Here is a 57,671-nt window from a genome sequence, read left to right as displayed (position 1 = left end):
AAATATTGAACCAGGACTTTAGCCATGGCCACCTCAGCAATCCCAATAAAATCAGTTTTAACAAGCACCTGTATCTGGTCGTCAATCAGCCAGCCAGTCTGCAACTAAAGGGAGCCAAAAGTCATTATCTAGGACTGGAGACGAAAGATAAGCAAAATCAAGCTTTTCTCCAGGACCTCTATCAAGACTTAGGGACCCATTTAGGTCAAGGCCAGGACGATAAATCGCTTATCCTAACGATGCGGTCTGAAGTTGAAAAAGTCAGCAAGGAAACAGTAGGGACTCTACTCTTTATCGGAGTTTTTCTCTCCTTTATCTTTCTAGTAGCCACCGTACTGGTCATCTACTATAAGCAAATTTCAGAAGGTTATGAGGACCGGCAGAACTTTATTATTCTGGAAAAAGTCGGTCTGGATAAGCAGGAAGTTAGAAAAACCATTGGTAAGCAAATCTTGACCGTCTTTTTCCTTCCCTTATGCTTTGCCTTCTTGCATCTGGCAGCTGCTTTTAAGATGTTGACTTTAATTCTTAAAATTCTCGGAGTGACCAATCTTGGCTTACTCATCCAGACTAGCCTAGGCATCGCCCTTATCTTTTTCCTCATCTACATCAGCGTTTTCAGCCTGACCTCCCATAGCTACCAAAGAATTGTCAGCAGATAAAGATAAAAGACAGGCCACTTGGCCTGCCTTTTTTGGAAACAATTATTCACTTGTAAACATCTCCGCTCGTTCAATCTTTAAATCACCAAGGTTTTTGAAAGAATAGCGCTGACTACCTTTTTCAAACCAGACTTTTAAGACATCATCATAGAGAATTTCATGCGATTTTTTCTCCAACCAAGCCTTGTCGATATTGTAGGTTTTGAGGTAGTCAAGGACCTTGTTAGAACTCGATATATTTTGTTGTTTGGGATAATCAAGATTATAGAATTGGTAAATTTCTTTGAGTGTTAACTCACTTTCTTTATCTTTTTTACTTTCTTGTATTCGTTCCTGAGCAAAAGCAGTGGAAAGGTCACCGTTAGACAACTCAATATTTTCGGTAATCTTAGAATTTTTATAACTGTAAGTGATAAAAAGAAAAGTATTATCTGCTAATTTCTTTTTATATTGGAAAATCATTGTATCGTATTTATTGATATAAATAGATTTTTCTTCTCCCTCATGTTCAAATGATGACGGATAGTTAATCCATGTCGGCTCTTCACGATAGGACTGGTTGCTCCTTATTAAATTGCTAAATAAGGGAAGTCCTAGAAAATTTCGGTATCTGGTTTCGCCATAATATAGTTCCTTTAAAGGATTAGTAAGTGAATGATATTCGCTAATTTTTATATAGTGATAACTTCCCAACACCAATATTAGAGTGATAAAAAGAATATAAAAAATACGTTTTTTCATAATAATCTTGGCTGTCTGCTCGTCAAAACCGTATTGTTCTTAGGTTCTTTTTGAAAGACTGACCGGTTTCTTTCTTGATAATTTTTGGGGCTACTAGTTGCCCCTCCTCTTTATTAGTAATATTGTAGCCATTTATAGTAAGGCTGTCAAACCTTAGCAGGGGTTTTTCTAGTCTTTCATCTTGCTATTTGACCTCTTGTACTCTTATTTTGACCACTTGTGGGGAAAGGCGAGATTTGCCCCAAGTATTCTGTTAAGATAAGCTGTGAAAGGGAAGTTCTCTTTGTTAAAAGTTTGTAACTGACAGAAAGGAAATGCTATGTTATTGGAAACGAAAAATGTCTCTAAGCTCTATGGCAATAAGCCAGCGGTAAATGGGCTAAACTTGTCAATCAATCGTGGAAGTTTTACAGCCATTTTGGGACCCAATGGAGCGGGCAAGTCAACAACCATTCAGATGTTAATCGGTCTAATCCAACCTTCGGGTGGTCGCATTATCTATCAAGAAAAGATAAAACTAGGCGTGGTTTTTCAAAATAGTGTTTTAGACCAGGCTTTGACCGTTCGGGAAAATTTGGAAATCCGAGCCCGGCAGTATCGGGGATTGGAAAGTGACAGGGTAGAAGAGGTTATAGACCAGCTGGGTTTGACAAATTTTGCCCAGCAGACCTATGGCAGTCTATCTGGTGGTCAAAAGCGGCGGGTGGATATTGCGCGTGCCCTACTCAATAGTCCCGATATTCTCTTTTTAGATGAGCCGACGACTGGTTTAGATATTCAGACCAGGGCAGCCATTTGGCAACTCTTGCGCCACTTGCAAGAAAAGCAGGCCCTGACAGTTGTCTTAACGACCCACTATTTAGATGAGGCGGATGATGCCGATCAGGTCTATATCGTTGATCAAGGACGGATTATCGCCCAGGGCTCTGCGACCGATATTAAGAAGGACTATGCGCAAAACTTACTCAAGATTAGCACCTGGGACGCTCCAGCCTTTGAGCAGGCCCTTGCTGACTATGGTTTGCCCGCCTCTTCTATGGAAGAAAAGAGGGAGGGAGAGTTTATCCTAACTCTTGAAACTAGCGAGCAGGCCTTAGAGCTTTTGAGCCAGACCAAGTCCCTCATTAGCCATTTTGAATATCGACCGGGCACCATGGACGATGCCTTTATGGCTTTAACAGGAAGAGAGGTACGTTAGATGTTGATGTTAGTGAAAAGAAACTGCTGGCTTTATTTCAGAAATCGCAGTGGGGTGTTTACTTCCCTGCTGGGGGCTCTGATTTCCTTTTTCTTATATCTGATTTTTCTCAAGGCCAATATCAAGGCCGATTGGGCCCGGGTTCCCAATACCAATACCCTCTTGGATTTCTGGTTAATCGGTGGGACCTTGACTATTACTGGCCTAACCACCAGCCTTTCTGCCCTGGGGCAATTGGTTGCAGATAGGGAGAAGCAGGTTGCTAATGACCTCTATCTGACCGACCTTGGCCCTTGGGGCTTGGAATTTTCCTATCTCCTAACGGCCACTTTTATCAGCTTCATCATGCAGGTCTTGGTCTTTCTGGTCATGGTCAGCTACTTTTGCCTGACCGATCAAATCAACTTTTCCCTGAGTGTACTTCCAGAATTGAGCCTAGTGATGCTCTTAAGTGCTGCTTTGGCTAGCCTTTTCAATCTGCTAATCGTTCGACGTTTTCACTCGCTGGATAATTTAGGCCGGTTTGCCAATATTGTTGGTGCTGCCTCTGGCTTTCTAGTTGGGACCTATGTACCGATTGGCAGCCTGCCCCAGTCTGCTCAATATCTGATGAAGCTGACCCCGTCAACCTATATCGCCTCGCTGTTTCGCCAAGTCATGATGAAGGAGGGCATGGCTACTGCCTTTGTCAATAATGAAAAAGCCGCCGACCAGTTTGAAAAAATCATGGGTATCCGTTTGCACTGGGACAGCCTCTTGACAAGGCAGGAGACTTACTATATAGTTGTAGTAGTTTTAACCTTGCTTTTAGGTCTTTGGATCCTGCTTCAGGCTCGGACAAGTCGTCTCCTAAAGGTCAAGGTTCAATCAAGAAACTAGGAGGAGTCTCTCTTGCAAACAAAATTTGAAGTAGATCCCCAATATTCATCGGCTGACCCCTTGGTTCTAGTCAAAGCGGAGCAATTAACGGACGAGGCTCAGGAGGTCTTTGCCTACCTACAAGGTTTTCAGAGAAGCCAGGCCAAGCTGATTCCCATTAAGACAGATGATAAAATCTTGATGATTCGGCTAGATAATATCATTCTGGCCGATATTACCAAGACTAACCTCTTAGTCTATACCAGTGAGGGGACCTATCAGACGACCGAAAGTTTGACCCATTTTAGCCGGCGGCTCAATAGTCCCAATTTTATCCAAATCTCTAAGCATGCTCTCATCAATATCGACCATCTTGAGTCCCTGTCGGATAGCTTTTCTGGGAATATGAAAGCCAAGCTGAGCAAGCAAATCAAAGCAGATGTTAGTCGTAAGTACCTTAAGGGTTTGATGGACTATCTAGGGATTTAGGAGGAAAATGATGAAAAAAATTATATTAGGAATGATTGAAGGTTTACGAATAGGCGCTTTTATCTATCTCTTAGTTATCGCCTTAGAAATTCAACAATCGCCTCCCAGTGCCAAAAATATTTACAGTGTACTCGTCTTTAGTGCCTTGATTGGTCTGGTGACTCAGCTAGTTTTTGAACGAGATGCGCTCTCCAAACTCCAGAGCCTCATTCTCCACTGTATCTTGACAGCCATTTTGCTATCAGCCACCATGATTTACAATGACTGGCTCTCCCAGCTAATCAAGCCGATTTTTTGGTTGGAGTATATCCTGATTTATCTCTTTACCTGTCTTTACTTTATCCTAGATGGTTATCTAAAGACGCAAAAGATCAATCAGGCCCTGGATAAGCGGCGAGCAAGGAAAAAAGAAACTAGCAAGAAAGTCTAGAGTCAAATGAAAAAGCCAACAAGTTGGGCTTCTGCCATTCAGAATCCTACTTGTTGGTTTTTTATATGATTAGTTGATAGGAGTTTTAGCAAGCAACTTCTATCATAGCAATCTTTTGCTTCCAGACTCTTTGAGCCTGCTCTTAAACTCCCAGGTAAATATCAGGGAAGTGTTGGTAGAGGTAGTTAAAGACCTCATTTACTTGTTCATCTGTAGCTTTCCCGATATTCTTAAAGGGCAGATTTTTAGTTTTCCCATTTTTCAGACGAGCAATCAGGCTCGAATTGCGGCTACCCCTAACCCTTAAAAGATGGTGGTAAAGCTGCTTGACTTCCCGTAAATCCAAGATTAGGAAGCTACTGTAATCAACCATCAGGTGGTTTTTGTAGATATAAATCTTGAGTTGAGGGTCCTGATAGCTGGCTACATGGGCCAGTTGCTCCAAGCTACCGTTTAGTTCAGGATAGTTCTGATAGAGTTCCTCATAGGCCTTATTGCTCTTCTTTTGAGTATAAAAGGCATTGAAGACAAAGAAGGCAGCAAGCAGAGAGAAGACTCCGGCAGCGATAGTAGTGGTTAGCTGACCAGACTTATACTCTGATAGTGAGACATAGCTATAGTAGGAGAAGTTACGGGTAAGTTCCTCATCCGCCTTCAGATCCTTGAGTAGACCCTGCATAAAGTTAGCATAGTCCTTGATGGTCTTATTACTGCTATAGTGGGCATCAAAGTATTTCCCAACCAGTTTTTCTGGCTTGTCGGCTAAGCTCTTGCCTTTTTTAATCAGGCGGGCAATATCCTTGTCATCAGGACTGGCTTGAAGGGCGAAAAATCCCTTGTCATATTGGGCCACCCAGAGTTGGGTCTTATTATCAATGTCGGCTACAGGCTCTGGAGTAATCCAATAAACATCCACCAGAACTTCCGTCGGGTCATTCTTGGTCTTTTCTCCTTTAAAGACAGCCCCTTCCTTTTCCAGCTTGGCTGGGGAAGTGTTGGTCAGATTGAAGAAGAAAAATCCGCCACCAATCAAGAGAAAGATACTAGCAATGACAATGTTAGTCACAAAAAATTTTTTTCGTTTTTCCTTAAGCATGTTTTCCTCCATAAATGCTTAGATGGGAGAAGAAAAAACTTTCTTCTAGACTGAGATACAAGACTAAGTCTTATATCAAGGACAAGCAATAAAGACAAGCCTCCCCGCACATGATTTATTGCTGTTTAAATTATAGCATAAAATAAGGTTTGACAAAAGCCTCCCAAGGTGTTACAATGTGAATGAATAGAAAAATGTATTCATTCACAAAAGGAGGGGGAGAATGACGGATAAAAAAGCAAAACTGCGTCAGGCTGCGCGGGACGTTTTTGCCCAGAAAGGCTATAAAAGCACTAATATCTCGGACATTACCAAGCGGGCAGGCATGGCGGTGGGCTCTTTCTACAAGCACTACGCTTCCAAGGAAGCCATTTTCCTTGATGTTTATATTGAAGAAAATGCGACGGTGCGGGAGAAGATTATCCAGCAGGTGGACTGGCAGGCTGAGCCAGAAGCCCTGATAGAGCAGTTTTTTCAGGTCAATTTTAGCTTAATCTTGCAGAACAAAATCCTGACGGAATGGAGCAATCCAGCGATTTCCCCCGTTTTGCACCAGCATTTTTCATCAGAAGAAGTAAAGAAAAACTACAATTTTCATCAATTTTTGGTTGAGACTTTTTCCGAGCGGCTACAAGAAGAAGGAATTGCGCCCGATTTGATTGAAGAAATCATGCAGGTCTACCAATTACTTTACTATGTGGACTGCCATATGACGGAAGCAGATTTTGCTGGCTACAATGAGGCGATGCCTACTCTGATTCGGTATTTCGTCAAGGGAATTTTCGCAGATAAGCCCCAGTCTTGAAAAAGATAGCTTGCTACAAATGGTTTGGGGGAAGATTGCCGGTAAATCTTTCCTCACAGCTATGAATTTATTTTTTGGTTCAAAAATGAATGAATAATAAAAAATATTCATTCAAAAACAGAAGGAGGAAATATCATGGAAAACAAAGGAGGTATCACAATGAGTGGTTTGAGTATTTTGGGCTTTTGCATTATCATTATCGGTCTTTTAACCATTGTCTTTGGCGGCAGCGAGTTTGTAAGCTAGCCAGTCTGGCGCTTGCTACGCTAGCATCTTCTTGGTATATTTACCAAATTCAGGAAATGGATATGATTTTGCGGCTCATTTCCATTGTCGTTGTGCTGGGCTTTGCGGCTTGGTTCACCATGCTCTTTTTAAGAAAGTAGGTCACTTATGATTATCGTTTATGATAGCCACACGGGTTTGGGCAAGGCTTTTGCAGAAAGTCTGGGCTACCCAAGTCAGTCCGTTAAGGAAAAATTAGACCAAGATTGTATCCTCATCACGCGAAATGTTGGCGCTGGGAAAATTCCTTGGTCCACCAAGCGTTTTATCAAAAAGCACACCCATCTGATTAAGGGCTTTGTCGTAAATGGCGATAGGATCAAGCATGCAGCGACTTTTTGCGGAGCGTCTCCCCTCATTGTTGAAAAATATGGCTTGCTCCATATTAGAAATATTGAGGGAGCTGGTAATCCCGAGGATGCCAGACTAGTGAAAGAATGGATAGAAAATCACTGATGATAAAGGAAACTCTAAGTTGAAGGTGCTGTCGGCTCTTGACTTAGAGTTTTATTTTTCAAAAGAGAGAGGGCTTAAGTTTTCTTCCTTTTTATGTTAGAATAAGACCAAGAGTGCTAGGTCTTGTGATCTGGTTGGCTAGTTTCTTTTTAGGAAAGTAGGTTCTTTATGATTGTTGTTTATGATAGTAGGACGGGCCTGGGTCAGGCCTTTGCTCAAAGTCTGGGCTACCCCAGTCAGTCGGTCAAGGAAAAGTTGACCCAACCCTGTATTTTAGTGACACGAAATGCCGGTTATGGAAAAATTCCTTGGTCCACCAAGCGCTTTATCAAAAAGCATGCCCATCTGATTAAGGGTTTTGTGGTCAATGGCGATCGGAAAAGATTTGCCAAAACCTTTTGTGGGGCTAGCCCATTGATTGTTGAGAAATACGGTCTCCACCATATCCGAGATATTGAAGGTTCGGGCCAACTTGCCGACCAGGAGGCCGTCAAAGCCTTTCTAGAAAATCTTTAAGCAGCAAAAGTTCTCTTTTTGATGGAGGCCTTTCTATCTTTTGAACCTAGTGCTAAATACTGGCTTACCAGCATTTTAGTCTGTCTATCCAAGACTAAATTGAGGGCAAGTTTCTTCATTAAATACTAAACTCCCAATCAAAGTTTACTTGATTGGGAGTTTTTTTCAAAAAATGGGAAAAACATAGATTTTTCTTGTTTTTTTATGGTAGAATATTCTTGTATCGGTGTGCGCATTTTAGTTTATGAATCAAACATTTACTAAAGGAGGAAATGCTTGCTAGGCCGGTCATTCCCCTTTTCGCCTAGCGATAAGGAAACAATATAAATAGAAAGGAAGTTTGAATGAAAAAGAAATTTGCGACATGGTTGCAATTGCTAGTCCTAACTTTAGGAGCTTTTTTACCAGCCCTGTCCAGTGCCAAAAAGGTTGAGGCCAAGACAGTTGCTGATATCATCACCTCAATCAATGTTACAGACAGCTCTGGCAATGCCCTGGGCGGCGTTGGTATCTGGGAGAATTTTCGGGTCAATGCGACCTTTACTCTTCCCAACAACACTGTCAATGAGGGGGATACCACAACTATCCAGTTACCAAATCAGCTAGCCATCCAGTCAGATACGACCTTTGATGTGAATGCTGGTGGAGTCGTGGTGGCTAAGGCGACTGTCAATCGGGATGCCAAAACGGTAACCCTGACTTATACCAACTTTGCCTCCCAGCACTCAGGAGTTACTGGTAATTTCTTCTTTTATGCCATTGTGGACCATACGCAGGTCAAGGAAGAAGCCGATATCCCTCTTCCCTTTACGGTTGAAGGAAAAACAGTAGATGGGGGAAATGTTCACTATAACGGCCCGCCCAAGCCCTATGAATCTCAGATTGAAAAGGGTGGTTGGCAGGACGGCACCACTATCCGTTATGACATCGCCGTTAACCGGAGTATGAAGAATCTTGGAAATACGACCATCACCGATGCCATCAGTGATGAAAATCCTGGAGTTTCTATTGACCCTGCCACCCTCAAGGTCTATAAATTGAAATGGTCTTGGGACAATGGCGACTGGGCCAAGAGCGAAGTTGAAGAAGTATCTGACAAGGTACCGACCTATTCTGACGGCAACCGAAAATTCTCACTAGACTTGGGCAATGTTGATAATACAACTGGTTACCTGATTAGCTATGCGGTTACAACCTCCTATAACCCAGCTGACGGTGAAAAGTTTGTTAATGACTCGTCCTTATTAGTAGACGGTGCCAAGATAGACGGTTCCCAGGCTTCATTTAACTATCAGGTGGCTGGTGGTAGTGCAGAAGGTTATACCTTTAGTATTACCCTGCACAAGACCAACGACGCCAACCAACCCTTAGAGGGAGCAGAGTTTGAAGTGGTTCGTGATGCTACCAAGGTAGTGGTCGGAAAGATTACCACGGATAGTAATGGGATGGCCACAGTTGACAAGCTCTTGAAGGATAACTATACCTTGAGAGAGACCAAGGCGCCAACTGGCTACCAAAAGTCAGACCAGGAAATCAAGATTAGTCCTAGCGACTTTGGCGCTAATAAGACAGTGACTAGGGACTTTGTCAATGTTAGAGCGACCCAGACCCACCCGATTACCTTCTCCAAGGTCAACCTTGGCGGTCAAGAAATCGCTGGTGCTCAAATCAAGATTTATGCCGGCGAGACAGCCACCGGTACTGCGGTTAGCGAGTGGACTTCAGAAGCTGGTAAGTCTAAGGAATTAGACCTCAAACCAGGCAAGTACACCTTCCATGAGGAAGCAGCACCTAATGGTCTGCTTAAGGTTACCGATATTGTCTTTGAAGTCAAGCAGGACGGAACAGTAGCAGTGACCAACCTTGGTGAGAAAGACGCCAAGGGAGAGAGCAATAATGTCCAAGCCAGCGGCTCTAAGCTGACAGTCACAGACAAGACAGATGATTTGGCCCGTAAGGTGACCTTCTCCAAGGTTAACCTTGGCGGTGAAGAAATCGCTGGTGCCCAAATCAAGATTTATGCTGGTGAGACAGCCACCGGTACTGCAGTTAGCGAGTGGACTTCAGAAGCAGGTAAGTCTAAGGAGTTGGACCTGAAACCAGGCAAGTACACCTTCCATGAGGAAGCAGCGCCGACAGGCTACTTGGCAGTGACTGACATCACCTTCCAGGTCAACTATGACGGTAGTGTGACTGTTCTTAAGACCAACAGCAATGCGGTTGAGTATAAGAACGGCAAGCTGGTGATTACCGACCAGAATGATGAAAATCCGCGTAAGGTGACCTTCTCCAAGGTCAATCTAGGCGGTGAAGAAATCGCCGGTGCTCAAATCAAGATTTATGCAGGCGAAACAGCTACGGGCACTGCAGTTAGTGAGTGGACTTCAGAGGCTGGCAAGTCTAAGGAGTTGGACCTCAAGCCAGGCAAGTACACCTTCCATGAAGAGGCAGCTCCAACTGGCTACCTAGCTGTGACCGACATCACCTTCCAGGTCAACTATGACGGTAGCGTGACTGTTCTTAATACCAACAGCAACGCGGTTGAGTACAAGAACGGCAAGCTAGTTATCACTGACCAAAACGACGAGAACCCTCGTAAGGTGACCTTCTCCAAGATTAACCTTGGCGGTCAAGAAATCGCTGGTGCTCAAATCAAGATTTATGCCGGCGAGACAGCTACTGGAACTGCTGTCAGCGAGTGGACGTCAGAAGCAGGTAAGTCTAAGGAGTTGGACCTCAAGCCAGGTAAATACACCTTCCATGAAGAGGCAGCTCCAACTGGCTACCTAGCTGTGACCGACATCACCTTCCAAGTCAACTATGACGGTAGTGTGACTGTTCTTAACACCAACAGCAATGCGGTTGAGTACAAGAATGGCAAGTTGGTGATTACCGACCAAAATGACGAGAACCCTCGCAAGGTGACCTTCTCCAAGGTCAACCTTGGTGGTGAAGAAATCGCTGGTGCTCAAATCAAGATTTATGCTGGCGAGACAGCGACTGGGACCGCAGTTAGTGAGTGGACTTCAGAGGCTGGCAAGTCTAAGGAGTTGGACCTCAAGCCAGGCAAGTACACCTTCCATGAGGAAGCGGCGCCAACTGGCTACCTAGCTGTGACCGACATCACCTTCCAGGTCAACTATGACGGTAGCGTGACTGTTCTTAATACCAACAGCAACGCGGTTGAGTACAAGAACGGCAAGCTAGTTATCACTGACCAAAACGACGAAAACCCTCGTAAGGTGACCTTCTCCAAGGTTAATCTCGGCGGTCAAGAAATCGCTGGTGCTCAAATCAAGATTTACGCAGGCGAGACAGCTACCGGTACTGCAGTTAGCGAGTGGACGTCAGAGGCGAACAAGTCTAAGGAAGTAGACCTCAAGCCAGGCAAGTATACTTTCCATGAGGAAGCAGCGCCAACTGGCTACTTGGCAGTGACGGACATCACCTTCCAGGTCAACTATGACGGCACTATCACCGTTCTTAACACCAACAGCAATGCGGTTGAGTACAAGAATGGCAAGTTGGTGATTACCGACCAACTGGCTGACCCTAAGAGCCCTAAAGATCCAGGGAATAAGGATGAGAAGAAGGCTCCATCAGATGAGAGGGATCCAGGAACTGAAACTAGGACCGGTAAGACCAAGAAAGTCTTACCAGCCACCGGTAGTCAGGCTTCTATCCACCTCCTACTAATGGGCTTGGTCTTGGCTAGCCTGGCTTACCTGGTCTACAAGACCAAAGGAAAACAGTTCTAATAACTAAGAGACAAGACTGGGACTAGTAAACCTAGCAAGAACCTCAGGCCACTTGTTCACAGCTTTGATAAAGAACTTTATAAGGACTAGGAAGCATTCTTTTAGCGAGTGACTCCTGGTCCTTTTTCTTTTGCCTTTATTTATCCATATTTAAAAACGCCCACTTATCTATCAGTCCATGCTAGAGGCCAAAGACCGACTAGTTTTACTTCTCTTTCCAGGGTTTAAGGTCCTTTATTTCCGTCTTTCTTTATTCAGAGTCTTTTTTCTTGTCTTACAGAATTGTAAGATTTTACCTAAAAATGAAAGATTAACTTATGGAAAGTTGCTTTTTTTTACTGTATGATGGATATATAATAGAAAAGAGGTTAGAGTATGTCACTATTAAATGTTCAACATGTTAAAAAAATCTATAAAACTCGTTTTCAAGGAAGTCAAGTGGAAGCCTTGAAGGATATTCATTTCACTGTCGAAAAAGGCGAATATGTAGCCATTATGGGAGAGTCGGGCTCTGGTAAATCGACCCTCTTAAATATCTTGGCTATGCTGGATAAGCCGACCGAAGGGCGGGTCTTTCTAAATGATGTCGATACAGCAACCATTAAAAATAAGGCAGCCTCTAGCTTCAGGCGGGAAAAACTCGGTTTCGTATTTCAAGACTTCAATCTGCTAGATACCCTATCAGTTAAGGACAATATCCTTTTGCCCCTTGTTTTATCTCGCAGACCCATTTCCGAGATGATGCGTAAGCTGGTTGAGACCTGCAATGATTTGGGCATCAATAGCCTGCAAGAAAAGTTCCCCTATGAAATTTCTGGTGGGCAAAAGCAAAGGGTGGCCGTAGCCCGCTCCATTATCACCGAGCCAGAAATTCTTTTGGCTGATGAACCAACGGGGGCCCTTGACTCCAAATCCTCAGCTGCCCTTTTAGATGTCTTTGACCACATCAATAACCAGGGGCAAACCATTCTGATGGTCACCCATTCGACCGCAGCAGCCAGCCGGGCCAAGAGGGTCCTCTTTATCAAAGATGGTATCCTCTACAATCAAATCTTCCGCGGGGACAAGACCGAACGTCAAATGTTCCAGGAAATCTCGGCTACCTTAACTCTGATGGCAAGCGGGGTAGAAAGTCATGTTTAAATTAACCAGCAAGTTAGCCCTTTCTAACCTAATCAAGAATCGTACGCTTTACTATCCCTTTGCCCTGGCTACCTGTATAGCAGTAGCGATTACCTATATTTTCATGTCTCTAACCTTCAACCCTCATATCCGAGATTTGAGGGGGGCAGACAGCATCCAGTTTGTCCTGGCTCTGGGGGTTTTCGTTGTCTCGATTGCAACGGGCGTTATTGTCCTTTACGCCAATAGCTTTGTCATGAAGAACCGCTCCAAGGAAATGGGGGTCTATGGTATGCTGGGGTTGGACAAGCGTCACCTCTTATCCATGGTCCTCAAGGAACTCTTCCTTTTTGGTGTGGTTACAGTCAGTCTAGGTTTGGGTCTAGGGCTCCTCTTTGATCAGCTGATTTATGCTGTTCTTCTGAAGCTGATTCATTTTCCGGTCCGCTTGGTTTCGACCTTTCAGCTCCCCGTTTTGATTGGGACCATCGTCTTTTACGGTCTGGTCTTTGCCTTTCTCATGTTTGTCAATGGGATTCGCATTCTCAGGTTCAATCCCCTCCAGCTAAGCAAGGAGCGGATTAGTGGGGAGAAGAAGGGACGCTTTCTCAAGTTTCAGACCCTGCTCGGTCTTATTTCGACCGGTATGGGCTACTGGTTTGCCTTAAGTGTGAAGAACCCCTTGTCAGCCATTCTTATTTTCTTTCTGGCTGTTCTCCTAGTTATCCTAGGGACCTACCTGCTTTTCAATGCAGGAACGACCGTCTTTCTCCATATTTTGCAAAAGAAGAAGACCTACTATTACCAGCCTAATAACTTTATCTCGGTTTCCAATCTGATTTTCCGAATGAAGAAAAATGCAGTCGGTCTGGCAACTATCTCTATCCTGTCTACCATGATTTTAGTCTGTCTGACAGTAGGAGTTTCCATTTATGCTGGTTCAAAAAACTTTGTTGATAATACCGCTCCAGCCGACTTTAATATCACAGGTCGCAGCCTAGAGCAGGCAGATGTAGCAGAGCTTTTTCAGCGCTTTGAGACAGAAAGTCAGAGTCAGATTAAAAAGTCCCATATCTACTATTATCGGACAGCAAGCATTGATAGTCTAGCCAATAATCAATTTAACCTTAACAAGACAGAAGGAAAAATTCAGAAGGTTCCCTTCGGTGTCCTCCTCGTTTTCTCCGCTAGTGATTATCAAGAGTTGACCGGTCAAAAACTGGACTTAGCCGATCAAGAAGCAGCTGTCTGGTCAGCCAGTGGCTCAATCGAAGAAGGCAAGGACCTACAAGTTGAAGGCCAGAACTGGAAGATAAAAGAGCTGCTCAAGCAAGACTTTGCGGCTGGTCGCCTTCCTAATTCCTATCAAATGGTTACTAGGCAACTCTTTTATATGGTGGTCAAGGATCCTGAACAGGTCCAAATCCCGCAAACCAAGATGAATGCCTCCCAAGTCTACGGCTACCTAGATGTTGATGGAGATAAAAAGACCTTGGAAGACTATGAGGAAAAATTAGAGCAGATTGCCAAGGAGATAATGAGTGGCTTTACTGATAGCAGCAAGTACATCCAGATTATAGGTCGTCAGAGAGTGCAGACAGAACTTTACAGTCTGGTCGGGGGTGTCTTCTTTATCGCTATCTTCTTATCAGTAGTCTTTCTGCTAGGAGCAGTGCTGGTTATTTACTACAAGCAAATTTCAGAAGGTTACGAGGACCGAGACCGCTTTATCATCCTGCAAAAGGTGGGCTTGGACCAAGACCAGATTCGCTCCACCATTCGCAAGCAAGTCTTGACCGTCTTTTTCCTCCCCCTCATCTTTGCCTTTGTGCACCTAGCCTTTGCCTACCACATGATTAGTCTAATTCTGCAAATTATCCTGGGTACCTATAATTTTGGCCTGATGCTAATGGTTACACTAGGGACCTGTGCTGCCTTCCTGCTTGTTTATATCCTAGTTTTTACTTTGACTTCAAGGTCCTACCGCAAGATTGTTTCTCTTAATTAGGAGAGGTTTGTGGACCTAGAAAAGCTCCTTGCAAAACTTTTGTGGCTGGCCTAGCTTGCTTATTCCTTCCCAGCTCCCTAGTCTGTTCCTGCTTGATTTTTAGAAGCAGGACCGGCTTCTTGTCAAAAGCTCTGAGCTTATGATAAAATAGACAAATCGTGCCAAATGATATTGCAAGCAAATTTCGATTGTCGCAGGGCCTCATTTTGAGCCTATCTAGCCAGCTTTGATCCTGGCTAGACTGCTTCAATCTTAAATTGCTAGAAGGTATCAGGGCCTAGATTTATGAACTGAAGGAGCACTAGCAAAAAAGTGATGTCTATTTTTAGAAAAAAGGATAGTAGCCAAAGGACCAACCACCTCAAACGCCACCTGGACTTAAAGGACTTAATCCTACTAGGGATTGGGGCCATTGTCGGGACAGGTATCTTTACCATTACAGGGATTGGAGCAGCCAAGCATGCAGGACCGGCCCTGGTTATCTCAATCGTCATCTCCGCCTCAGCTATCGCCATGTCGGCCCTCTTTTCCGCCGAATTTGCCTCGCGGATACCAGCGACTGGAGGAGTTTACTCCTATATCTATGCCACCTTTGGTGAATATCCTGCCTGGCTAGCCGGATGGTTTATGATTATTGAGTTTCTAGCAGCCATTTCGGGGGTCGCCTCTGGTTGGGGCTCTTATCTCAAGGGCCTCTTAGCCAGCTTTGGCTGGCGCCTACCCCAGGCCCTCAATGGCTCCTTTAATCTGGATAAGGGGACCTATATCGACCTCTTCCCCATCCTAGTTTTGGTTTTAGTAACGGGAGTGGTCCTGCTAAATTCTAAGGCGGCTCTGCGTTTCAATTCAGCCCTGGTTTTCTTTAAATTTTCGGCTCTCGCCCTCTTTATCCTGGCTGGTCTCTTTTTTATCAAGCCGGAGAATTGGCAACCCTTTGCTCCTTATGGCTTTGGTCGCTTTCTAGGAGCCCAGAGTGGTATCATGGCTGGGGCCTCCATCATGTTTTTCGCCTTTCTCGGCTACGAATCCCTGTCCATGGCTGTCGATGAGGCCAAGGATCCCCAGAGACAGATTCCTCGGGCCATTATTTTGACCCTGACCATTGTCACTGTACTCTATGTCCTCGTCACCCTCATCCTGACCGGAGTTGTTCACTATAGCCAGCTCAATGTCGAAGATGCCGTCGCCTTTGCCCTGCGCTCGGTCGGCCTGACCTGGGCTGCCAACTATGTCGCCCTAGTAGCTGTTTTGACCCTAATTACCGTCTGCATTGCCATGACCTTTGGTCTGGCTCGGATGATTTACTCTATCAGCCGCGATGGACTTTTGCCCAAGACCTTTAGCCATATTCACCCCAAGAGCAGGGTCCCTAGCAATGCGACCATTCTGGTCGGGGCAACTGCAGCCCTCTTTGCAGGTGTCTTTCCCTTGGAGGTCCTAGCCAGCCTGGTTAATATCGTGACCTTGGCCTATCTGATTATGCTGGCCTTGGGACTGCTCAAACTCCGCAGAGATACTGGCCTTCCCAAAGAGGGAGAATTTAAAACCCCCTGGGTTCCCTTTCTCCCTATCCTATCTATTCTCTTTTGCCTCTCCTTTATGGCCCAATACACTCGGGCTACCTGGTTAGCTTTTCTGGGCGTCTTTGTCCTGGGTAGTCTGATTTACTTTGCCTATGGTTATAGACATTCGGAGCTCAATCAAGCAAAGCAACCTGAAAAGTAAAAGTAAGACCTACTTTAAGATAAAAAGAACCAGTCTAGAATTCCCCATAACCAGGCCATCTGACAAGTAAGATTAAGGACAAAAAAATGAAAAAATTAAATGGAACACAAATCAAATACCTGATGGGTTTTTTGATGGTTTTTGACCATCTTCACTATCTGCCTAATTTCCTCCCTCTTCTTTGGGTTTCTGTCTTTCACGCCCTAACCCGCTGCGTGGCAGTCTGGTTTGCCTTTAATGCCGTAGAAGCCTTCTTTCACACCTCCAATCTCAAGGCCTACCTGACCCGCCTCTATGGCTGCTCTCTCTTGATGGCCACAGGCAATTTCCTGCTCAACTGGATCTTTGAATATAAGGGCATCGTGCTGACCAATAATATCTTTCTGACCCTGGCTGTCGGAGTGACCCTCCTGACCCTCTTTTTCAAACCCTTCAAGGGCAAGGAAATGTGGTCCTATTTGCTAGGTGTCCTCCTCTTTTTTCCAGCCCTTTTCTTGGTGGAAGGAGGCATAGTCATTCTACTCTTCATGCTGATTACAGCAGGTTTGAGACAGAAGAAGAGGCTTAGAAATCTAGCCTATCTGGCTCTGAGCTTTCTCCTTTTACTGATGAGCTTCCAACTCTATGATACTTGGGCTGTGACCTTGGAGATGCTCTTATTTAATTCAGACTTCCTCTTTATCACCGTCCTGCCATTTTTGGCCCTCTATAATGGGGAGCAGGGAAAGAAGACCCGCTTTAATCAATATTTCTTCTACATCTTCTACCCCGCCCACCTCTGGCTCTTGGCCCTGATAGCTGCCTTGCTGAGCAAGTAAAAATTGCAAGAAGCAAACTAGATTCAAGTCAGTCAAGGAGGATTTGAAAAAGGAAGCAATCTAAAAGAAGGAACTTATAAATAGTGGCTGATTCCTAACCCGAGCAAGCTGAATGCAACTAGTTTGTCTTGCCCTAAAACTAAGATTTCTAGAGACTGGAGACAGATGTCCCAGTCTCTTATGCTAGTTATTCTTCGTCTAATCGTAGAAATCCTAGTATAAAATAATTCCAATAAATCTGATTATAGTCTATCTAAACAGATAATCCGAGAATTTAGAGATGCAGGATTGTGATATAGCAAGAAGGAAATATATAATATTATTTATCTAAAAAAGCCTGACTGACAGTCAGGCTAGGTTTGTAGTTGTTTTTCCAATGCTTGAGTAAGTACCTCGGAATAGTTTACATTTTCACGGTCTGCAAGGCGTATAAGCCACTCAGGGACCGTCACGTTTTTTCTAATGGCTTTATTATTTTTGATGAATGGAGTAGGGTCAACTTGTATCATTGTTGTAAAACCATCTTCTACTTTAAGGGTAGTAATTTCACTTGCCCTAGGCAAGTCCATACCTTCATCAATATAAGCTGCTAGAGCACTCTCTAGCATTTCGTGGGCATTTTTCATGGCTTCTTCTAGATTATCACCTTCAGTACCTCCAGCAAAATCTGGGAATTCTACCCAGTAACTGCTACTTTCTTTATGGAAAATAGCTGGATAACTTTTTAACATGAATACCTACCTCCTTTAAAAAATTTGAAAGAGGAGGGACTATCTCAGTCCCAAATCTTTCAGGATTTTCTGCTCGAGCCCCTTTCCTAAAGCCTTGTTAGCATGTATAGGAATAGTAACTAGATAAGGAAATCCCTCTTTCTTGAATTGGTGATGACTACCTTTTGTTCGGATTTATATCCACCCGTTTTGTTTAGCTAGTTTCGCCAATTCTCTACCTGTAAGTGGCATAGCGCTTTTACCTCCTTACACTAGTAATTATACGCATTATACGCATAAAAGTCAATGATTTTATTTAATTTTTTTCTCGTGGCAAGTAGTTCTTTCATTTTTACACCCAATCGCCTTATGTTATAATAAGAGTGTTGCTAAATCTATTTAAAGAAAGAAGAACAAGATGACCTTTGAAGAAATCTTACCAGGCCTAAAGGCCAAGAAAAAGTATGTCCGCACGGGCTGGGGTGGCGCAGAAAACTATGTCCAGCTCTTTGATACCATTGAACAAAATGGTGTGGCCCTTGAGGTGACGCCTTACTTCCTTATCAATGTTACAGGTGAGGGTGAGGGTTTTTCCATGTGGAGCCCGACCCCTTGCGATGTGCTTGCGACTGACTGGGTAGAAGTCCATGACTAAAACAGCCCTGATAACCGGTGTCTCCTCAGGGATTGGCCTTGCCCAAGCGCGGCTCTTTTTGGAAAATGGCTGGCGCGTGTATGGAGTAGACAAGCAGGCCCAACCAGTCTTAGAGGGAGACTTTCACTTTTTAGAGCTGGATTTGACGGGCGATTTAAGCCCCCTCTTTGACTGGCTACCGCAAGTTGATCTCCTTTTGAATACCGCAGGCGTCTTAGATGACTACAAGCCCCTACTTGAAACAAGCGATGAGGCCTGGGAGCAGCTCTTTTCTGTCAACCTCCTGGCTGCCATGAAAATCAGCCGCTTTTATCTAAGCGAAATGGTTGAAAATAAAGCTGGTATCATCATCAATATGTGCTCTATTGCTAGCAACCTAGCAGGTGGAGGAGGAGCAGCCTATACGGCCTCCAAGCATGCCCTGGCCGGCCTAACCAAGCAGGTGGCCCTGGACTATGCCGACAAGGGGATACAGGTCTTTGGCCTAGCCCCAGGTGCCGTCAAAACCCAGATGACAGCCGCTGATTTTGAGCCAGGAGGCCTGGCCGACTGGGTGGCCGACCAGACCCCCATCAAACGCTGGCTAGAGCCCAAAGAAGTAGCAGAGGTCAGCCTCTTTCTGGCCTCAGGCCAGGCCCAAGCCATGCAGGGACAAATCCTGACCCTTGACGGCGGCTGGTCTTTGAAATAAGACTAGTAAACTCAGGCTTTATCGGTAGTGACATATCTTAGCTTTCTAGTCCCGACCAGACCCAAAATTCCTTTCCCGCTTGGAAAGGGATTTTTTAATCCTCCACAACTCTTTGACTGCCACATCACACCAAGCATATCCAAAGCTAGTAAAGCAGGATAGCATCTTTCCTCCCTATCATGCCAGCTATTTTTTCTGGCTCCTCTCAAAGCGGGCCAAATTTGTGCTATAATAAGAATCAGCAAATCAAGATTTGAGGGGATTAGGATGGTAAGAAAAAAAGAAGAAGTAGAAATTGAAAAAGCCCTGATTGACCAGTTAACTTCTGGTCAGAGTCAGTGGACCTATCGAGCAGACTTGAAAACGGAGGCCCAACTCTGGGACAATTTTTTTGAAAAACTATCTCAAAACAATAGCAGGGTCTTAAACGATGTGCCTTTGACCGAGCAGGAGCAGGCACAAATCAAGAACCAGCTCAACTTTGTCAATTACTATGAGGCAGCCAAGTGGATAGCCGGGGAAAATGGGATTGCCAAAGTACAGGTCCAGCGTGAAGATGCCAGACTGGGCAAGGTCTATCTAGATGTCCTCTTTAGGGACCATGTAGCAGCGGGCAAGTCTGTCTATGAGATTGTCAACCAAGTCCAGCGAGACCGACCAGACAAGCAAGACAGGGACCGCCGTTTGGATGTGACCTTTCTAATCAATGGCCTACCTATGATTCAGCTGGAGCTGAAAAGTAAGCAAAGAGCCTTTATGGAGGCCTTTCATCAAATAGCTAAATACGAGGCCCAGGGTTATTTTCGTGGGATTTATTCTAGCTTACAGATGTTTGTCGTCACCAATATCACCGATACACGCTATATTGCAGCAGCCAAGGAAAATAAGCTCAATGCCCGCTTTCTGACCAAGTGGGTCGATAGCGACAATCAGCCCGTTCTAGATATCTATAGCTTTGCCGACCAGGTCCTCTCCATTCCTCGGGCCCACCAGATGGTCATGCAGTATTCGGTCATTGATAATGAAAAGAAATCGATCATCCTGCTAAGGCCCTACCAGATACACGCTATTGAGGCCATTCAGGATGCTAGCTATCAGCGACAGTCAGGCTATATCTGGCATACGACAGGCTCAGGTAAGACCCTGACCTCTTATAAGGTTGCCAAAAATCTCCTGCAAATTCCCTCCATTCAAAAGACCATTTTCGTTGTTGACCGAAAAGACTTGGACCAGCAGACCACTTCTAGCTTTTCCTCCTATGCAGAAAATGACACCTTTGATATTGATGAGACGGACAATACCCATGAGCTAATCCAGCGCTTAAAGGGAGACGACAAGCGCGTGATTGTGACCACCATTCAAAAGATAAATACCATGCTGCGTAAGTTTGAAGAGGGCAAGTACCAGCGTGAAGCGGCCAAAATAAAACAGCTCAATCTAGCCTTTGTCGTGGACGAATGTCACCGGGCTGTGACTCCCCAGGCCAAGCGCAAACTTTCAGCCTTCTTTGGCAAGGCCCTCTGGTATGGCTTTACAGGAACGCCGATTTTCGGTGAAAACCGCCGTAAGCAACTAGGAGACCTAGAGCAGACGACCGAGGCCCTCTATGGCAAGAGTCTCCACGAATATACCGTTAAGGAAGCCATCCATGACCAGGCCGTCCTCGGCTTTCGGGTCGAGTACAAAAGCACCTTCTTTACCCCAGAAGAGAGGCCTGAAAGCGACATTCCAGATAGTGTCTATGAGACCGAGGAGCACATGCTAGAGGTTCTAGACTTTATCCTCAACCAATCACAGAAAAAGCTGGGCTTTCAAAACGGTGTCGGCCGAACCTACCAGGCCCTCTTGACCGTCAAATCAATCGCCCAAGCCCAGAAATACTATGACCTCCTCAAAAAGGTCAAGGCTGGACAAAGTAGGCTTAAAATCTCTGAGCAGACCAAGCGGGTCCTCCCCGACTTCCCAAGGTTTACCATTACCTACTCGGTCACTGAAAATGAAGAGGATTCCTGCCATAACCAAGAGGCCATGAAGGCCTCCATCGCCGACTATAACCAAGATTTCGGTACCCACTTTGGTCTGGCTGACCTGGCGGCCTTTAACAGCGATGTCAATGAGCGCCTGGCTAGGAAAAAAGACCGCTTCCTCTACCGAAGCGAGCAATTAGACCTAGTCATTGTCGTCAATCGCCTCCTGACAGGCTTTGACTCGCCCTCCCTTTCTACCCTCTACATCGACCGCAAGCCTATGCAGCCCCAGGATTTGGTTCAGGCCTTTAGCCGGACCAATCGAATCTTTGACGCTAGGAAAAAGTACGGGCAGATAGTGACCTTCCAGCAACCCCTGGCCTTTAAAGAAGCGGTAGATAAGGCCCTGCGCCTCTACTCTAGAGGAGGAGAATCCTATGTCCTCGCTCCAGAATGGCAGGAAGAGCGAGCGCGCTTTAGCGAAAAACTAGACAATTTCCGTCAACTTATCACAGATGAAGTCGGCTTTGGCCTAGATATCGAGCAGGCAGAAACAGCCCAGCTCAAGCAGTTTGCCAAGAGTTATCAGGAGTTTGACCAAGCCTTTGCTTCCATTCAGGTTTATTCCCAGTATCAGGAGGCTAGTCTTTATGCTGAGACAGGCCTAAATGAGGACCTTTTAGCTGACTACCTAGCCACCTATCAAAATGTCCTTGCCGAGCTCAAGCGTAGGCGCCAGGAAGAGGAGCTAGACGATGAACCCCTAGATATCATGTACGAACTAGAGGTTGTGCAGATTGATGAAATCAACTACAGCTACATCCTCTCTCTGATTCAGGCCTTTATCCCCCAAGAGACCAATCAGCAAAAAGAACTGACCCATAAGGACCTGGAAACAGTCGATAACTATATCCTAGACCTCTCCAAGACCAATCAAGCCCTGGCCGACCTTATCGCCCAGCTCTGGCAGGATATCAAGGCCCAGCCGACCGCCTACCAAGACCAATCTGTGACCACCCTCCTAGAAGATATGATTGACTCCCTGATAGACCAGAAGGTTGAAAACCTAGCCAAAACCTGGTATATCGGCCAGGAAGAGCTGGCCTATCTAGTCAAAAACTACCGCAAGGGTAGAAGCAAGCAAATCGGCGAGAGTGAGCTCAAGGATAGCCAGCGCTACCAAGACTACAAGGCAGAAACCAAGGATGCCCTCAACCCCCTCAAATACAAAAAAGCCATCAAAGAATCCTATATCAAACTCATCCAAGACCTCGAGCCCTTGATGAGGAGGGAGTAGGGGGGAGTGGTTTTAACCAGTCTTTTTTCGATAACCAATAAATCCACAAACCGGGCTCAAATGCTCGGTTTCTTTGCTGATAGCGCTTTAAATATGAAGGAAATGTTGGTATAATGGAAGGAGGAGGATAAAGTGGTTATCCTTGAATGGGGAAAGTTAGGAAGATGATAATGAATAATAAGAATAGTAAAAAGAGGAAAAATCCATATAGAAATTTTGTTAAAGAACAATTTTTAGAGATTAATAAAAATTTTTATGAAAATTATTTAAAAGATTATTTTGTTACTAAGATTTTAGTTTACAATAAACAATTAAATGATATAGATACTTCATTAGAAGGAATATCTATAGAAAAATTAGACGTAGAATTAATATTTAAAAATAATACAGAATATAAAGAACATATCAGAAAGTGTTTCAATACAGAAATAGCAATGACAACTTTTCATTGTTTAGAAACTTTTTTAAGACTTTTCATTGTTCATTCGAAATTTCCTCCAGCTCCGGTTATGGAGTTAAGATATTTGAGTATTAAGGAATACCAAAGAAATATTGAGAATATCAAAAATGGTAAATTCAATACAATGAATGAAGAATTAACAAACGATAAGATTATTGTTGATGTTTTTATGGGAGGAGAGAGTATTTTAAATAGTTATTGTGAAAAAGCTAATACTACTCGCAAAAAAATAGTTACAGATTACAAAGAGTTATTAAAATTTGCAGCAAATTTTGTATCAGACAATGAAATATATAATGTATTTAAACATGGTCTCTATATGAGACAATCACAACAAGGTTTTTCTTTTGGAGAAAAATTTTCGGCTAATGGAGAGGCGTTTTCATATGTAGTAAAAAAAGTAGAGGAAGATGGAACCCGAAAGTGGTATAAAAGAATTAAATGGCTTGATTTACAATTGTTTCAGAGTTTAACATTAATATATAACCACTACATTGATTATTTAGTTGATTTATGGAAAATAATTTTGATTACTCCGCATGATAAAGAGTTGGAAGTAAAAATAACTCAATCAATTAATATCAAAGAATTTGTTGTAACTCAGAGCAATGGAAACACTGTGTTAAATTCTATTAAGCAAGATTCTTTATTTATAAGTCAGATGGACATTCAATACGACTATTATAAATAAGTATGAAATATACCATATTAGATTAGTTAATTTATGGAGAGGATAAAACTTCATGACTAAGAATGATTTTATTGTTTGTAAAACTTGTGGAGAAGTAATAAATCTTAGGATTCAAATGGGGTACTATGATATCCCCTTTAATATCAGCTGCCCTGAATGTCAAACACAAATATCAGGTTTTGTCGAATTAAATCCATATAGAGTAGAATTAGTAAATGCAGATAGTTATAAGGGAGACAATCCAGAGTTTCCTTACTGGTGTTCAGAATTATCGTCAGAGCTAAATACAAGAAAGTTTTATAAAAGAAAAGCACTTTTAGATAGTATGAGCCCTTTTATTTCACAAATACAGTTATTTAGCTCAGAAGAACAATCATTAAAATATCTGAAAATATCTGAAAATGTCAGATATTTTTCAGATTATGTAAAGAATGGTGAGCTCACAAATTTAATCCGCTTATTTAATTTATTTTGGAATCAAAAACAAAAATATCTATATCCTGAAATAGAAAAAGAAATCAGACTTAAAGAGTTACCAACACCTTTAGTATTATCGCAAGTAAACAATAAAATTGATTCTATAATGATTTTACATCAATTATTACTAACAACCACTGGAATAGGTTCAGTGCTTGGACAGAGTATACTAGAGCAATATTCTGAACTAGGTAGAAAGATATTGGAACCTCGGTATAAGGAATCAGTTTTATCTTATATAAAATATATTGATAATGAAATAGATGATATAGAGAAGAAAGCATTTATTTTACTTGATGATTTGTCTAAAATATACCCTCAGTTAATTCCAGTTGTTGTATTAGTAAATTTAAATAAATATGATTCTGTCAATCAGGATTTATATGGTATAACAACAGCAAACTATCAAGAATTGAAAAAATTTTATGTAGAAAGTTATGAATGGATATTACGTAATATCAATATTATTATTGCTTTAAATAATATATTTGTGAGAGGTGACTTTCAAAAGTGTTTACAAGATAGAAATTATCAAAATAATTTAGAAAAGGTTAGAAATAAGTATAATGAATTTTCTAATTATTTAGATGATAAAGAACCATTCAGTACCCCGACTGGTAATCTTAATAATAATATTCGCAATGCCATTCAGCATTATAATGATCATATAGATTATGTTACTCAAGTAATTACTTTTGAGGATGCACGAGGAAATAGAATGAATAAAGTTAGAATTTCTTTAATGGATTTTGCAAAACTTTGTTTAGAAAATTTCTCTCTAGTATTTTATATACTGGAGATTCTATATAATTTTAGAAAATTACAACTTTTAGAAGTGGGAATAATCCCAACACTATTTCAGGATGAGGAGAAAGAAAAATATTCCTCACCACAATATTTTAAAACACCTCGAAAGAGTTTGAAGATTCCTAGAAATTCGACCTGTCCTTGCGGAAGTGGAAAAAAATATAAAAAATGTTGCGGAGCAAAAACAAGGAGATAGAAGTATATTATGACAAAACAGAGTATTCCTAATATCAGATTTAAAGAATTTAATGAACAATGGAGAGTTAGTATCGTTGATGATTTAACGAAAAGATTTGATAATTTGAGGGTTCCTATAACCGCGTCAGAAAGAGTTAGTGGAGAAACGCCGTATTATGGAGCTAATGGAATTCAAGATTATGTTAAAGGCTTTACGCATGAAGGAGAATATGTGCTGATTGCAGAAGATGGAGCTAATAATTTAAAAAACTACCCAGTTCATTATGTAAACGGAAAAGTTTGGGTAAATAATCATGCGCATGTACTCTCAGGAAATAAAGATAAACTCAGTACACTCTTTTTAAAAAATAGATTGCAAAGTATAAATTTTGAAAAATATTTAGTTGGAGGGGGTCGTGCGAAATTAAATGCGGATATTCTCATGAAAATATCTTTGTATCTCCCCTCCCTCCCCGAGCAATCCGCTATTGGTTCTCTTTTCGCTACTCTTGATGACTTGCTCTCGGCCTACAAGGACAATCTTGCCAACTACCAATCTTTTAAAAGGACCATGTTGTCCAAGATGTTTCCTAAAAATGGGCAAAAAGTTCCCGAAATCCGCCTAGCAGGATTTGAGGGTGAGTGGGAGAAAGTACAGTTAGGTGATGTTTTGTTGAGCATGAAAAGCGGTTTGTCACGGGAGCTATCTAGTGAGGATATTGGTTTGCCTGTTATTCGTGCAAATAATATAAGCAGAGGTATTTTAGATTTAAATAATAATATTAAATATTGGTATGTGAAAGACCCAAAAGGGGCAAATACAGCAAATTACTTAGTTCATAAAAATGACATATTAGTGAATTTTATCAATAGTGAAGCTAAAATGGGGACCTCTACCATAGTTTCAGAGGAACCAATAAGAGATACAATATATACAACAAATATTCTTAAATTATCGGTAAAAGCTGAATTTGAGGCGTATTTTATTTTCCTAGAGACTTTTCGTCCCGTATATAAGAACTACATAAAATCTATTACTAAACCTGCTGTAAATCAAGCTAGTTTTACAACTGTAGATTTTAAAAAATATACTTTTCTATTTCCCTCCCTCCCTGAGCAACGCGCTATCGGCGCATTCTTCACCAATCTGGATGACTTAATTGCCTCTTACCAAACCAAGATTGAGAACTTGGAGACCTTGAAGAAAAAGCTCTTGCAGGAGATGTTTGTGTAGGAAAGATGTAGAAATCCGCTCAAAAAATCCGCTCATGATGAGCGGATTCGCTGGGAAGGTTTCTTTAAAAGATATATCGAACTAGTTGCATGACTTCAATAAAGGATTCGTCGTCTAATTCGGTAATTTTAGTCGCTTTCCTCGCTTTATAATCAAAGGTATAGACTTGCAAAGGGTTAACTGCACCGTCCACCTTATCCGAGACAATATCAATTAACAAATTTTGTTTACGTAATTTTATTTGTCCACGAGTAATGGGACAAACAGCTATTAAACCTGTTTGCTTATTATAGTTATCGTTTGATATGACCAAAGCAGGTCTACGCTTTTGAATTTCTCTACCAACAGCAGGGTCAAAATCAAGCCAGATAATATCCTGTTTTTGAGGTACATACTTAGAACTCACTATCTAGTAACCTCACTTCTGCAAAGTCATCTTCCATGGATAGATCGGTTATTCCGTCGAAAGGATTTTTCCTTTTTGGTGCTAGGATAAGCGTATCTCCCCTTCCTTTTTCAATGATGAATTCTTGACCAATTGGAATACCAAATTCTTTTGGCAATGTGACTGTGACAGAATTTCCTACTTTTCGTGTTTTAACTGTTGTCATTTTTTCTCTCCTATTACTTTTGGTATATACTAGTATATACTATTAAGGAAAAAATGTCAACTTCACTTCGTGCTTAACAGCTCCGCCATTTCCCAAAAAATATAGAAAGAAAAAGAAAATATGTCAGAACTACAAACTTCCCAGTCGCTCTATCAAGCGCTCTGGAATTCGGCGGATATTCTTCGCTCAAAAATGGATGCCAATGACTACAAGTCCTACCTTTTGGGCATGGTCTTTTACAAGTATCTGTCGGACAAGATGCTCTTTTTTGTGGCCAGGACCATGGAGGAGGAGACCGACGATTTAGCGCAGGCGCTTGAGCTCTATCGTGGCTACTATGAGGATCCTGAGACCCATGATGACTTGATTGAGGTTGTCAAGGACGAGATGTCCTATGCCATTGAGCCTGATTTGACCTTTACAGCTCTGGTACAAGAAATCAATGATAGCAGTTTTCAGCTGGAGCATTTGGCTCAGGGGTTTCGTAATATTGAGCAAGACGATGAGCTCTTTGAAAATCTCTTTGAAGATATTGACCTCTACTCTAAAAAGCTAGGAGCGACCCCGCAAAAGCAAAATCAGACTATTGCGGCAGTTATGAAAGAGTTAGCAGAGTTAGAGGTGGCAGGGCATGCTGGAGATATGCTGGGCGATGCTTATGAATATCTGATTGGTCAGTTTGCGACCGACTCGGGCAAAAAAGCGGGTGAGTTCTACACGCCCCAGCCTGTAGCCAAGCTCATGACCCGGATTGCCCTTTTAGGACGTGAAGATAAAAAGGGCTTTACTCTCTATGATCCGACTATGGGTTCGGGCTCTCTGCTTCTCAATGCCAAGAAATACAGTCATGAGCCTAATACGGTTTCTTACTTTGGCCAGGAGCTCAATACCTCGACTTATAACTTGGCGCGCATGAATATGATTTTGCATGGTGTCCCCATTGAAAATCAATATTTACACAATGCCGACACCCTAGATGAGGACTGGCCGACGCAAGAGCCGACCAATTTTGACGGTGTGCTGATGAACCCTCCTTATTCTGCCAAATGGTCGGCAGATAGTGGTTTCTTGCAGGACCCCCGTTTCTCGCCTTTTGGTAAACTAGCTCCCAAGTCCAAGGCTGATTTTGCCTTTCTCTTACATGGCTATTATCACCTCAAGCAAGATGGTGGTGTCATGGCCATTGTCCTGCCTCATGGGGTGCTTTTTCGGGGCAATGCCGAAGGGCTGATTCGCAAGCACTTGCTAGAAGAAGGGGCGATTGACACGGTCATTGGCCTGCCAGCCAATATTTTCTTCAATACCAGCATTCCAACAACGGTTATTATCTTGAAGAAGGACCGTAAGGAGCGTGATGTCTACTTTATTGATGCCTCTAAGGAATTTACCAAGGGCAAGAATCAAAACATCATGGAAGAGCGTCATATCGAGAAGATTTTAGCAGCTTATCAGAGTCGGGAAAATATGGATAAATTTGCCTATCTGGCGACTTTTGAGGAGCTTATCGAAAATGACTACAATCTCAATATTCCTCGTTATGTCGATACCTTTGAGGAGGAGGAAGTCGAACCTCTAGCGGATATTGCAGGCAAGATTAATGAGACCAATGAAACCATTGAGCAAAAGACAGCAGACCTCTTGGGTATGCTGGGTCAGCTTAAGGGAACTAGTCCAGAAGCAGAAGCGGACTTGGCTAGTTTTATAGAGCGCTTTAAGAACTAGCAGAAAATTTTTAGGATAGGGAGAAATAATATGTTTATGAAAATCAGATGGTTGGTGCAGTTTTGTGCCCTACTGACTCTTTTAGTAGTTCTTTTTATAGCAATTGTATTTTCTTTTACCCCCTCAAAAGCAGCAAGTCAGCCATTCTACAAACTAGTTGTGATTGTTTTGGTGTCTTGCTGGGGAATTTGGGAAGCAGGTAAAAGACTTTTACGGGCAGTTAGAGAATTTGTCAAAATGGAGAGGCTTATTCGCGAATTGCATCCAGAAGTTAATGGCAGTTTAGCCAAGCTACGTCGGCAAGCACCGCTATGGGATAAAAAGTTGAAACTTTTTGCGACAGATAAGGTCATCGTTTCCTATCATATTTTTATCACTTGTATTGATAAACAAGATTTGCAAAATCTAAGCTATTATTCCCAGTATCTAAAAGGTTGGAAGCATTATATGAGTGCAGACTTTTACAATGGCGAAGACGTTACCTTTCGTTTAGGAAATTCCATTTGGGGCAGAGACCCGGATGTTCAAGCAGAGCTAGTTAGAAATTTCTTAAGGCGCAATACCCAACTAGACCATCCAAGCCCAGTTAGCGATTCCATCTTTGAAGTGGATTAGTAGTTGTAAACAGGAGGAAGAAAATGAAAATTGTTTCATTTACAGATAGCCATCTTTCATTTTTTAAAGACTGGCAGAAAAACATGGTCTCTTATGGTTTAAAAGCCGGTTTGGGCCAGCTTTTACTGAGTGAGACGGGAACCTCGATTTTCTATGATTTAGGCAATTTTCTCTTCTTAGCAGGATCAGTTGATGCGCGATTTTTTATTGAATACTACCAGAAATATGGCTTTGAAAATAAAATCCTAATTTCTGAAGAAAAAGCCTGGCAGAATTTTTTGGATAAGCAGCAGGACTTACGCCGTTTTGAGCGCTATGCCTTTTCTGGTAAAGTTGATATGGATAAAACAAAACTAACAAAATTGGTTCAGAATTTACCAGAAAAGTATGAGTTACAGCCAATCAATCAAGTTTTGTATAAAGATTTGGGAGCAGAAGTCTGGTCTCAAGATTTGCAAGGTGATTTTAGCGACTATGACCAATTTGTGGCCTGCGGTGGTTTTGGCTTTGCCCTTTTAGATCAGGGAAAAATCATTGCCGCCATTACAACAGGCCTGGTTTATGGTCCTGCTGTTGAAATCGAAATTGCGACCCAAAGCGACTACCAAAAGCAAGGTCTAGCCAAGATTTTAGCAGCTCAGTTCCTATTAGAAGCAGACTTGCGTTCAGTCGTCCCCTTATGGGATGCGCATAATGATGCTTCGCGAAAAATCGCCCAATATCTTGGCTATGACTGTTTAGGAGCTTATCCAGCCTACGAGCTGATAAGAAATGAGTAAGGAGATAATAATGCAAGCAAAAGAAATGTGGGCAGCCTATAAGAAAATCAAGCCAGAGATAGGCGATGAGCTAGACGCCTGGTCCTTTGGAGTGGAGGCTGATAGCTTAGCCGACCTGGTCCTGCGTGGTCAAAAGACAGCTACTGCCTCTAGCTATGACCTCTATGCAGTGGACGGGGAGCCCCTACCACAAGCTGGGACTTTCGATGTCATCTTGGACAGTCAAGGCGAGGCCATTTGTATCGTGGAGGTCACCAAGGTTACCGTCCTGCCTTTTCATCAAGTATCAAAGGAGCATGCCTTTAAAGAGGGCGAGGGGGACAAATCCCTGACCTATTGGCGAGAGGTGCATCGCTCACTCTTTAGCCTCTGGCACAAGGAAGCGGGTCTGTCCTTTACCGAGGACAGCCAAGTCGTTTTAGAAGAATTTCGCAGGGTTTATCCGCTCGATAAATAATCACAGAATCTGTTAGAAATAGCAGATTTTTTTGTATAATTTCTTGATTTTTACTATTAGATATGTTACTATTAGTAATATAAAGGATAAAAGAAAGTGAGGCAAGGGATGAACAAGATTATTTTAGGTCTCTTGATGTTCAAAAGGTTGACCATTTATGAAATTCGTGGTCTGATTAGAGAAAATTTTTCTTCCATTTGCAGCGACAGCATGGGCAGTATTCAGGCGGCGCTTAAGAAGCTAGAGCAGGAGGGTCTGGTAACTTTTGAGGAATTTGTCCAAGCAGGAAAAAATAAAAAGCAGTATGCCATTAGCCAAGCGGGGCGCAATACTTTTAGTCAATGGCTGCGAACGCCGATGGACGTAACCAGAACCAAAAATATGGATTTGAGCAAGTTCCTCTTTATGGGGCTGGTGCCAGCCGAGGAACGTTTGGACCTTCTAGATAAGGCTATTGAAATGATTGAAAAGGAGCTAGCAGCTTTGCTCCAAGTCAAGGAAAATATAGCAATCGAGGCAGAACAAAATGCCATTCAAGCCTATCTCAAGGCTGATGAGGAATATTTGGCGGCCTTGCATGAAGTGACTGGCAATGAAAATACAGCTGAGAATATTCAGCAAATCGGATACTTTGAGTTTATGACCCTGCAATTAGGGATTGATACTATGAAATTTCATCTAGATTGGTTTAGGAAATTGCGTGAAAAGATTCAGCAGGGAGATTGGACGATGATGATTGATTAAAGGAGGAAGGAAGTTCGCGCAATGCTCTCATTTTTCGACATTTTACAAGCAAAACGATATTTTTTGATTTGAAAATTAGTGCAGACTTTAGAAAGAGCACGCTAGTGGCTTTCGTTTCCTGACAGCGCTCTAGGCGCTAGACAGGAAGCAGTCTGCGAACGGGCTTTGTATCTTGGAACTGAACACACCCTAAAAACTTCGGAAAAAGATAGATTTCCTTGTGTGCAAGCACACGGCGTCAATCTCCTATTTTTCTCTCGTTTTCTTAACGGGCTTTGTATCTTGGAACTGAACACGCCTAAAAACTTCGGAAAAAAGATAGATTTCCTTGTGCACAAGCGCACGACGTCAATCTCCTATTTTTCTCTCGTTTTCTTAACGGGCTTTGTATCTTGTAATTGAACACGGGCTAAACGCTGTGTAAAAAAGATGAATGCTCCTAGGAACTGAGGTTCCGTCGTCTCATTCCCTATTTTTACTTTGCGTTTAACGCCCTTTGTATCTTTCTTATGGAGGTGATTTTATGTTGACGATAAGAAAAGCAATCGAGGCAGACCGCAGGGCGCTGGTTTCCTGCTTGCTAGAGGCTTTTGAGTCGGATTTTGCGCCCTTTATCAAGCAATTTGGCAGGGATTTTGTCATCCAATTTTTGGAAAAAGTTCTGGTGCTGGACCGCTTTTATATCGCTGAAGTGGACGGAGAGTTGGCGGGCACTTTAGCCTTAACCAGCGCCAGCCACCGTGCGGTTTCAATCGATAAGAAAGAGCTGAAAAAATCCTTTGGTAGGCTAAAAACCTTCTTGCTCAGCATGACCTTCAAAGAATTTGAAGAAGCCCTGCCATTTCCTGCAACGACCGGCTTCTTTGAGTTTGTAGCGGTGAAAAAGTCCTTTAGAAGACAAGGTCTTGCCAGTCAGATGATGAGGCAGGTAATGGAGCTGGCACCCTATAAAGACTATGTTTTGGATGTAAAAGACAGCAATGTTTCCGCCATTTCTTGCTACCAAAAATTAGGTTTCAAGGAATTTGCCCGTAAACCGAAATCGAGATTTACGCGGCAAAAAGACTTTAAAGAGCTGATTTTAATGGAATATCTGCCCGGTGCAAGCGGCAGGGCGGATGTCTTTACTAGCTGATATAAAGTGCCAAAAGTAAAAAAGGAGGTGCTATGATGAACGATTTGCAAAGAACTAAAAGAAATGTCCTTATTTTTTCGATTTTTGTCTTACTTTGTGGCTGGATAGGCGTGCTGGTGGACCTGCTGACCAATCAAGCCCATTATCAAAATGTTGGAACCTTGGCTGGTCAAGGAACACCGGGTATGGGGATTTTTATTGCCAGTCCCTTGCTCATGGTGCTTATTCTAAGGACCTTTGCTGGCGACGGTTGGAAAGACGCGGGGCTCAAGCCTAGATTTTGGCAGCATAAGAAATGGTACTTGCTGGCTTGGCTCATTTATCCGGTAGTGACGGGTCTGGTACTCCTTACTGGGCATCTTGCTGGGGCTATCACCTTTAGCTCCTCCATGACTCTGGCAGCTTATGTTAGCCTTTTCATCGGGCAGTTAGGCATTCAGCTTATCAAAAACTTTTTTGAAGAGTCTGTCTGGCGGGGCTATTTGGCTAGCAAACTCCTAAAATTTTCATGGAGCGACTGGAAGGTTTATCTGGTCTTAGGACTCGTCTGGAATTTCTGGCACCTGCCCTATTATCTAGTTTTCTTGTCTCCTTCTGAAATTGAAGCAACCATTCCTTTGGGAAGGTTGGCTTTTGTAGCCGTTGCAACGATTTGTGTCCTCTGCTGGACCATCATGTATGTGGAAATTTACCGAGCGACAAAGTCTATCTGGCCCTTGGTTTTCATGCATGCTATGGAAGACGCAATCATCAATCCCCTGCTAATCTTCAAAATCGTACAGGTTAATCCTCAATGGAGTTTCATCTTCTCACTTTCAGTAGGAATGTTACCAACACTTCTTTATCTCTTTATCGGTCTTTACTTGAGAAGAAAGAGATTGAAGAAGGAGGCCAGTTTATAAATTAGAACAAGCAGTCCATCTAGGATTGCTTGTTTTTCTGAAGGGGGATAAATTTCGTCTCTCAAGCGATTGTAGATAGAGGTAGGGCCTGTTAGGCTTCTAAATTCTAGCTCCGCTTTTGGGGCTTCCTAGATGACACAAACTGGGCTCTTTTTTCCGCAGGCTTTCATAGTCAACTGGGCTGGAGGATAGCGGCTCTTAAAATTGGACAGAAATCAACTTGTGACGGCCTTTAACTATTAACAAAGATTAAGAAAAATGCTATAATGAGGTGATATTATTTTTAATAAAAGGAAGTATCTATGACAAATTACGCAATTATTTTGGCAGCGGGTAAGGGTACCCGTATGAAATCAGATTTGCCAAAAGTTCTTCATAAGGTGGCTGGAATCTCAATGGTTGAGCACGTTTTTCGCAGTGTTGGGGCTATTGAGCCTGCAAAGACTGTAACGATTGTTGGCCACAAGGCTGAGCTAGTCGAGCAGGTCTTGGCTGGTCAGACCGATTTTGCTAGACAGACCGAGCAGCTAGGGACCGGCCATGCGGTTATGATGGCTGAACCAGCCCTAGAAGGCCTAACTGGTCAAACTCTAGTCATTGCTGGGGATACTCCCTTAATCACTGGGGAGAGCTTGAAAAATCTGATTGATTTTCATGTTAACCACAAAAATATTGCGACCATTTTGACTGCCGAGGCTGAAGATCCTTTCGGCTACGGTCGGATTGTCCGCAATGAGCAAGATGAGGTCCTAAAGATTGTCGAGCAAAAGGATGCTTCGGACTTTGAAAAGCAAATCCGGGAAATCAATACAGGAACCTATGTCTTTGACAATGCTCGGCTCTTTGAAGCGCTGAAAAATATCAATACTGACAATGCCCAAGGGGAGTACTACATTACCGATGTTATCTCTATTTTCCGTCAAAATGGGGAAAAGGTGGGTGCTTACACCCTCAAGGACTTTGATGAAAGTCTGGGTGTCAATGACCGGGTAGCCCTTGCGACAGCTGAAGAAATCATGCGCCGCCGAATCAATAAGGAACACATGGTCAATGGGGTTAGCTTCCAAGATCCAGCTAGCACCTATATTGATATTGATGTTGAGATTGCGCCAGAAGTTCGTCTGGAAGCCAACGTGACCCTCAAGGGGAAGAGCAAGATTGGTCGGGCTAGCCACTTGACCAACGGGACCTATATCGTGGACTCCATCTTGGGCGAGCATACCGTTATCACCAATTCTATGATTGAGGAGTCAGAAGTGGCAGATGCGGTTACAATCGGTCCTTATGCCCACATTCGTCCGGGTTCCCACTTGGCTCAGGCTGTCCATGTCGGCAACTTTGTAGAAGTCAAGGGCTCTAGTCTGGGTGAACGGACCAAGGCTGGTCATTTGACCTATATCGGCAATTCCGAGGTCGGTAGTGATGTCAACTTTGGAGCAGGAACCATTACGGTCAACTATGATGGTCAAAACAAGTACAAGACCCTGATTGGGGACAATGTCTTTGTTGGCTCTAATTCAACCATTATTGCCCCAGTTAGCCTGGGAGATAATTCTCTTATCGGTGCAGGTTCTACTATCAACAAGGATGTTCCGGCCGATGCAATCGCTCTTGGTCGGGGACGGCAGGTCAACAAGGAAGACTATGCCAAACGCCTGCCCCACCACCCAGTTAATAAATAAAAAGCCTATGGAATTTGAAGAAAAAACAATCAAGCGAACCGAAATCTTTTCTGGCCAGGTCGTCCATCTAGTAGTAGACGATGTCCAGCTGCCCGAGGGCAAGGGCCAGTCCAAGCGTGAGTTGATTTTTCATAATGGAGCGGTGGCGGTAATAGCTGTCACGCCCGAAAATAAGCTGATATTGGTCAAGCAATACCGTAAGGCCATCGAGGCGACTAGTTACGAAATTCCAGCTGGTAAGCTAGAGGTCGGCGAAAATGCGGATCCCAAGGCTGCGGCCCTTAGAGAGCTAGAGGAAGAAACTGGCTATACAGCTGACTTGGAGCTGGTCTATGACTTCTATACGGCTATCGGCTTTTGCAATGAAAAAATCAAACTCTACTCTGCCCAGGACCTGATCAAGGTTGAAAATCCCCGTCCCCAAGACGAGGACGAGACCTTGGAGCTCTATCAGGTCAGTCTGGCGGAGGCCAAGGAGCTCTTGGCCAGCGGTCAGATTTGTGATGCCAAGACCATTATGGCCCTTCAATATTGGGAAATGAAGGAAAATTTGAAGAAATAAGGAAGGTGGGCTCATGGGTAAACCTTTGTTAACAGATGAAATGATTGAAAGAGCCAATCGAGGAGAAGCCATCTCGGCTCCCCCTCTCAGAGATGAGGAGGAGACCAAGGTGATTCCCACTCGCGCTCAAACCTTTGGCTATGCCTCACCCCAGGCAGGTCCTAGCTACAGCCAGGAAACCTTGCAAATTGAGGTTGAGCCGACAGTCACCAAAAGTCGACGGATTGAAAATCAAAAAAGAGGAGTCTTTCAGGCCAAGCTAAATAAGATTTTGCTTGCAGTTGTCCTGCTCATCTTGCTTTTGATTGCGGCCATTATCTGGCTTTAAAAGGAGAAAACCATGAAAATTGGAATTATTGCGGCCATGCCCGAGGAGTTGAAAATTCTCCTGGAGCAGCTAGAAGATGCCAAGAAACATTTGCGTTTGGGTCAGGTCTATCATACAGGCTATCTGGGTCGCCATGAGGTGGTCCTAGTCCAAAGTGGGGTCGGCAAGGTCATGTCAGCCATGAGTGTAGCGGTCTTGGTCAATGATTTTAAGGTGACCGCTATTATCAATACAGGTTCGGCCGGAGCGGTTGATTCTAGTCTGGCTATTGGTGATGTTGTTCTGGCCAATCAGCTGGTCTACCACGATGTAGATGTGACAGCCTTTGGCTATGCCTATGGCCAGATGGCTGGTCAGCCTCTTTACTTTGAGGCCAGTCGCTATTTTATAGCTGAGATGAAAAAGGTCCTAGAAAGCTCCCATCAAAAGAGCCACCTGGGTTTGATTGCCACAGGGGATAGCTTTATTGCTGGTCAGGAAAAAATAGAGCAGATTAAGGAGCATTTCCCTCAAGTCCTAGCAGTAGAGATGGAGGGGGCAGCTATTGCCCAGGCAGCTCATTCTATCGGCCTGCCCTTTATGGTCATTCGGGCCATTAGCGATACAGCTAGTCACGATGCCAATATTACCTTTGATGAGTTTATTTTAGAAGCGGGCAAGCGCTCGGCAGAGACCTTGCTGGCCTTTCTACAAGTTTTGGTTTAGGAGTTTATTTTTATGGATAAGGAAAGTTATTTTGACGGAGGCTTGCTGTCTTATATCGGCCATTTCTTGCTGGCTGTCTTGGTAAGCTTCTTCACTTTGGGGATTTGTGCTCCTTGGGGCATGTGCCTACTTTATAATTGGAAAATCAAGCATACTGTGATTGATGGCCATCGTCTCTATTTTGATGGAACAGCTATGCAATTATTTGGCAACTGGATAAAGTGGTGGCTACTAACCATTATCACCTTTGGTATTTATGGTTTTTGGCTCCGGATTAAACTGACCCAGTGGATTACCAAGCATACTCATCATTTGAATTAAAAATCGCACCCTTGGGTGTGATTTTTTAGTGGAAATTTTTCTTGAATGCAGTCTGAAAAGGGTTGAAAAAATGAAAGAGTTTACATTTTCAGAGATTGTGAGTTAATTGTTTTAATTTTCTATATATTTTAAATTTTCTATTGAATTTTTCTCAAAAGATGATAAAATATAGGTATTAACTTGGAGGAGGATTAAATTGACTCAGTATAAAAATTTAATCAACGGAGAATGGAAATCTTCTGAAAACGAAATTACGATTTCATCTCCGATCAATAACGAAGTACTAGGAACTGTACCAGCCATGAGTCAAGCAGAGGTTGACTTTGCTATGGAAAAGGCGCGGGCAGCCCTGCCAGCTTGGCGGGCCTTGTCAGCTGTGGAGCGGGCAGCCTATCTGCATAAGGTAGCTGATATCTTAGAGCGAGACCAGGAAAAAATTGGTAACATCTTGGCCAAGGAAGTTGCCAAGGGTATTAAGGCAGCCATCGGGGAAGTAGTCCGGACGGCTGACTTGATTCGCTACTCAGCAGAAGAGGGGATTCGGGTACATGGTCAGGTTATGGAAGGTGGCGGTTTTGAAGCTGCTAGCAAGAAGAAACTGGCCATGGTTCGCAGAGAGCCTATCGGTGTGGTTCTGGCAGTTGCTCCTTTCAACTATCCGGTCAACCTATCTGCCTCTAAGATTGCCCCAGCCCTAATCGGGGGAAATGTGGTAATGTTTAAGCCACCAACCCAAGGTTCTATCTCTGGTCTCTTGCTGGCCCAAGCTTTTGCGGAAGCAGGCCTACCAGCCGGTGTCTTTAATACCATTACTGGACGCGGCTCAGAGATTGGTGACTACATCATCGAGCATAAGGAAGTCAACTTTATCAACTTTACGGGCTCCACACCAATCGGTGAGCGGATTGGCCGTTTGGCTGGTATGCGCCCAATTATGCTGGAATTAGGAGGCAAGGATGCAGCCCTGGTCCTTGAGGATGCTGATTTAGAACATGCAGCCAAGCAGATTGTTGGAGGAGCTTATAGCTACTCTGGTCAGCGCTGTACAGCCATCAAGCGGGTTATTGTCCTAGATAGTGTGGCAGATAAGCTAGCAGCTTTGATCCAAGCAGAGGTGGAAAAATTAACAGTGGGAGATCCCTTTGATAATGCGGATATTACCCCAGTTATCGATCAATCTTCGGCCGACTTTATTTGGGGCTTGATTCAAGATGCCCAAGATAAGGGGGCTAAGGCTTTGACCCCAGTCAAGCGTGAAGAAAATCTGATCTGGCCTGCCTTGTTTGATCATGTCACCCTGGATATGAAACTAGCCTGGGAAGAGCCCTTTGGTCCTGTCTTGCCTATTATTCGTGTGTCCTCGCTTGAAGAGGGAATCGACATCTGTAACCAGTCAGAGTTTGGCCTGCAATCATCAGTCTTTACCAATGATTTTCCCAAGGCCTTTGAGATTGCAGAAAAGCTGGAAGTCGGTACAGTCCATATCAATAACAAGACCCAACGTGGTCCAGATAACTTCCCATTCCTAGGGGTTAAGGGATCTGGAGCAGGAGTCCAAGGGATTCGCTACAGTATTGAAGCGATGACTCAAGTGAAATCAATCGTTTTTGACGTGAAATAAAGAAGAAAGGCGGCTTTGTGCGGCCTTTTTTCCTATACTTTTTAAGGTCTCTCCAAGGACAAGCTTGAGCTGGGAAAACGGTCTCCCCACTAATTGACAGGAATAAAATTCCTATAAGGATATAGGCAAAGGGAGTCAAAAAAAGACAAAAGTAGTGATTTAGTCTTTTTTGGCCAGGTCTTTGAAATAACGTTCGGTTTTTGTAAATTTCATACTAATTTTAGAAAATTGCTTGAAAAATAATCGAAAAAAGGGTAGAATAATTATATGTAGAAAACGCTTACAAAAAGAAGGTGATTGAATGGATAACAATGAAGCATTAAGAACCTTTACTACAGGGGAAAACTTCCACTTGCAGCATTATCTAGGCGCTCATCGGGAAGAAAGGGACGGAAAGACTGGTTATACTTTTCGTGTCTGGGCTCCCAATGCGCAAGCGGTGCATTTGATTGGAGATTTCACCCAATGGTATGAGGGACAGATTCCAATGACCCGTAATGAAGCGGGGGTTTGGGAAGTCTTTACGGACCTGCCTCAGGAAGGAGATATTTACAAGTACAATATCAAACGAAGCAGCGGCCAGGAAATTCTCAAGATTGATCCACTAGCCGTTTATCTGGAGGAGCGTCCTGGTACAGGGGCGGTCATTCGGACCATTCCTGAGAAAAAGTGGCGGGACGGTCTCTGGCTGGCTCGCAGAAAGCGGTTAGGTTTCTTCTCAAGGCCGGTCAATATCTATGAAGCCCATGCCGGTTCTTGGAAACGCAATGAAGATGGCAGCCCTTATAGCTTCAAGCAACTCAAGGAGGAATTGATTCCTTATCTAGTTGAGATGAACTATACCCACATTGAGTTTATGCCCTTGATGGCCCATCCTTTAGGTTTGAGCTGGGGTTATCAGCTCATGGGCTACTTTGCGCTAGAGCATAGCTATGGAACGCCAGAAGAATTTCAAGACTTCGTTGAGGAATGTCACCTCAATAATATTGGGGTAATCGTTGACTGGGTGCCTGGTCACTTCACCATCAATGATGATGCCCTGGCCTATTATGATGGAACTCCGACCTTTGAGTACCAGGACCATGACCGGGCCCACAATTACGGTTGGGGGGCGCTCAACTTTGACCTAGGTAAGAACCAAGTCCAGTCCTTCTTGATTTCTAGTATCAAGTTTTGGATTGACTTCTACCACTTGGACGGGATTCGGGTTGATGCGGTCAGCAATATGCTCTATCTAGACTATGATAGCGGTCCTTGGCAACCAAATAAGGATGGGGGCAACCGTAACTACGAGGGTTACTATTTCCTACAAAGGCTCAATACTGTGATTAAGCTAGCCCACCCTGATGTTATGATGATTGCTGAGGAGAGCTCAAGCGATACCAAGATTACGGGTATGAGGGAGCTAGGCGGTCTAGGTTTTGACTACAAGTGGAATATGGGCTGGATGAATGATATCCTGCGCTTCTACGAGGAGGATCCGATTTACCGCAAGTATGACTTTAACCTAGTCACCTTTAGCTTTATGTACGCCTTCTCAGAAAACTTCCTCCTTCCCTTCTCTCATGATGAGGTAGTCCATGGTAAGAAGAGTCTGATGCACAAGATGTGGGGAGACCGCTACAATCAGTTTGCTGGTCTACGCAATCTCTACACCTATCAGATTTGTCATCCAGGGAAAAAATTGCTCTTTATGGGTAGTGAGTTTGGCCAGTTCTTGGAATGGAAGTCCGAAGAAGCCTTGGAATGGGGCAACCTAGAGGATGATTTGAATGCTAAGATGCAGCGCTTCACCTCGCAACTCAACCAGTTTTACAAGGAAAATCGTCCCCTCTGGGAGCAAGATTTGTCCTATGATGGTCTAGAGATTATCGATGCAGATAATACAGACCAGACTGTTCTTTCCTTTATTCGCAAGAGCGAAAAAGGGGAACTCTTAATTTGTGTCTTCAATATGGTGCCAGTAGAGCGTAAGAACTTTACAATTGGTGTTCCTGTGGCAGCTGTTTATGAAGAAGTTTGGAACACCGAATTAGCAGAATGGGGAGGTGTGTGGCAGGAACACAATCAGACAGTTCAGTCTCAAGCAGGACTGTGGAAGGACTATCAGCAAACCTTGACCTTTACTTTGCCAGCTTTGGGGGCAAGTATTTGGAAGATTAAGCGCCGCTTAAAAACCAAGCAGGTCGGTAAAACATCTAAATCTAAAAAAGATATTAGTTAATATAAAAGGAGCAGAAAATGAAGAATGAAATGCTAGCTTTGATCCTTGCCGGTGGGCAAGGAACACGTCTCGGAAAGCTCACACAGAGCATTGCCAAACCAGCAGTTCAATTTGGTGGACGTTATCGGATTATTGATTTCGCCTTGTCAAACTGTGCGAATTCTGGGATTCATAATGTTGGTGTCATTACCCAGTACCAACCTTTAGCACTCAACAGCCATATTGGAAATGGCTCTAGTTGGGGTCTTGATGGCATCAACTCCGGTGTCTCCATTCTCCAACCTTATTCTGCTAGCGAGGGCAATCGTTGGTTTGAGGGAACGAGTCACGCTATTTTCCAAAATATCGACTATATCGATAGTATCAATCCTGAGTATGTCCTTATCTTATCAGGGGACCACATCTACAAGATGGACTATGATGATATGCTGCAATCTCATAAGGACAACCATGCCAGCCTAACCGTTGCGGTCCTGGACGTTCCATTGAAGGAGGCTAGCCGTTTCGGAATTATGAATACGGATGCTAGCAACCGGATTGTTGAATTTGAAGAAAAACCAGAAAAGCCAAAATCAACCAAGGCCTCTATGGGTATCTATATCTTTGACTGGGAACGCTTGCGCAAGATGTTGGTAGCTGCCGAAAAGAGCTCGGTGGATATGTCAGACTTTGGTAAAAATGTTATCCCTACCTATCTGGAATCAGGGGAAAGTGTCTATGCCTATGAATTTGAAGGCTACTGGAAGGACGTTGGTACCGTAGAGTCTCTCTGGGAAGCCAATATGGAATATATCGATCCAGACAATGCGCTCGACAGCCGCAATCGTCATTGGAAGATTTATTCTCGTAACTTGATTTCACCACCAAACTTCTTTGGTGACAATGCTGAGGTAGAAGATTCGCTGGTTGTGGACGGCTGCTTTGTAGATGGAACAGTCAAACACTCTATCCTCTCAACGGAAGCTCAGGTCAGAACAGGCGCTCTTGTTGAAGATTCTATTATCATGAGTGGAGCCATTATCGGTCATGGTGCCAAGATTAAACGGGCCATTGTCGGTGAAGGAGCAGTTATTTCAGACGGCGTAGAAATTGACGGAACAGATGAAGTCCAAGTAGTTGGATACAATGAGAAAGTGGGGGTACCATCAGATGAAGATTGATAAATATTCAGCGATTTTAGGAAACACAGTCGGTTTCCACGACATGGCTAGCTTGACAGACCAGCGTCCGGTGGCTAGCTTGCCCTTTGGTGGTAAGTACCGTTTGATTGACTTCCCCTTGTCCAGCCTAGCTAATGCAGGGATTCGGAGCGTCTTTGGTATCTTCCAGCAAAATAATATCAGCTCTGTCTTTGACCACATTCGTAGTGGACGGGAGTGGGGCCTATCCACCCTTTTGAGTCACTACTATCTGGGGATTTACAATACGCGCGTGGAAAGTAGCACGGTTGGTAAGGAATACTATGACCAACTCTTGACCTACCTCAAGCGCTCAGGAAGTGATCAAACCGTTGCCCTCAACTGTGATGTGCTCATCAATATCGACCTCAATCAGGTCTTCCACCTACACAGTACGACAGACCAGCCGATTACTGTGGTTTATAAGAAGCTAGGTAAGGAAGATATCTCTGATGTCAATGCTGTTTTGGACATCAGCGAGACCGACCATGTCCTGTCCCACCAATTATTTGACAAGGACTTGGACCAAAAACTCTACAATATGTCAACAGATATTTTTGTAGTGGATACAGACTGGTTGATTGAAAAGCTAGAAGTAGAAGCACAGAAGGATAATCCTGAAAAACTGCGCTATGTCCTGCGTGACTTGGCCGCTCAAGAAGGAGCCTTTGCTTATGAATACACTGGTTACCTAGCTAATATCTACTCTGTGCCTTCTTACTTCAAGGCTAACTTGGACATGCTAGAATCGCAAAAATTCTACTCCCTCTTTTCACCTAATCAAAAGATTTATACCAAGGTTAAAAATGAGGAGCCAACCTACTATGCACCGTCATCCAAGGTTTCTCGCTCACAATTTGCCTCTGGTAGCCTGGTTCGAGGCGAGGTGGAAGGCTCTGTTGTCTCCCGTAATACCAATATCGCAGAAGGCAGCAAGATTAAGCACAGTGTGCTCTTCCCTCGGGTCAATATCGGCAAGGACGCTGTTGTGGAATATGCGATTGTCGATAAGAATGTCGAAATTGGAGAAGGAGTAACCGTTAGGGGAACCGCTGAACATCCAATCGTTCTCCAAAAAGGTCAAAAGGTAACAGAGGATTTGATTCTATGAGAGTTTTATTTGTAGCAGCAGAGGGAGCACCATTTTCAAAAACCGGTGGTTTGGGAGACGTTATTGGCGCTCTCCCTAAATCTCTGGTCCGTAATGGGCACCAGGTAGGGGTTATTCTACCCTACTATGACTCGGTTGAGGCAAAGTTTGGTGATCAGGTGGAAGATCTCTTCCACTTTGAAGTCAAGGTCGGTTGGCGCAGCCAGTATGTGGGGCTGAAGAAGATTGCCTTAGACGGGGTTGACTTTTACTTTATTGACAACCAGCATTATTTCTTCCGCGGACATGTCTATGGTGACTTTGATGATGGAGAACGCTTTGCTTTCTTCCAACTAGCAGCAGTTGAGGCTATGGAGCGGATTGACTTTATTCCAGATGTGCTCCATGTTCACGACTACCATACAGCCATGATTCCTTTCTTGGTTAAGGAAAAATATCGTTGGATTCAGGCCTATCAAGGCATTAAAACAGTCCTGACTATCCATAATCTGGAATTCCAGGGTCAATTTTCTGACAGCATGCTCTGGGACCTCTTTGGGGTTGGCTATGAGCGCTACGAGGATGGAACCCTGCGTTGGAACAACTGTCTCAACTGGATGAAGGCAGGGATTCTCTATGCAGACCGGGTGACTACCGTTTCCCCTAGCTATGCTCATGAGATTATGACGCCAGAATTTGGTTGTGGGCTGGATTTGATTCTCAGAATGGAGTCTGGCAAGGTATCAGGTATTGTCAATGGGATTGATACCGATATCTATAATCCAGAAACGGATAAACTTCTGCAATATCATTTTAGCAAGGACGACTTGACCGGTAAGGCAGAGAGCAAGCGAGACCTGCAAGAAAAGTTGGGTCTGCCAGTTCGGGATGATGTTCCTCTGGTGGGGATTGTTTCACGCCTGACCCGTCAAAAAGGCTTTGACTTGGTCGTTGATGAATTGCACAATATGCTGCAAGAAGATGTCCAGATTGTCCTTTTGGGGACCGGAGACTGGTCCTTTGAGCAGTCCTTTGCCTGGTTTGGCCATGCCTATCCGGACAAGCTATCAGCCAACATCACCTTTGATGTGACCCTGGCTCAGGAAATCTATGCGGCCAGCGATATTTTCTTGATGCCTAGTCGCTTTGAACCTTGTGGTCTGTCACAGATGATGTCCATGCGCTATGGAACCCTGCCTCTGGTACACGAGGTCGGTGGTTTGAGAGACACTGTTGAGGCCTATAATGTCTATACAGGTCAGGGAACAGGCTTTAGCTTTAATAACTTTTCTGGCTACTGGCTGACTTGGACCTTCAAAGAAGCGCTCAGTCTATATAGTCAGGATAAGGAAGCATGGAAATCTCTTCAAGAACAAGCCATGGACAGAGATTTCTCTTGGGATACAGCCAGCTTGGCCTATAGCCAGCTCTATGATTCCCTTTATTAAAGAGATGAGTTAAAAGTTAGTGGATAAGAGCAAGACCAGGGGCTAATCGCTTCTAGGGTCTTCTCTTATTTGCTGGACTTTTGACTTTTTGGTATCTGCCTTCTTTTCCTACTTAAGGAAAGGCCTAAAACTCTAGACTATCTAGGTCAATAGCCAATCTTGATTTTAGAGGAGTAGCTAGAAAAGATAAAAACAGCCCAGGGAGAAGGACCGCTAATCAGTTAGCTAGGAGAAGGAGACTGCTTTTACAGTTTCAGAAGTAGTGAAAGGATAGCTCAGCAACAGTTAGGAAGTGAGACAAATGGAATTAACTAAGGAAAAATTTATTCGTGATTTTAAGGATACTCTGCACGAGGAGCAGCTGATTAAGGTTGTAGATGCGACTCCGGCAGAGCTTTTTCAAGCTCTGGCTCGGACCATTCGGAAATACATTACCCCCCTTTGGCTGGACAGACGAAACAAACTGATCGATAGCCAGCAAAAGACGGCCTATTACTTCTCAATCGAATTTTTGCCAGGCCGGATGCTGGAAACCAATCTTTTAAATCTGGGCATTCTTGATTTGGTCAAGGAGTCCTTGGCTGATTTAGGGGTGAATTTTGCAGATGTAAAAAATGCCGAGCACGATATGGCCCTAGGAAATGGTGGCCTGGGCCGTCTGGCCGCAGCCTTTATGGACTCCCTAGCCAGCACAGGCTATCCAGGTTTTGGAAATGGGATTCGCTACCGCTATGGTCTCTTTAAACAAAGGATTGTGGACGGTTATCAGGTAGAAATCCCAGATGACTGGTTTGGTAGTCTAGGAAATGTCTGGGAAACCAGAAAGGACCATGACATTGTTGACGTCAAGATTTACGGAAATGTCTACCTCAAGGCCAATGAAGAGGGACGGGTTTCTCCTGTCTATGAAAATTCTCGGACCTTGCGGGCGGTGCCTTACGATGTTCCCCAGATTGGTTTTGGTAATGATAATGTCAATAACCTCCGTCTCTGGGATGTGGAGATTCCAGAAGAGTATGAACTGGACTATCCGACCATTGAGGACCGACGTAAGATTATGGATATTACGGCTATTCTCTACCCAGATGATTCGAGTTATGAGGGCAAGGAGCTGCGCCTGATTCAGGAATACTTTATGACCAGTGCGGGTCTGCAAACCATTATTCAATCCTATCTCAAACAGGGTCTGCCGCTCAAAGACATCCATCAGAAAGTCTCTGTCCATATCAATGATACCCACCCAGCGGTAGCGCCGGCAGAGTTTATGCGGCTTTTGCTGGACAAGTACCATTTGGAATGGGAGGACGCTTGGCAGGCGACCGTTCAGACCATGAGCTATACCAACCACACCATTCTCTCTGAAGCCTTGGAAAAATGGGATGCTGAGCTCTTTAAGAATGTTCTGCCTCGGGTTTACCAAATCATCCTAGAGATTGACAACCGTTATGTGGCTGAAATGGCCAAGCGAGGAATCGAGCCAGAAGTGATTGAAAATACACGGATTGTCAAGGATAATCAAATCCACATGGCCCACTTGGCCATTATCGGTGGTCACTCTATCAACGGGGTAGCTAAGCTACATACCGAACTGCTCAAGGAAGATACTTTGAGAGACTTCTATGCTATCTATCCTGAAAAGTTCAATAATAAGACTAATGGAATCGTCCAACGGCGTTGGTTGCAGATTGCTGACGAGCCTTTGTCTAATGAGCTAGATAAGGTGATTGGTAATGGTTGGCGGACCGATATTCACGAGCTTCGTAAACTCTTAGACTATCAGGATGACAAGCAAGTTCTAGCAGACTTTTATCAAGTCAAGCAGGAGGCCAAGGCACGCTTGGCAGACTTTATTAAGGAGTCTACCGGAGTTGAGGTATCGACTGAGGCTATCTTTGACGTTCAGGTCAAGCGACTCCATGCCTATAAGCGCCAGCTCTTAAATCTGATGCACATCATCAAACTTTACTGGGATTTAAAGGACAATCCAGACAAGGATATGGTGCCTCGGGTCTTTATCTTTGGGGCCAAGGCTGCTCCTGGCTACCACTTTGCCAAGTCAGTTATCAAGTTGATTAACGAGGTAGCCAATCTGGTCAACCATGATGAGAGTCTAAAAGGCAAGCTCAAGGTTGTCTTTCTAGAAAATTATCGGGTCAGCCTAGCCGAACTCATCATTCCAGCAGCAGATGTCTCCGAGCAAATCTCCCTAGCCTCCAAGGAAGCTTCTGGTACTTCTAACATGAAGTTTATGATGACAGGGGCCATTACCCTGGCTACACTGGATGGGGCCAATATTGAGATTAAGGACGAAGTGGGCGATGATAATATTGTCATTTTTGGAATGGACAAGGATCAGGTCTATGACCACTACCAACGCCATGACTACTATTCACGAGGCCTCTATGAAAGCGACCCGGTTATCCGTCGTGTCGTAGATAGCTTTGTCAATGGAAGTATTCCAAATGTCCGTGAAGAAGGATCAGAAATCTATGAAGCCCTGATTACCCACAATGATGAGTACTTCCTCTTGGAAGACTTTAAGGCCTATGTGGAGGCTCAAGAGAAGATTGACCAACTCTATCGCGACAAGGATAAGTGGGCTAAGATGAGTCTCATCAATATTGCCAAGTCTGATAAGTTCACATCAGATGATACCATTGAGCAATATGCCCAAGAAATTTGGAAGTTAGAGAAGTAGGTGACAAGGGGCAGGCTGGCGAGTACTCTTTATCTGAGAGTGTGATGCTAGCCCTGTCCCTCTTTTCGATGGCTAGGCCCTAAGGACCTAAGTTTTCTGGCCTTTACTAGATCCTTGCTAGTCCAGCCAGGCTCGAAATAATGAGAAGAAGTTGGAAGGGGTGGTAGCCCAGGCTTGGGTTTCTGGCCCCTAGCTCTAACTTATCTAGTGACTTTTCTTTCGTGATGGGAGCAAAGTCTAGCCGGAAAAGCTAGGATAAACGTGTTTTTTGAGAGGGAACGAAAGCGGGTCTTATCCTTGCCATATTTATATTGGTCTTAGTTTTTGAGGTCAAAGAGGGGAGGGGATTTGAGCTTTTTCCCTAAATTATAAAGAAAAGACTTTAAAACGTTTCCACTGCTTAAAAATATTTGACAAAAGCAATTTTTAGGACTAAACTAAGTAAGTAAAAATTTTTAAAGGAGAATTCACGATGAATTTAACATTTTTTGGACTTTGTCTTGCCTGTATGGGGGTTTCCATTGCGGAAGGTATGCTTATGAGTAATCTTTTCAAATCAGCAGCCCGTCAGCCAGAGATTATCGGTCAATTAAGAACATTTATGATTATGGGTGTTGCCTTTATTGAAGGTACTTTCTTTGTAACCTTGGCTATGTCATTTCTACTTAAATAAGAACAGAAAATTTTTCATCTTTAGAAAAGGAGGGGAGTTCGTTGGAAGAAAGTGTAAATCCAACCGTTCAGTTAGGTCCTGTGACCTTTAATTTGACCCTGCTTGCCATGTCTCTTTTAGCTGTTCTTATGGTTTTTGCCTTTGTCTATTGGGCCAGTCGCAAGATGACCCTTAGACCCAAGGGAAAGCAGAATGCTTTGGAGTATCTCCTGGACTTCGTGCTAGGCTTTACCAAGGAAAATATCGGGAATAAATACATCAAGAATTATTCGCTCTTTTTATTTTCCCTCTTCCTCTTTTTGGTTGTGGCCAATAATCTTGGTCTCATGGCCAAATTGCAAACGACCAGTGGGGAAAATCTTTGGACATCACCGACAGCCAATATTGCTTTCGACTTAGCCATGTCTTTCTTGATTACCTTGATTTGCCATGTGGAAGGCGTTCGGCGCCGGGGTGTCAAAGAATATCTAAAGGCTTTTGCGACACCTGTTGGGATGACGCCGATGAATATCTTGGAGGAGTTTACTAACTTTGCTTCTCTGGCCTTGCGGATTTACGGAAATATCTTTGCCGGGGAAGTCCTATCAGGTCTCTTGGTGACCCTTGCCAACCTAGCATTTTACTGGTATCCACTAGCATTCGGACTAAACTTAGTGTGGACAGCCTTTTCTATTTTTATTTCTTGCATTCAGGCCTATGTTTTCACCATGTTGACATCCATGTATCTGGGCAAGAAAATCAATGGAGAAGAATAAAGAGAAAGGAGTGAGATAAATGAATATAACCATCGGTGAATTGATTGGAAACTTTATCCTTGTGGCCGGATCCTTTCTTCTTTTGCTTGTCCTCATCAAAAAATTTGCTTGGGGTAACATCACCAGCATTTTTGAAGAGAGAGCTAAAAAGATTTCTGACGATATTGATCGGGCCGAAGAAGCTCGCAAGCAGGCAGAAGAAATGGCTCAAAAGCGGGAAGAAGAGTTGGCGGGAAGCCGCAAGGAAGCAAGTACAATTCTGGAAAATGCCAAGGAGACCGCTGATAAAAATAAGGCGACTATCCTGGCTGATGCAGCAGCAGAAGCAGGGCGCTTGAAGGAAAAAGCCAAGCAAGAAGTCGCTCAAAGTAAGGTCGAGGCCTTGACTAGTCTTAAAGGAGAGGTGGCTGACTTGTCGGTAGAGCTAGCCAGCAAGATTTTGGCTCAAGAACTGGACGAGGAAGGTCATAGTCAGCTGATTGATCGCTATATTGACAAGCTAGGAGACGCGTAATGGATAAGAAAAGCTATGCCTTGATTGAAAAATATGCGCTTCCGTTTGTTCAATTGACCTTGGAAAAGGGGCAAGGAGACCAGGTTTTTGGTCTATTGGAGCAGATGAAGTCCATCTGCCAAGAGACCCAGTTGCCTGATTTTTTGACCAAGCTAGGTCCGACCAAGGAAGAAAAGGCCAAGTGCCTGCGTCTTTTTCAGCCGACGGGCTCGCAACTCGTTGACAATTTGCTCAATGTATTGATTGAGAATGATCGGGAAGACTTGTTTTATCCGATTCTGGTGGATAGTTTGAGCAAGTTGGAGAAGATTAGCAATGAGTTTCAAGTGACGCTCAAATCGAGCCGGGCCCTGTCAGAGCAGCAAAAAGACCGTTTGGCTCCTATCTTGGAAGAAAAGATGGGCTTAAAGGTCCGTTCTTTCAAGGAAGAGCTCGATCCTAGTCTGATTGGTGGCTTTGTAGTCACAGCCAATAACAAGACAATTGATGCTAGTATTAAACATCAATTACAAAGAGTAAAAGAAAATCTGAAATAGAAAGTGGTGTGAATTTTGGCGATTAACGCACAAGAAATCAGCGCTTTAATTAAGCAACAAATCGAAAATTTCCAGCCAAATTTTGACGTCACAGAAACGGGAGTCGTCACTTACATTGGTGATGGAATTGCGCGGGCCCATGGTCTTGATAATGCCATGAGTGGAGAGCTCTTGGTCTTTGAAAATGGCTCTTATGGAATGGCCCAAAACTTAGAAACAAATGATATCGGGATTATTATCCTTGGAGATTTTACTGATATTCGTGAGGGGGATAGTATCCGTCGGACTGGCAAAATCATGGAAGTTCCAGTAGGTCCTGCCCTGATTGGTCGGGTTGTAGACCCTCTAGGCCGTCCAGTGGATGGTTTGGGAAAAATCGAAACGGACAAGATGCGCCCAGTTGAAGCACCTGCTCCTGGGGTTATGGAAAGACAGTCCGTTACCGAGCCCCTGCAAACAGGCTGGAAGGCCATTGATGCTCTGGTTCCAATCGGTCGGGGTCAACGGGAGCTAATCATCGGAGACAGGCAGACCGGTAAGACGACCATTGCTATCGATGCAATCCTCAACCAAAAGGGACAGGATATGATTTGTATCTATGTCGCGATTGGTCAAAAGGAGTCTACTGTCCGGACTCAGGTTGAAACCCTGCGTCAGTACGGGGCTTTGGACTATACCATTGTCGTGACAGCCTCTGCTTCACAACCTTCGCCCCTGCTCTATCTAGCGCCTTATGCTGGAGTGGCCATGGCCGAAGAGTTTATGTATGAGGGCAAGCACGTTCTGATTGTCTATGATGATTTGTCCAAGCAAGCGGTAGCCTATCGTGAACTCTCCCTCCTCCTTCGTCGTCCACCAGGACGGGAAGCCTTTCCGGGAGATGTCTTTTACTTGCATAGCCGCCTTTTGGAACGCTCTGCCAAGGTTTCAGACCAATTAGGTGGTGGCTCTATTACTGCCCTGCCCTTTATCGAAACGCAGGCCGGAGATATCTCTGCCTATATCGCAACCAACGTTATTTCGATTACAGACGGACAGATTTTCCTTAGTGACAGCCTCTTTAATGCGGGGATTCGTCCAGCCATTGATGCGGGTTCTTCCGTTTCTCGGGTCGGGGGTTCTGCCCAAATCAAGGCCATGAAAAAGGTGGCCGGTACCCTGCGGATTGATCTGGCCTCCTATCGTGAGTTAGAAGCCTTTACCAAGTTTGGTTCTGATTTGGATGCGGCTACCCAGGCTAAGTTGAATCGTGGTCGCAGGACTGTTGAGGTCTTGAAACAGCCTGTCCACAAGCCTCTGCCAGTTGAAAAGCAGGTAATAATCCTCTATGCTCTTACCCACGGTTTCTTAGACAGTGTACCGGTAGATGATATTGTCCGCTTTGAAGAGGAATTGCATGCCTACTTTGATGCCCACCATGAGGATATCTTGGCCGGCATTCGCGAGACCAAGGACCTGCCAGCAGAGGAAGTCCTTGATAACGCCCTTACTGAATTTAAAAATCAGTCCAATTTCAAATAATCGAGGTGGCAGATGGCAATTTCTTTAAATGATATCAAAAATAAAATTGCATCAACCAAGAATACCAGTCAAATCACTAATGCCATGCAGATGGTTTCGGCTGCCAAGCTAGGCAAGTCAGAGGAAGCTGCTCGAAATTTTCAAATCTACACTTCCAAGGTTCGCCAGCTTTTGACCGATATGTTGCATACTGGGACAGTTGACCAGTCAACCAATCCCATGCTCATCAGTCGCCCTGTTAAAAAGACAGCCTATATCGTTATCACTTCGGATCGTGGTTTGGTCGGTGGCTACAATGCAACCATTCTCAAGTCCATGATGGAATTGTTGGCCGAATACCATGAAAATCAGAGTGACTATGTCATTATCTCTATCGGAGGCATGGGGGCAGACTTCTTTAAGGCTAGGGGGATTCAACCGGTTTATGAACTGCGAGGTTTAGCAGACCAGCCTAGCTTTGATGAGGTGAGAAAGATTATCAACAAGACAGTAGAGATGTATCAAAATGAACTTTTTGATGAACTCTATGTCTGCTATAATCACCACATCAACAGTCTGACTAGTCAGATGCGGGTGGAGCAGATGTTGCCCATCGTTGATTTGGATCCTAATGAAGCTACCGAGGGTTACAGCCATAACTTTAACCTAGAATGTGGTCGGGAGGCCATACTAGACCAACTCTTACCCCAGTATGCCGAATCCATGATTTATGGAGCCATTATTGATGCCAAGACAGCAGAAAATGCCGCAGGGATGACGGCTATGCAGACAGCGACCGATAATGCCAAAAAGGTAATCAATGATTTGACCATTCAATATAATCGCGCACGCCAGGCAGCCATTACCCAGGAGATTACAGAAATCGTAGCGGGAGCCAGCGCGCTAGAATAATGGTGCAAAAAATAATAATTGAACACGCCCTAAAAGTCTGGCAAAAAAGATAGATGCTCCTAGGAACTGGAGTTCCTTCGTCCCATCTCCTATTTTCGCTGAGACTTTCTTAACGGGCTTTGTATCTTATAATTGAACACGGGCTAAAAGCTCGGAATTTAGATGAAATTTCCTAGGTTCTGGAGAACCTTCGTCAATTTCCCTAAAATTCTAGTCGCTTTTTATACGCCCTTTGTATCTTATATACAGGAGAATTTAATGAGCTCAGGAAAGATTGCTCAGGTAATTGGGCCGGTTGTTGATGTGATATTTTCAACTGGTGATAAGCTGCCTGAGATAAATAATGCACTTGTAGTTTATAAAAATGATGATAAAAAATCTAAAATCGTTCTGGAAGTAGCTCTTGAGCTTGGAGATGGAATGGTTCGGACGATTGCAATGGAGTCAACCGACGGTTTGACTCGTGGTCTGGAGGTCCTTGATACGGGCCGGCCAATTTCTGTACCAGTCGGAAAAGAAACGCTGGGTCGGGTCTTCAATGTTTTGGGAGATACGATTGATTTGGAAGCTCCTTTTGGAGCAGATGCGGCGCGTGAACCTATCCATAAAAAGGCTCCGACTTTTGATCAACTATCAACTTCTTCAGAAATTTTAGAAACAGGAATCAAGGTAATCGACCTCCTAGCTCCCTACCTCAAGGGAGGAAAGGTCGGTCTCTTCGGTGGTGCCGGAGTTGGAAAAACGGTCTTGATTCAAGAATTGATTCACAATATTGCCCAAGAACATGGGGGAATTTCGGTCTTTACCGGTGTCGGTGAGCGGACGCGTGAAGGAAATGACCTCTACTGGGAAATGAAGGAATCAGGAGTTATTGAAAAGACAGCCATGGTCTTTGGTCAGATGAATGAGCCACCAGGAGCTCGGATGCGGGTAGCCCTGACTGGTCTTACAATCGCTGAATACTTCCGCGATGTGGAAGGGCAAGACGTCCTACTCTTTATCGACAATATCTTCCGCTTTACTCAGGCAGGTTCAGAGGTATCAGCCCTCTTGGGTCGCATGCCATCGGCCGTTGGTTATCAACCAACCCTGGCTACTGAAATGGGCCAATTGCAGGAAAGAATTACCTCAACCAAGAAGGGGTCTGTTACCTCTATCCAGGCCATTTATGTCCCTGCTGATGACTATACGGACCCAGCGCCAGCTACCGCCTTTGCCCACTTGGACTCAACAACCAACTTGGAGCGGAAATTGGTTCAGCTAGGAATCTATCCAGCGGTGGACCCTCTGGCTTCTAGCTCGCGTGCTCTAGCACCAGAAATTGTAGGAGAAGAGCACTATGAGGTGGCAGCCGAGGTTAAGCGGGTCTTGCAGCGCTACCACGAATTGCAGGATATTATTGCCATCCTTGGTATGGACGAGCTGTCTGATGAAGAAAAGACCTTGGTGGCTCGGGCTCGCCGCATTCAGTTCTTCCTATCACAGAACTTTAATGTGGCAGAGCAGTTTACCGGTCAACCAGGTTCTTATGTACCAGTAGCTGAGACCGTAAGAGGCTTTAAGGAAATCTTGGCCGGCAAGCACGACCAGCTCCCAGAAGATGCCTTTAGGGGAGTTGGCTCTATCGAGGACGTTATTGCCAAGGCTGAGAAGATGGGATTTTAAGAGGTGACTTATGGCTCAAATGACAGTGCAGATTGTAACGCCAGATGGTCTGGTCTATGATCACCATGCAAGCTTTGTCTCTATCAAAACGCTGGACGGTGAAATGGGAATCTTGCCCCACCATGAAAATATGATTGCTGTTTTGGCGGTTGATGAGGTCAAGGTCAAGCGGATTGACGATGATACCCATGTCAATTGGATTGCTGTAAATGGAGGGGTTATCGAGGTGGATAATAATTTAATCACCATCGTAGCCGATTCTGCAGAGCGGGCGCGAGATATTGACGTCAGTCGAGCAGAAAGAGCCAAACTTCGAGCAGAGCGTGAGATTGAAGAAGCGCATGACAAGCACCTGATTGACCAGGAACGTCGGGCGAAAATTGCCCTTCAAAGGGCGATTAACCGAATCAATGTCGGAAATAGATTTTAGGCTAGGAAGCTTGCTTCCTGGTCTTTTTTGCTCGTTTTTCAAGGGAAATCAGAAATAAAATTGACATTACTGCTAGGAAAGGATAAAATATTACTAATTAAAAGAGAGGAAGGCTGAAAATGAGTGTAGAAATTAAGAGTGATGCGAGTATAGCGAGCCAGCATGCTACAGCCCTAATCAATAGTTTAGCTAGTCTCAAGGTCGATGCGACGATTAAGGACGAAACCAGTGTTTTACAGGGGAATGAAAAGGCCAAGGAAGTGATAGATAAGTCAGATAGTCTAGCGGCTGACTTTATGTCTGACTTATCAACCTTTCAGCAACTAGTGCAGACAACTGCGGCAGATTTCCAAGTGGTGGACGAGCAATTGAGCACAGGAATTCAGGTAGGTGACTAACTTGACTAAAAGAAAATTAGCCGATATTGAAGAGGATAAGCGACAGGCTATTAGTCATTTAGAGAAACTAGATGAGGAACGCCGTCATCTGAATAATTTTGAGCTGGATATAGAAGAATTATACGGAAGGGCTCAGTCAAGCCTTGGGCGTTTGGACTTTCTGAATCTGAGTCACCATGATGCGCTTAATCTCCAGGAAACTTTGAGTCGTCTCACTAAGGGACAGGCAATGATTTACTCAGATATTGACCAAGCTAGAGAGCGAAATAGACGTCAAGAGAGACAAGTAGAAGATAGATTAGACCAGCTTAGTCGTGAATACTCTTTGCGAAGCGAAGATGAAAAGGAAAGGAAGAACTATGGGAATTAAAATGGATTTGGGCTCGTCGGATAGCCAAGCAAACTCTTCTTCATCAGCAAGTATAAATCGGATTTCAGCCTATCAGGCAACCTTAGATGCCTTGACTGGCTTTGTTAACGATGATAATCTTACAGGAGCAGCTTATAGCAATGCTAAGGATTATGGACGTAGCCTTCTAATTCCTTTGTTTCAAGCAGGGATTCTCTTTGAAGAGGGGAAAATGTCCTCTGTTGGCCAAGTGCCAAGTCGCTATCGGACAGATGTCGGTGATGAAAGTCTGGACCAAGATACGCTTGAAGAGCAAATCAAGGCTTACGATGAGACCATTGCTGTTCAAAATGCAGCCTTAGAAATAAAACGGGCTGATAAAATTTTGGATAAGCTAACTATTGATAGGTTGGAACAAGATTTAGAGGCAACTACAGCGATTCGGAATGAATTGCAGGAGAAATTAAACAAGCTAATCGCCTATGATGCCACTTCGGCCACCCTCTTTAGTGAAATGCCCGCTATCGAAAGCCTACTAGACCAGGGCAAGGCGCAACTATCATCAGGTCTGGCTAACTTTAACGGCTCTTTTGAACTCCCCGCTGCCGAGCAACTGGAATGGACCCAAACAGTCAATACCGCTTGGGAAAAGAGGAATGAAGTAAATAATTACAAAGTTGCTCTTACAAAACTAGCTAAGGGAGAAGAATTGAAACAGAAAGATTATGAGGCTATTCAAGCTTATTCTGCAAAGAATCCTGATGATGTGAAAGCTCAAACAATCTTTGAATATATTATGGGAAATAAAAAGTCCATTACAAACGATGTCATTTTGGACCTGATTACAACGAGTATGGAACAGCTAGGAGCGGGGATTCAGCGACTGGGGGTAGCCAAGATATTATCTGGAACTAAGGGGCCCGCTACTATGAACGCCCTTGGTCAGTCAACTAGTTTTGTCATGAATAGCCAAGCCCAAAATAATGCAGGACAAAATCTTATTTTCAAGGGGACTAGAATATCTAATCTTGGACAGTATCTAGGCTATGGGGTAATGGGTATAGGTTTGGGAGTTGGTATTTATAACGATATTACTAATGAAAATAAAACTGTGGGGCAGGCCATAGTTCATAATGGAATCTCTACAGGAATAGGATTTGGTGCGGGTACAACGGTAGCGACGGTAGTATTTGGTTCTAATCCAGCTGGTTGGGCTGTAGCGGGTGCATTTTTGTTAGGAACAGGAGTATCTTTACTTGCATCACAAGGTTTTGAATGGACTTACGAAAATAATGTTTTAGGTGTGAGAGATGGTGTGGATAAACTTGGTAGTGTACTAGACGAGGTTGGAGAGAGAGCACTAAAAGGATTTATTACAGTTCCAACTTTACCCATGTTACATTGAGAATAGGAAGTGAATATGATAAAAGTAATTATAAGTGAGATTCAAAATAATCCTCGATATAGACTGATTCAAGCTGATGGGAATAGGTGGTTGATGGATATTGATAATAACAAAATTAGTATCCTATTTTACCCCTTAAACTGGCTAGTCGCTCAGAAGGTTTATCGAATCTCAGACAAAGAATTTTCAAAATTGGCAACTATTCATTCTGGAAGTAGACTTGGGAAGAGCCTAATACCAGTATCAGCTATTTTGGGAGTTATACTAGCAAGAGTCCTGAAATTAGATCTTGCAATTAGTCCGAGAGTAGGCGATTTAACTTTTTTTCTAGTATTAGTCATGGCTCTCGTTTTTATCTCTTTGTTTATAAGATTTGTATCTACTGAACTAAGAGCTAGAAGAATAGAGAAAATGATTGATTTAAAAACTTTGCAAGTTGAGAAAGTTTATATCAGACCTACTTTAAATGGGCAAATGATAAAATTTTTTCTATCTTATCTGCTTATGCTATTTTTGACAGTGTTTTCATTTGCTTTGTTTTTAATGTATGATAGCTGGCTTTTTACTATCTTATTTACTATTATTTTTATTGGTTTACTTTTTACAAATTTTTTATCTTTCACTGAAGGAGAATACTTGCTGAGGAAAAAGTGAGATTTTTTTGAAGAGTACTATTCTTTGGAGGAAATTAATCAAGTCATTAGGAAAACAAAGACACAATGTGGTAAAGTTCGCTTTATTAGATTGTTCTTTCTATTTGCAACTTTTATCTTGGGAATAGTATTCTTACAGTCTTCCAATCTTTTAATACTAACTTCTTAAATTAGTTTAGGTGTCGTTCGTGACAGAGTTGTATACTATGATATAGAGGAAAGAATGATTTATCGTTCGATAATTAAAGATGGAGATAGGTCTGGTCTATTATTATTTTTAGTACCTGTCACAAGTGCTTTATTAACTATTTTTATAAATCAATTAGGAGGATTGTTCTTTCCGAGTATATTCATAAGAGGGATATTATTATGCTTGGGTATTTTGTTGATGAATATCAGTGCTAAAATCTATACAAGCAAGTTGCACCAGAAAAAGTATCTAGAAAAATTTGTCTCTTATAATCAAACAGCCTATTCTGCATTGTTGAAAGAATGCCAAAAACATTTCAAATTATTTAGTAAAATTTATAGTACTTTAGTATTTTTAGCAATACTAGTATCTGCTTTTTATTTGTTTTTTGCTGACTTTAGACTACTAATAGCCTCTATTGGTATAATATTTACTGTATTTATGGCTGGGAACGAGTCGACCCCTCGAAAAAGGAAAAAGATTTTGGAAGAATTAGAGAAGAAGACAAATTCTTGTTAGTAGAGTAATAGACGATAAGGGCTTGGATTTGAGCATGCCTATCAGACCAATAAACCAGTTCGTGATTTTGTTGATGGTATAGGGCATTTTATTGATGATGGTTTAGAATTTATTATTGAAAATGAGAAAAATATGGCTATAAAGAAAGTTCAAGATATGACTAATCCAATGGGAATGAGGTGGTGAAAGTGAATATGATTCAATTAGCTACAGTCAA

Annotated in this window: 55 protein-coding genes and 3 pseudogenes (2 of these 58 only partly in view); 52 read left to right on the top strand and 6 right to left on the bottom strand. The window is 43.4% G+C overall.

Annotated elements, in window-relative coordinates:
- Positions 1–662, top strand: the 3' portion of a protein-coding gene (locus tag C4K46_RS01725; RefSeq protein WP_209626726.1) for an ABC transporter permease. The gene continues 1,309 nt to the left of window position 1, outside the view; the window shows 662 of its 1,971 coding nt (coding positions 1,310–1,971); its start codon lies off the left edge, out of view; its stop codon occupies positions 660–662.
- Positions 663–704: 42 nt separating this feature from the next.
- Here C4K46_RS01725 and C4K46_RS01720 read toward each other — a convergent pair whose 3' ends face one another.
- A complete protein-coding gene (locus tag C4K46_RS01720) occupies positions 705–1,403 on the bottom strand; it encodes a TipC family immunity protein (protein WP_209626724.1) in 699 nt (232 codons plus the stop codon).
- A gap of 319 nt (positions 1,404–1,722) precedes the next feature.
- Between C4K46_RS01720 and C4K46_RS01715 the strand changes: the two genes are divergently transcribed.
- Genes C4K46_RS01715 through C4K46_RS01700 form a run of 4 tightly spaced genes read left to right on the top strand, consistent with a single transcriptional unit; the run spans position 1,723 to position 4,378 of the window.
- Complete coding sequence (locus C4K46_RS01715; protein ID WP_209626722.1) at positions 1,723–2,601, top strand: ABC transporter ATP-binding protein; 879 nt, start codon at positions 1,723–1,725, stop codon at positions 2,599–2,601.
- Entirely contained in the window at positions 2,602–3,480 is an 879-nt protein-coding gene (locus tag C4K46_RS01710; RefSeq protein WP_209626720.1) for an ABC transporter permease, read from the top strand.
- Positions 3,481–3,492: 12 nt separating this feature from the next.
- A complete protein-coding gene (locus C4K46_RS01705; protein WP_209626718.1) occupies positions 3,493–3,948 on the top strand; it encodes a LytTR family DNA-binding domain-containing protein in 456 nt (151 codons plus the stop codon).
- A gap of 7 nt (positions 3,949–3,955) precedes the next feature.
- Complete coding sequence (locus C4K46_RS01700) at positions 3,956–4,378, top strand: DUF3021 domain-containing protein (RefSeq protein ID WP_245335100.1); 423 nt, start codon at positions 3,956–3,958, stop codon at positions 4,376–4,378.
- A 142-nt stretch (positions 4,379–4,520) separates the two neighbouring features.
- On the opposite strand, the gene C4K46_RS01695 is transcribed toward C4K46_RS01700, so the two are convergent.
- A complete protein-coding gene (locus tag C4K46_RS01695; RefSeq protein WP_209626716.1) occupies positions 4,521–5,474 on the bottom strand; it encodes a hypothetical protein in 954 nt (317 codons plus the stop codon).
- 223 nt (positions 5,475–5,697) lie between these two features.
- Between C4K46_RS01695 and C4K46_RS01690 the strand changes: the two genes are divergently transcribed.
- From C4K46_RS01690 to C4K46_RS01650, 9 genes and pseudogenes are all read left to right on the top strand, one after another.
- Complete coding sequence (locus C4K46_RS01690; protein ID WP_209626713.1) at positions 5,698–6,279, top strand: TetR/AcrR family transcriptional regulator; 582 nt, start codon at positions 5,698–5,700, stop codon at positions 6,277–6,279.
- Between the two features lie 393 nt (positions 6,280–6,672).
- Positions 6,673–7,020, top strand: a complete 348-nt coding sequence (locus C4K46_RS01680; RefSeq protein WP_209626711.1) for a class Ib ribonucleoside-diphosphate reductase assembly flavoprotein NrdI — start codon at positions 6,673–6,675, stop codon at positions 7,018–7,020.
- Between the two features lie 168 nt (positions 7,021–7,188).
- On the top strand, positions 7,189–7,536 hold the full coding sequence (locus C4K46_RS01675; protein WP_209626709.1) for a class Ib ribonucleoside-diphosphate reductase assembly flavoprotein NrdI: 348 nt from the start codon (positions 7,189–7,191) through the stop codon (positions 7,534–7,536).
- A 344-nt stretch (positions 7,537–7,880) separates the two neighbouring features.
- Positions 7,881–8,312: pseudogene (locus tag C4K46_RS10685) on the top strand (Ig-like domain-containing protein); the annotation flags it as partial.
- Between the two features lie 555 nt (positions 8,313–8,867).
- Positions 8,868–11,294, top strand: a pseudogene (locus tag C4K46_RS01670) (SpaA isopeptide-forming pilin-related protein); the annotation flags it as partial.
- Between the two features lie 375 nt (positions 11,295–11,669).
- Positions 11,670–12,437 (top strand): ABC transporter ATP-binding protein, encoded by a 768-nt coding sequence (locus C4K46_RS01665; protein ID WP_209626706.1) that lies wholly within the window; start codon positions 11,670–11,672, stop codon positions 12,435–12,437.
- Entirely contained in the window at positions 12,430–14,424 is a 1,995-nt protein-coding gene (locus tag C4K46_RS01660; protein WP_209626704.1) for an ABC transporter permease, read from the top strand. Before C4K46_RS01665 ends, C4K46_RS01660 begins: the two co-directional genes overlap by 8 nt.
- Positions 14,425–14,739: 315 nt before the next feature.
- Positions 14,740–16,149 carry an amino acid permease gene (locus tag C4K46_RS01655; RefSeq protein ID WP_209626702.1) on the top strand — a complete coding sequence of 470 codons (1,410 nt, stop codon included), beginning with the start codon at positions 14,740–14,742 and terminating at the stop codon, positions 16,147–16,149.
- Positions 16,150–16,235: 86 nt separating this feature from the next.
- A complete protein-coding gene (locus tag C4K46_RS01650) occupies positions 16,236–16,967 on the top strand; it encodes a TraX family protein (protein WP_209626700.1) in 732 nt (243 codons plus the stop codon).
- Between the two features lie 353 nt (positions 16,968–17,320).
- Here the strand turns inward: C4K46_RS01650 and C4K46_RS01645 are convergent, their stop codons facing one another.
- Together C4K46_RS01645 and C4K46_RS01640 are read right to left on the bottom strand one after the other, a co-directional pair.
- Positions 17,321–17,698, bottom strand: coding sequence for a type II toxin-antitoxin system HicB family antitoxin (locus C4K46_RS01645; RefSeq protein WP_209626698.1), 378 nt, complete (start codon positions 17,696–17,698; stop codon positions 17,321–17,323).
- Positions 17,699–17,737: 39 nt separating this feature from the next.
- Positions 17,738–17,929 (bottom strand): annotated as a pseudogene (locus C4K46_RS01640) (type II toxin-antitoxin system HicA family toxin).
- A gap of 166 nt (positions 17,930–18,095) precedes the next feature.
- Between C4K46_RS01640 and C4K46_RS01635 the strand changes: the two are divergent.
- From C4K46_RS01635 to C4K46_RS01610, 6 genes are all read left to right on the top strand, one after another.
- The gene (locus C4K46_RS01635; RefSeq protein WP_018370992.1) at positions 18,096–18,332 is read left to right on the top strand and encodes a DUF2829 domain-containing protein; all 237 of its coding nucleotides are present in this window, start codon (positions 18,096–18,098) and stop codon (positions 18,330–18,332) included.
- Positions 18,325–19,023, top strand: coding sequence for a 3-oxoacyl-ACP reductase (locus C4K46_RS01630; protein WP_209626696.1), 699 nt, complete (start codon positions 18,325–18,327; stop codon positions 19,021–19,023). Before C4K46_RS01635 ends, C4K46_RS01630 begins: the two co-directional genes overlap by 8 nt.
- A 267-nt stretch (positions 19,024–19,290) precedes the next feature.
- Positions 19,291–22,287 carry a type I restriction endonuclease subunit R, EcoR124 family gene (locus C4K46_RS01625; protein ID WP_209626694.1) on the top strand — a complete coding sequence of 999 codons (2,997 nt, stop codon included), beginning with the start codon at positions 19,291–19,293 and terminating at the stop codon, positions 22,285–22,287.
- Positions 22,288–22,457: 170 nt separating this feature from the next.
- Complete coding sequence (locus C4K46_RS01620; protein WP_209626692.1) at positions 22,458–23,438, top strand: hypothetical protein; 981 nt, start codon at positions 22,458–22,460, stop codon at positions 23,436–23,438.
- 52 nt (positions 23,439–23,490) lie between these two features.
- Positions 23,491–24,918 (top strand): YecA family protein, encoded by a 1,428-nt coding sequence (locus C4K46_RS01615; protein ID WP_209626690.1) that lies wholly within the window; start codon positions 23,491–23,493, stop codon positions 24,916–24,918.
- A 9-nt stretch (positions 24,919–24,927) separates the two neighbouring features.
- A complete protein-coding gene (locus tag C4K46_RS01610) occupies positions 24,928–26,133 on the top strand; it encodes a restriction endonuclease subunit S (RefSeq protein WP_209626688.1) in 1,206 nt (401 codons plus the stop codon).
- Positions 26,134–26,197: 64 nt separating this feature from the next.
- Here the strand turns inward: C4K46_RS01610 and C4K46_RS01605 are convergent, their stop codons facing one another.
- Both C4K46_RS01605 and mazE read right to left on the bottom strand, forming a co-directional pair.
- Entirely contained in the window at positions 26,198–26,539 is a 342-nt protein-coding gene (locus tag C4K46_RS01605) for a type II toxin-antitoxin system PemK/MazF family toxin (RefSeq protein WP_209626686.1), read from the bottom strand.
- On the bottom strand, positions 26,529–26,744 hold the full coding sequence (gene mazE / locus C4K46_RS01600; protein ID WP_209626684.1) for a type II toxin-antitoxin system PemI/MazE family antitoxin: 216 nt from the start codon (positions 26,742–26,744) through the stop codon (positions 26,529–26,531). The genes C4K46_RS01605 and mazE overlap by 11 nt, the downstream gene beginning before the upstream one ends.
- A gap of 120 nt (positions 26,745–26,864) precedes the next feature.
- Between mazE and C4K46_RS01595 the strand changes: the two genes are divergently transcribed.
- The 32 genes from C4K46_RS01595 to C4K46_RS01440 form a co-directional block, all read left to right on the top strand.
- Positions 26,865–28,466 carry a type I restriction-modification system subunit M gene (locus C4K46_RS01595; protein WP_209626683.1) on the top strand — a complete coding sequence of 534 codons (1,602 nt, stop codon included), beginning with the start codon at positions 26,865–26,867 and terminating at the stop codon, positions 28,464–28,466.
- Positions 28,467–28,496: 30 nt separating this feature from the next.
- A complete protein-coding gene (locus C4K46_RS01590) occupies positions 28,497–29,081 on the top strand; it encodes a hypothetical protein (protein ID WP_209626680.1) in 585 nt (194 codons plus the stop codon).
- Between the two features lie 23 nt (positions 29,082–29,104).
- Positions 29,105–29,860: a GNAT family N-acetyltransferase gene (locus C4K46_RS01585; RefSeq protein WP_209626678.1), complete on the top strand. Its 756-nt coding sequence runs from the start codon at positions 29,105–29,107 to the stop codon at positions 29,858–29,860.
- 10 nt (positions 29,861–29,870) lie between these two features.
- Positions 29,871–30,317 carry an ASCH domain-containing protein gene (locus C4K46_RS01580; RefSeq protein ID WP_209626677.1) on the top strand — a complete coding sequence of 149 codons (447 nt, stop codon included), beginning with the start codon at positions 29,871–29,873 and terminating at the stop codon, positions 30,315–30,317.
- 108 nt (positions 30,318–30,425) lie between these two features.
- Positions 30,426–31,061, top strand: a complete 636-nt coding sequence (locus C4K46_RS01575) for a PadR family transcriptional regulator (protein ID WP_209626675.1) — start codon at positions 30,426–30,428, stop codon at positions 31,059–31,061.
- A gap of 523 nt (positions 31,062–31,584) precedes the next feature.
- The gene (locus C4K46_RS01570) at positions 31,585–32,196 is read left to right on the top strand and encodes a GNAT family N-acetyltransferase (RefSeq protein WP_209626673.1); all 612 of its coding nucleotides are present in this window, start codon (positions 31,585–31,587) and stop codon (positions 32,194–32,196) included.
- A 32-nt stretch (positions 32,197–32,228) separates the two neighbouring features.
- Positions 32,229–33,098 carry a CPBP family intramembrane glutamic endopeptidase gene (locus tag C4K46_RS01565; protein WP_245335099.1) on the top strand — a complete coding sequence of 290 codons (870 nt, stop codon included), beginning with the start codon at positions 32,229–32,231 and terminating at the stop codon, positions 33,096–33,098.
- 302 nt (positions 33,099–33,400) lie between these two features.
- Complete coding sequence (gene glmU, locus C4K46_RS01560) at positions 33,401–34,780, top strand: bifunctional UDP-N-acetylglucosamine diphosphorylase/glucosamine-1-phosphate N-acetyltransferase GlmU (protein WP_209626672.1); 1,380 nt, start codon at positions 33,401–33,403, stop codon at positions 34,778–34,780.
- Between the two features lie 7 nt (positions 34,781–34,787).
- Positions 34,788–35,342, top strand: a complete 555-nt coding sequence (locus C4K46_RS01555; RefSeq protein WP_209626670.1) for an NUDIX hydrolase — start codon at positions 34,788–34,790, stop codon at positions 35,340–35,342.
- A 13-nt stretch (positions 35,343–35,355) separates the two neighbouring features.
- Complete coding sequence (macP, locus tag C4K46_RS01550; protein WP_209626668.1) at positions 35,356–35,670, top strand: cell wall synthase accessory phosphoprotein MacP; 315 nt, start codon at positions 35,356–35,358, stop codon at positions 35,668–35,670.
- A 12-nt stretch (positions 35,671–35,682) separates the two neighbouring features.
- Positions 35,683–36,375 (top strand): 5'-methylthioadenosine/adenosylhomocysteine nucleosidase, encoded by a 693-nt coding sequence (locus C4K46_RS01545; RefSeq protein ID WP_209626666.1) that lies wholly within the window; start codon positions 35,683–35,685, stop codon positions 36,373–36,375.
- Positions 36,376–36,387: 12 nt separating this feature from the next.
- Positions 36,388–36,696, top strand: coding sequence for a DUF898 family protein (locus C4K46_RS01540; RefSeq protein ID WP_209626664.1), 309 nt, complete (start codon positions 36,388–36,390; stop codon positions 36,694–36,696).
- 196 nt (positions 36,697–36,892) lie between these two features.
- Positions 36,893–38,317: an NADP-dependent glyceraldehyde-3-phosphate dehydrogenase gene (locus C4K46_RS01535; protein WP_209626662.1), complete on the top strand. Its 1,425-nt coding sequence runs from the start codon at positions 36,893–36,895 to the stop codon at positions 38,315–38,317.
- 301 nt (positions 38,318–38,618) lie between these two features.
- Entirely contained in the window at positions 38,619–40,541 is a 1,923-nt protein-coding gene (glgB, locus tag C4K46_RS01530) for a 1,4-alpha-glucan branching protein GlgB (protein ID WP_209626660.1), read from the top strand.
- A 17-nt stretch (positions 40,542–40,558) separates the two neighbouring features.
- Positions 40,559–41,701, top strand: a complete 1,143-nt coding sequence (locus C4K46_RS01525; RefSeq protein WP_209626658.1) for a glucose-1-phosphate adenylyltransferase — start codon at positions 40,559–40,561, stop codon at positions 41,699–41,701.
- Positions 41,691–42,830 carry a glucose-1-phosphate adenylyltransferase subunit GlgD gene (gene glgD / locus C4K46_RS01520; protein WP_209627113.1) on the top strand — a complete coding sequence of 380 codons (1,140 nt, stop codon included), beginning with the start codon at positions 41,691–41,693 and terminating at the stop codon, positions 42,828–42,830. Before C4K46_RS01525 ends, glgD begins: the two co-directional genes overlap by 11 nt.
- Positions 42,827–44,257, top strand: coding sequence for a glycogen synthase GlgA (gene glgA, locus C4K46_RS01515; protein WP_209626656.1), 1,431 nt, complete (start codon positions 42,827–42,829; stop codon positions 44,255–44,257). The genes glgD and glgA overlap by 4 nt, the downstream gene beginning before the upstream one ends.
- Positions 44,258–44,558: 301 nt before the next feature.
- Positions 44,559–46,955: a glycogen/starch/alpha-glucan phosphorylase gene (locus C4K46_RS01510; protein ID WP_209626654.1), complete on the top strand. Its 2,397-nt coding sequence runs from the start codon at positions 44,559–44,561 to the stop codon at positions 46,953–46,955.
- Positions 46,956–47,427: 472 nt separating this feature from the next.
- On the top strand, positions 47,428–47,628 hold the full coding sequence (locus C4K46_RS01505; protein ID WP_209626652.1) for a F0F1 ATP synthase subunit C: 201 nt from the start codon (positions 47,428–47,430) through the stop codon (positions 47,626–47,628).
- Between the two features lie 41 nt (positions 47,629–47,669).
- Positions 47,670–48,383, top strand: a complete 714-nt coding sequence (gene atpB / locus C4K46_RS01500) for a F0F1 ATP synthase subunit A (RefSeq protein ID WP_209626650.1) — start codon at positions 47,670–47,672, stop codon at positions 48,381–48,383.
- A 19-nt stretch (positions 48,384–48,402) separates the two neighbouring features.
- Positions 48,403–48,897, top strand: coding sequence for a F0F1 ATP synthase subunit B (gene atpF, locus C4K46_RS01495; protein WP_209626648.1), 495 nt, complete (start codon positions 48,403–48,405; stop codon positions 48,895–48,897).
- Complete coding sequence (locus C4K46_RS01490; protein WP_209626646.1) at positions 48,897–49,433, top strand: F0F1 ATP synthase subunit delta; 537 nt, start codon at positions 48,897–48,899, stop codon at positions 49,431–49,433. Before atpF ends, C4K46_RS01490 begins: the two co-directional genes overlap by 1 nt.
- A 15-nt stretch (positions 49,434–49,448) precedes the next feature.
- Complete coding sequence (atpA, locus tag C4K46_RS01485; protein ID WP_209626644.1) at positions 49,449–50,954, top strand: F0F1 ATP synthase subunit alpha; 1,506 nt, start codon at positions 49,449–49,451, stop codon at positions 50,952–50,954.
- Between the two features lie 12 nt (positions 50,955–50,966).
- Positions 50,967–51,845, top strand: a complete 879-nt coding sequence (locus C4K46_RS01480) for a F0F1 ATP synthase subunit gamma (RefSeq protein WP_209626643.1) — start codon at positions 50,967–50,969, stop codon at positions 51,843–51,845.
- Between the two features lie 258 nt (positions 51,846–52,103).
- Entirely contained in the window at positions 52,104–53,510 is a 1,407-nt protein-coding gene (gene atpD / locus C4K46_RS01475) for a F0F1 ATP synthase subunit beta (protein WP_209626641.1), read from the top strand.
- Between the two features lie 10 nt (positions 53,511–53,520).
- Entirely contained in the window at positions 53,521–53,940 is a 420-nt protein-coding gene (locus C4K46_RS01470; RefSeq protein WP_209626639.1) for a F0F1 ATP synthase subunit epsilon, read from the top strand.
- 119 nt (positions 53,941–54,059) lie between these two features.
- Positions 54,060–54,338 carry a TIGR04197 family type VII secretion effector gene (locus C4K46_RS01465; protein ID WP_209626638.1) on the top strand — a complete coding sequence of 93 codons (279 nt, stop codon included), beginning with the start codon at positions 54,060–54,062 and terminating at the stop codon, positions 54,336–54,338.
- A gap of 1 nt (position 54,339) precedes the next feature.
- The gene (locus C4K46_RS01460) at positions 54,340–54,708 is read left to right on the top strand and encodes a hypothetical protein (RefSeq protein WP_209626636.1); all 369 of its coding nucleotides are present in this window, start codon (positions 54,340–54,342) and stop codon (positions 54,706–54,708) included.
- Positions 54,698–56,092, top strand: a complete 1,395-nt coding sequence (locus C4K46_RS01455; RefSeq protein WP_209626634.1) for an LXG domain-containing protein — start codon at positions 54,698–54,700, stop codon at positions 56,090–56,092. The genes C4K46_RS01460 and C4K46_RS01455 overlap by 11 nt, the downstream gene beginning before the upstream one ends.
- 15 nt (positions 56,093–56,107) lie before the next feature.
- Entirely contained in the window at positions 56,108–56,746 is a 639-nt protein-coding gene (locus tag C4K46_RS01450; RefSeq protein WP_209626632.1) for a DUF443 family protein, read from the top strand.
- Between the two features lie 222 nt (positions 56,747–56,968).
- Positions 56,969–57,454: a hypothetical protein gene (locus C4K46_RS01445; protein WP_209626630.1), complete on the top strand. Its 486-nt coding sequence runs from the start codon at positions 56,969–56,971 to the stop codon at positions 57,452–57,454.
- Positions 57,455–57,648: 194 nt separating this feature from the next.
- Positions 57,649–57,671 carry the 5' portion of a DUF443 family protein gene (locus tag C4K46_RS01440; RefSeq protein WP_245335114.1) on the top strand. The gene runs 616 nt beyond the window's last position, so 23 of the gene's 639 nt are visible here — the first part of the coding sequence; the start codon lies at positions 57,649–57,651; its stop codon lies off the right edge, out of view.

It is taken from the genome of Streptococcus oricebi (genome assembly GCF_017883985.1).
In the GTDB taxonomy this organism is placed as follows: Bacteria; Bacillota; Bacilli; order Lactobacillales; family Streptococcaceae; genus Streptococcus; species Streptococcus oricebi.
Note: the sequence above shows the minus strand (reverse complement) of the source record. Positions and strands in the feature narration are given on the sequence as shown.

Coding starts and splice junctions, on each gene's coding strand:
- C4K46_RS01450 (WP_209626632.1), top strand. CDS start 56,108: ATGATAAAAGTAATTATAAGTGAGATTCAAAATAATCCTCGATATAGA.
- C4K46_RS01695 (WP_209626716.1), bottom strand. CDS start 5,474: ATGCTTAAGGAAAAACGAAAAAAATTTTTTGTGACTAACATTGTCATT.
- glgB (WP_209626660.1), top strand. CDS start 38,619: ATGGATAACAATGAAGCATTAAGAACCTTTACTACAGGGGAAAACTTC.
- C4K46_RS01555 (WP_209626670.1), top strand. CDS start 34,788: ATGGAATTTGAAGAAAAAACAATCAAGCGAACCGAAATCTTTTCTGGC.
- C4K46_RS01445 (WP_209626630.1), top strand. CDS start 56,969: ATGATTTATCGTTCGATAATTAAAGATGGAGATAGGTCTGGTCTATTA.
- C4K46_RS01585 (WP_209626678.1), top strand. CDS start 29,105: ATGAAAATTGTTTCATTTACAGATAGCCATCTTTCATTTTTTAAAGAC.
- C4K46_RS01565 (WP_245335099.1), top strand. CDS start 32,229: ATGATGAACGATTTGCAAAGAACTAAAAGAAATGTCCTTATTTTTTCG.
- C4K46_RS01620 (WP_209626692.1), top strand. CDS start 22,458: ATGAATAATAAGAATAGTAAAAAGAGGAAAAATCCATATAGAAATTTT.
- C4K46_RS01580 (WP_209626677.1), top strand. CDS start 29,871: ATGCAAGCAAAAGAAATGTGGGCAGCCTATAAGAAAATCAAGCCAGAG.
- C4K46_RS01645 (WP_209626698.1), bottom strand. CDS start 17,698: ATGTTAAAAAGTTATCCAGCTATTTTCCATAAAGAAAGTAGCAGTTAC.
- C4K46_RS01655 (WP_209626702.1), top strand. CDS start 14,740: ATGTCTATTTTTAGAAAAAAGGATAGTAGCCAAAGGACCAACCACCTC.
- C4K46_RS01700 (WP_245335100.1), top strand. CDS start 3,956: ATGATGAAAAAAATTATATTAGGAATGATTGAAGGTTTACGAATAGGC.
- macP (WP_209626668.1), top strand. CDS start 35,356: ATGGGTAAACCTTTGTTAACAGATGAAATGATTGAAAGAGCCAATCGA.
- C4K46_RS01630 (WP_209626696.1), top strand. CDS start 18,325: ATGACTAAAACAGCCCTGATAACCGGTGTCTCCTCAGGGATTGGCCTT.
- C4K46_RS01635 (WP_018370992.1), top strand. CDS start 18,096: ATGACCTTTGAAGAAATCTTACCAGGCCTAAAGGCCAAGAAAAAGTAT.
- C4K46_RS01715 (WP_209626722.1), top strand. CDS start 1,723: ATGTTATTGGAAACGAAAAATGTCTCTAAGCTCTATGGCAATAAGCCA.
- C4K46_RS01455 (WP_209626634.1), top strand. CDS start 54,698: ATGGGAATTAAAATGGATTTGGGCTCGTCGGATAGCCAAGCAAACTCT.
- C4K46_RS01545 (WP_209626666.1), top strand. CDS start 35,683: ATGAAAATTGGAATTATTGCGGCCATGCCCGAGGAGTTGAAAATTCTC.
- C4K46_RS01675 (WP_209626709.1), top strand. CDS start 7,189: ATGATTGTTGTTTATGATAGTAGGACGGGCCTGGGTCAGGCCTTTGCT.
- C4K46_RS01710 (WP_209626720.1), top strand. CDS start 2,602: ATGTTGATGTTAGTGAAAAGAAACTGCTGGCTTTATTTCAGAAATCGC.
- atpF (WP_209626648.1), top strand. CDS start 48,403: ATGAATATAACCATCGGTGAATTGATTGGAAACTTTATCCTTGTGGCC.
- C4K46_RS01540 (WP_209626664.1), top strand. CDS start 36,388: ATGGATAAGGAAAGTTATTTTGACGGAGGCTTGCTGTCTTATATCGGC.
- C4K46_RS01595 (WP_209626683.1), top strand. CDS start 26,865: ATGTCAGAACTACAAACTTCCCAGTCGCTCTATCAAGCGCTCTGGAAT.
- C4K46_RS01525 (WP_209626658.1), top strand. CDS start 40,559: ATGAAGAATGAAATGCTAGCTTTGATCCTTGCCGGTGGGCAAGGAACA.
- C4K46_RS01610 (WP_209626688.1), top strand. CDS start 24,928: ATGACAAAACAGAGTATTCCTAATATCAGATTTAAAGAATTTAATGAA.
- C4K46_RS01470 (WP_209626639.1), top strand. CDS start 53,521: ATGGCTCAAATGACAGTGCAGATTGTAACGCCAGATGGTCTGGTCTAT.
- C4K46_RS01690 (WP_209626713.1), top strand. CDS start 5,698: ATGACGGATAAAAAAGCAAAACTGCGTCAGGCTGCGCGGGACGTTTTT.
- C4K46_RS01505 (WP_209626652.1), top strand. CDS start 47,428: ATGAATTTAACATTTTTTGGACTTTGTCTTGCCTGTATGGGGGTTTCC.
- C4K46_RS01615 (WP_209626690.1), top strand. CDS start 23,491: ATGACTAAGAATGATTTTATTGTTTGTAAAACTTGTGGAGAAGTAATA.
- glgA (WP_209626656.1), top strand. CDS start 42,827: ATGAGAGTTTTATTTGTAGCAGCAGAGGGAGCACCATTTTCAAAAACC.
- atpD (WP_209626641.1), top strand. CDS start 52,104: ATGAGCTCAGGAAAGATTGCTCAGGTAATTGGGCCGGTTGTTGATGTG.
- C4K46_RS01650 (WP_209626700.1), top strand. CDS start 16,236: ATGAAAAAATTAAATGGAACACAAATCAAATACCTGATGGGTTTTTTG.
- C4K46_RS01625 (WP_209626694.1), top strand. CDS start 19,291: ATGGTAAGAAAAAAAGAAGAAGTAGAAATTGAAAAAGCCCTGATTGAC.
- glgD (WP_209627113.1), top strand. CDS start 41,691: ATGAAGATTGATAAATATTCAGCGATTTTAGGAAACACAGTCGGTTTC.
- C4K46_RS01665 (WP_209626706.1), top strand. CDS start 11,670: ATGTCACTATTAAATGTTCAACATGTTAAAAAAATCTATAAAACTCGT.
- C4K46_RS01480 (WP_209626643.1), top strand. CDS start 50,967: ATGGCAATTTCTTTAAATGATATCAAAAATAAAATTGCATCAACCAAG.
- C4K46_RS01570 (WP_209626673.1), top strand. CDS start 31,585: ATGTTGACGATAAGAAAAGCAATCGAGGCAGACCGCAGGGCGCTGGTT.
- C4K46_RS01490 (WP_209626646.1), top strand. CDS start 48,897: ATGGATAAGAAAAGCTATGCCTTGATTGAAAAATATGCGCTTCCGTTT.
- C4K46_RS01510 (WP_209626654.1), top strand. CDS start 44,559: ATGGAATTAACTAAGGAAAAATTTATTCGTGATTTTAAGGATACTCTG.
- glmU (WP_209626672.1), top strand. CDS start 33,401: ATGACAAATTACGCAATTATTTTGGCAGCGGGTAAGGGTACCCGTATG.
- C4K46_RS01660 (WP_209626704.1), top strand. CDS start 12,430: ATGTTTAAATTAACCAGCAAGTTAGCCCTTTCTAACCTAATCAAGAAT.
- C4K46_RS01680 (WP_209626711.1), top strand. CDS start 6,673: ATGATTATCGTTTATGATAGCCACACGGGTTTGGGCAAGGCTTTTGCA.
- C4K46_RS01590 (WP_209626680.1), top strand. CDS start 28,497: ATGTTTATGAAAATCAGATGGTTGGTGCAGTTTTGTGCCCTACTGACT.
- C4K46_RS01720 (WP_209626724.1), bottom strand. CDS start 1,403: ATGAAAAAACGTATTTTTTATATTCTTTTTATCACTCTAATATTGGTG.
- mazE (WP_209626684.1), bottom strand. CDS start 26,744: ATGACAACAGTTAAAACACGAAAAGTAGGAAATTCTGTCACAGTCACA.
- C4K46_RS01575 (WP_209626675.1), top strand. CDS start 30,426: ATGAACAAGATTATTTTAGGTCTCTTGATGTTCAAAAGGTTGACCATT.
- C4K46_RS01465 (WP_209626638.1), top strand. CDS start 54,060: ATGAGTGTAGAAATTAAGAGTGATGCGAGTATAGCGAGCCAGCATGCT.